The organism is Hymenobacter antarcticus, from assembly GCF_039539545.1.
GTDB classification, from domain to species: domain Bacteria; phylum Bacteroidota; class Bacteroidia; order Cytophagales; family Hymenobacteraceae; genus Hymenobacter; species Hymenobacter antarcticus.
Window position 1 is genome coordinate 1 of sequence record NZ_BAABDI010000036.1, and the last position, 51,657, is coordinate 51,657.

Below are 51,657 nucleotides of genomic sequence, written 5' to 3' on the forward strand. Positions count from 1 at the left end.
CTTTGCTGGATAAGGCGCCGAGTTGCCGGCGTTGTGCGGGCGCACCCGTGTGGTAATTTTCCCATAAATTCGTTCGGTAAGCAGGCGGTAAAGGTACCCCACTATCCTCCGGGACTATACACCTAGGCGGTCTGACCGGTTGTCGTCAGGAAATAACCCGCGAAATATAGCCTACTGGCTCCTGGCGACAATCGTTCGCCCTTCAACCGGTCAGACCGCCTAGGGCGGTCAGACCGGCGGGCGGCGCGGGCAACGACCATTTGGCCGGTAACTTCGCGCCCTCAAACCCGGTTTCCCGCGCATGATTCGTTCCTTACGCCCGCTCCTCGCGGCCCTGCTACTGCTCACTGTTAACTGCTCACTGTTAACTGAAGCAAGCGCCCAAACCCCCAAAACCTACACTTCCTCCGAAATACTACTGGGCCTCAAGAAGCTCAACGTCCTCGGCTCGGTGCTCTACATCGCCGCCCACCCCGACGACGAAAATACCCGCCTCATCGCCTACCTGGCCAACGAGCGCCTGCTCGAAACCGGCTACTTGAGCTGCACCCGCGGCGACGGCGGCCAGAACCTCATCGGCCCCGAGCTGCGCGAGGGCCTCGGCGTGATTCGCACCCAGGAGCTGCTGGCGGCCCGGCGGCTCGACGGCGGCCGGCAGTTCTTCACCCGCGCCAACGACTTCGGCTACTCGAAAACGCCGGAGGAAACCTTTCGCATCTGGGACAAGGAGCAGGTGCTGGCCGACATGGTGTGGGTCATCCGCCAGCGCCGGCCCGACGTGCTCATCACCCGTTTCCCCACCGACGGCCGTGGCGGCCACGGCCACCACACCGCCAGCGCCATCCTCGCCGCCGAAGCCTTCGACGCCGCGGCCGACCCCAAGCGCTTCCCCGAACAGCTCCAATACGTGCAAGTCTGGCAGCCCAAGCGCCTGTTCTGGAACACCGGCAGCTTCTTCGTGAAGCCCGGCGAAAATATGGACGGGTACCTCAATCTCGATGCCGGCGGCTACAACCCCCTGCTGGGCCAGAGCTACGGCGAAATCGCGGCCCGCAGCCGCTCCAACCACCGCAGCCAGGGCTTCGGCTCGGCCGCCCAGCGGGGCGAGGCGCTGGAGTATTTCCAGCTGGTGAAAGGAGAGAAGGCTACCAAAGACCTGTTCGACGGCGTGGACCAGACCTGGAACCGGGTGCCCGGCGGCGCGGCCGTGGGGAAATTGATTGAGGAGGTGATTCGGAAGTATGACGCGGGGAATCCGAGCGCCAGCGTGGCGGGGCTGCTGAAGGTGCGGGAGCAACTTTCGCAAATGAAAACTACTAAAGATGACCGCGCTGGATTGGCTTCTTGGCGTGAGCAAAAAGATTATGAAATAAATCGATTGGTTACCGCTTGTTTGGGTCTGTATTTAGAGGCAACTGTTGATGAGCCAACGGTAGTTTCTGGTCAGAAAATCAAAATAAATGTAGAAGCAATTGCCCGAAGCCGTGTGCCAATTATCCTTAAGGAAATTAACTATGGCGACGATTCGGCTACCGCAACTCTTGCTGTAGACAAGGCTATTAATGCCAAATTGACTTTGCCAATGGAGGTGAATATTACTGGTGATGTATCGCAGCCTTATTGGATGAGAAAGCGAAGCTCAACCGGAATGTACACGGTCCAAAACCAAGAGCTAAGAGGCAATCCTCAGAATGAGCCCGACTTTTACCTCGAACCTAGCTTTACAATAGCTGGGCAAAAATTCAGTATTAGTCAAGTCCCCGTCCAATACAAGCACACCGACCCCGTGCTCGGCGAGCTCTACCAACCGCTAGCCGTGGTGCCGGCCGTGGCCGTGAACCTGCCCGCCGCCCACGCCTACGTTTTCGCCGATGCCCAGCCCAAGACCGTGCCCGTGACCCTCAAAGCCGGCCGCGCGGGCGTGGCCGGTACGCTGGCCCTCACCCTGCCCCCCGGCTGGACCAGCACCCCCGCCAGCCAGTCCTTCGCCCTCGCCGCTAAAGACGCCGAGCAAACCGTGGAGTTCCGCGTGCAGCCCGGCCCCGGCGCCGCCCCCGGCAAAGCCGAGCTGCGCGCCGTGGCCACCGTGGAGGGCCAGGCCTACAGCCGGGGCATCCAGCAAATCATCTACCCCCACATCCCCACCCAAACGCTGTTTCCCGAAGCCGTGGCCCCGCTGGTGAAGCTGGAACTGAAGCGGCGCGGCCAGAACGTGGCCTACCTCATGGGCGCCGGCGACGAAGTGCCCGACGCCCTGCGCCAAATCGGCTACACCGTAACCCTGCTCGAAGCCAAGGACCTCACCGCGCCCAACCTGAAGCAATATGATGCGCTAATGGTGGGCATCCGCGCCTACAACACGGTGGATAAGCTCAAAACCCAGCAGCCCGAAATCCTCAAATACATCGAAGCCGGCGGCAACGTGGTGGTGCAGTACACCGTGAACCGGGGCACCGTGCTACCCGAAATCGGCCCGTACCCCATGAAGCTGAGCAATGACCGGGTGACCGTGGAAGATGCCCCCGTCACCCTCACGAAGCACCCGCTGCTGAACGCGCCCAACAAAATCACCGCCCAGGATTTCCAGGGCTGGGCGCAGGAGCAGGGCCTGTACTACCCTAGCTCCTGGGACCCCAGGTACCAGACCGTGATTTCGAGCAGCGACCCCGGCGAGGTGGCCAGGGAAAGCGCGATTCTGGTGGCCGACTACGGCAAGGGCCACTACATCTACACGGGCCTGTCGCTGTTTCGGGAGCTGCCGGCCGGTGTGCCGGGCGCCTACCGGCTGATTACGAACATGATTTCCTACGGGAAGTAGAACGGGATAATAAAACGTCATGCCGAGCGTAGCCGAGGCATCTCGCGTGGGGTAGTAGCTCAATCGATTGGTTTACTTCTGCACGCGAGATGCCTCGGCTACGCTCGGCATGACGTTCTTTTGTGTTTAAAAATAATATCCTCCGCGTTCCCGCCGCCGTGGCTCCCCTCTCCTTTTCGGAGAGGGGCCAGCCCCGGAGGGGTCCCGTGAGGCGAACGTCTGCACATGCTCACAGTAGAAAAAATCGGCGGCACCTCGATGACCGCCTTCGCCGATGTTCTGGACAACATCATCTTCCACCGCCGCCAGGGCCGGGAGCTATACAACCGCATTTTCGTGGTCTCGGCCTACGCCAACGTCACCAACTGGCTGCTCGAAAACAAGAAAACCGGCGCGCCCGGCGTGTACCACCACATCACCCAGAACCAGGAGTTTCGGCAGCCGCTGCAGGAAGTAGCCACCAGGCTCCAGGAGCTGAACAAGGACTACGCGCCCCTGGGCCTCGACCTGGCCGTGGCCGATGCTTTCATTCAGGAGCGCATCGACCAGGCCCAGACCTACCTCCAAAGCCTGACCAACGTGCTGGCCTCCGGCTACGTCAACAGCACGAATATCCTGCAGGCAGCCCGCGAAATCCTGGCTTCCATCGGCGAAGCCCACTCGGCCTTCAACTCGGTGAATATCCTCCAAAACCGGGGCCTGAATGCCACCCTCATCGACCTTAGCGGCTTCGACGACGCGCACGCCCTCACCATCGATGAGCGCATCCGGCAGGCTTTTACCGATATTGATTTTGCCAGCACCATCTGCGTCGCCACGGGCTACACCAAGGGTACCGAGGGTATTATGCGGGAGTTCGACCGGGGGTATTCCGAAGTCACCTTCAGCAAGATTGCCGTGGCCGTGCGGCCCCAGGAGGCCATTATTCACAAGGAATACCACCTCTGCTCCGCCGACCCCAACCTGGTGGGCGTGGACCAGTGCCGCCCCGTGGGCTTCACCAACTACGACGTGGCCGACCAGCTGGCCGACGTGGGCATGGAGGCCATTCACCCCAAAGCGTCGAAGCCGCTGGAGATAAACGCCATCGACCTGCGCATCAAAAACACCTTCGAGCCCGAGCATCCCGGCACGCTCATCACCCGCGACTTCGTGTCGAAGGCCAAGCACGTCGAAATCATTGCCGGCACCGATAAAGTGGTGATAATTGACATTCACGACCCGCTGATGGTGGGCGCGGCCGGCTTCGATTTGCACCTCATGCAGGTGTTCTACGACCTCGGCGTGAGCTATATTTTCAAGGCCACCAGCGCCAACAGCATTTCGCTGGTCATCTGGGCCAAGGACCTGAGGCCCCAGCTCATGGCCGCGCTGGAGGCTAAGTATGAGAACATCACCGTGGAGGACGCCGCCCTGGTCTGCCTCATCGGCTCCAACATCGACGAGCCCGGCCTGCTGGCCCGCGCCGCCAGCGCCCTGGCTGATGCCGGGATTAATATCCGCAGCGCGGGCTTTGCGCTGCGCAAGGTGAATATTCAGTTTATTGTGGGGCGCGAGGAGTACCAGGAAGCCATCGTGGCCCTGAACCAGGCGCTGGGGTAAAGGAGAGTTAAAAGTTAAAAGTTGAGAGTTAAAATCAGGCTCCATCTTTTAACTCTCAACTTTTAACTTTTAACTGAGTCTCCATGACGCTTCGCCAGCTCCTCTTCTTCACGGTCCTCACGCTGCCGGCCTGCGCCCTGCTCATTCTGTTGCTCGACCATCCGCTGGCCCAGTTCATTCACGAGCATTTTGGCGGGGCCGCGCCGTTTTTTGCCGCCCTCACCGCCGCCGCCGATGCCGCGCACGAGGCCCTGATGAGGCACGTACTGGGCCTGCCCGTCATCTTCCTGGTGCTGGGGCTGGCCTTCGCCATCGGCCGCTACGCCCTGAAACGGCGCGGGGCCACGCTATTCCTCATCCTGCTGCTCACCCACGAGTTTAGCATGGTGCTGGCCAATGTGCTGAAGGGCAGCGTGCACCGGCTGCGGCCCGAAGTGCAGTTTGGCCGCGCCTACGTGGGCACGGGGCTGTGGGCCACCGGGCCGCACAACGACTCATTTCCGTCGTCGCATACCGCTATCTATTTCAGCTTGTTCTGGCCGCTGGCGGTGGCGTTTCCGCGGTTTCGGGTGCCGCTGCTGGTGCTGCCCGGGCTGATTGCGCTGGGCCGGCTGGTACTGGGCATGCACTACCTGAGTGACGTCTGGTTTTCGCTCTGGCTGGTAGTGGCGCTCACCTTCCTCTTCGGCCTCCTCGACCGGCCGAGGGCCACCAACGTAGATTCGGGGCCGATGGCCCAGGGCTAGTCCCTAACCCTGGTCATTGTTTCCCGTTCAGCCTGCCTGCGGCGCGTGCCGAATTTGCTTTTTCATGAAAAAATACTCCTTACTACTTCGGGCCGCGTTGGCTCTCTTCGTCGTTGGTCAAATCGGGGCCTGCACGACAGCCAAACCCGTAGCCAACCCCAAGCTGGTGGTGCTGGGCCATGCCGGCTCCGGGTTTTTCACCCCCATCAGCCCCTTCAATTTCCGCCCGCCGAGTAGCTGGCGCGGCATCCGGCGCGCCCTGCTGCGCGGGGCCGATGGCGTTGAAATTGACCTGCAAATGAGCCGCGACAGCGTGGTGATGCTCTACCACGACCCGAAGCTGGAAAACAGCAGCACCGGCACCGGCTGCGTGAGCGAGTACACCGCCGCCGAGCTCACCCGGCTGCGCTACCGCGGCGGCTGGCCCTACGACTGGATTCAGAAGGAGCGGCCCATCACCTTCGATACGGCCCTGGCCCGCTTCGGCCGCCTTCCCAACTTCCCCGCCATTCACCTCGACCTGCACGAGGACGACCCCTGCCGGCCCGCCGGCCACCAGCACGACCGGGTGCCGCTGCTCATCCGCCAGATTGCCCAGAGTATGCGCCGCTACCACGTACCACCCGAGAAAGTGCTGCTCGTGACCCAGGAAGCCAGCACTGTGCGCCTGACCCGCGCCCTGCTGCCGGGCGTGCGCATCGGCCTCGAAATCGCCTCCGATGAATTTGCCTTCGGCCTGAAAGTGGCCAAAACCGAGAAGGTGAAAACCGTGGTGCTCGATGCTGACCGCGTCACGCCCGAGCAGGCGACCCAGGCCCACGCCGCCGGCCTCACGGTGGTGGTGTTCGGCGGCCGCTCAGCCAAGGACATTCGCCGGGTGCTGGCCAGCCAGCCCGATGAGATTGAGGCCGACAACGTGAAGCGCCTGCTGATTCTGCAGGGCCGGGGGAAGTAGGACCAGGGAAGTAGGGTAGAAGGAGATGCAAAAGGAACGGTCATGCCGAGCGCAGCCGAGGCATCTCGCGTGTGGTAGTAATCAGTTTCCCCGAGCGAGATGTCTCGGTCTCTGCTTGGTGCGCAAAGTCCTTGACATGACGGGAGGGTATGATGGTCGGCTTAATCCGCTTCGTGCCCACCGCATATCTTCGCCAAGACAACCGTTCCCTAAATCTGTTCCATGAAACAAACCCTACTACTCGCGGCGCTGCTTGGTGCCGCCCTGGCCACTCCGGCCCGCGCCCAAACGCCGGTAACCTACCCGCTGCCGTCCGATGCGGACAAGGCCCAATTGGCCATCACCACGGCCGACACGCTCTACATTCAGCAGCACTACAAAAAGTCGGAGTTTCAGATACCGATGCGCGACGGGGTGAAGCTCTATACCATTATCTACGCGCCCATCGATGCTGATAAGGTGCGCTACCCCGTGATGTTGAACCGCACGCCCTACGCCATCGGGCCGTACAAGTCGGATAAGATGAAAAAGAACCTCGGCCCCAGCAGCACCATGCTGCACGAGGGCTACATTTTCGCTTACCAGGACGTGCGCGGCCGCTACATGAGCGAAGGTCAGTTTGTGGATGTACGCCCCGAAAAGGACACGCACAAAGGCAATGCCGACATCGACGAAAGCACTGATACCTTCGATACCATCGAGTGGCTGCTCAAGAACAAGCAGGCTCCCAAAAACAACGGCCGCGTGGGCCAGTGGGGCATCAGCTACCCTGGCTACTATACCGCCACCGGCCTGCTGGCCCGCCACCCGGCCCTGAAAGCCGCCTCGCCCCAAGCCCCGATTGCCGACTGGTTCTGGGATGATTTCCACCACAACGGCGCGTTTTTCCTGCCCCACGCCTTCAACTTCCTGGCCTCGTTTGGCCTGCCCCGGCCCACGCCCACGCCCACCGGCAACCCCGGCTTCAAGCACGGCACCCCCGATGGCTACGACTTCTTCCTGAAGATGGGCCCGCTCAAAAACGCCGACACCCGCTACTACAAGGGCCAGGTCGCGTTCTGGAACGAGCTGATGCAGCACCCCAACTACGACGACTACTGGAAAGCCCGCGACCTGCGCCCGCACCTCCAAAACCTGCAACGCGGTACGGCCGTGCTCACCGTGGGCGGCTTCAACGATGCCGAGGACCTGTTCGGGGCCCTCAATATCTACAAGAGCATCGAGAAGCAGAACCCCGGAATGCGCAACGGCCTCGTGATGGGCCCCTGGGTACACGGCGGCTGGGCGCGCGGCACCGGCGAGCTGGTGGGCAATGTGGCCTACGGCCCCACGCCCTCGCTTTACTATCAAAAGGAAATCGAAGCCCCATTCTTCAAGGCTTACCTAAAAGACAACAAGCCCGCCAACCTGCCCGAAGCCACCGTATTCGAAAGCGGCACCAACCAGTGGCGCACCTTCGATGCCTGGCCGCCCAAGCCCGCGCAGGATAAAACGCTGTACTTCCAGCCCGACGGCAAAATATCCTTCGAGAAACCCGCCGCCGGTTCCGAGTTCGACCAATTCCTGAGCGACCCCACCCACCCCGTGCCCTTCACCGAAGCCACCGCCACGGGCATGACCCGCGAGTACATGACCGACGACCAGCGCTTCGCCAGCCGCCGCCCCGACGTGCTCACCTACCAGACCGACGTGCTCACCGCGCCGCTCACCCTGGCCGGGCCCATCGAGGCGCTGCTGCAAGTGGCCACCACCGGCTCCGATGCCGATTGGGTCGTGAAAATCATCGACGTGTACCCCGACAATACCCCCGACAACCCGCGCCTGAACCCCGCCGTGCGCCTCGGCGGCTACCAGCAGCTGGTGCGTTCCGAGGTGATGCGCGGCCGTTTCCGCAACAGCTTCAGCAAGCCCGAGCCGTTCGTGCCCGGCCAGGTCACGCCCGTGCCCTTCACCGTGCAGGACCTGATGCACACCTTCCAGCCCGGCCACCGGATGATGGTGCAAGTGCAAAGCACCTGGTTCCCCCTAGTGGACCGCAACCCGCAGAAGTACGTGGATAATATCTACGAAGCCAGCGAAGCTGATTTCCAAACGGCCACGCACCGGCTATACCACTCGCCAACGCAGGCCTCGCAGCTGGTGCTGAAGGTGCTGCCGTAGCCCAGACGGCGCGGCTGGTGTCACCTCACCCCCGGCCCCTCTCCCGCGGAGAGGGGAGCCACGGCGACGCGGGTATCCCGCTCAACGTCCAAAACAAAGCCCCGATTCCTGATGGAATCGGGGCTTTGCATTTGAAATCGTCAGGCTCCCCTCTCTGCGGGAGAGGGGCGGGGGGTGAGGTGACGCCGTTAGGGCTGCTTATTTCCCCATCTTCTTGGCCTCGGCCATCAGCTCCTCGTTCATCTTCACGTACTCGCCATTGGGCGGCGTGGCAGCCAAAGCAGCTTTCTTCGAAGCTTCAGCGGCCTTCGTGGCACCGGCGTAGTCCTTCATTTTGAGGCGGATTTTGGCTTCCGTGTTCAGGTTCCAGAACTTGGTGGGCTCGGCGGCGTTGGCTTTTTCCATCCAGGCCAGGGCCTGCTTCAGGTCCTTGTTGTTGTCGGCGTAGTACACGGCGGCAGCGGCGAGGTCGCCGGGAGCGGGGGTGGCGTTTTTGGTGATTTTCTCGTCAATCTGGGCCATTACCTTGCTGTCCACATCGGCGGTCACCTTGAACTTGGCACCGGTCATTTCCCACTCCATGGCCACGTTGGCGGTGGCGGGGGTAATGTCGGTGAAGTTGATGGTGAACGTCTCGGCCTTGCTGCCCAGCTTGTAGGGCTTGATGCTGAAGCGGGCCACGTCCTGGTCGTCCTTGAAGCCGTCGACATCAGCGCCCAGTTTAGTGCTTTTGTTCAGCACCACCAGCCATTCAGTCTTGTTTGGGATGGTGTAGATGCCGTACTCGCCAGCCGGCACTTTCTTGCCCTCAATCGTCACATCGTCCGAAAACTTGATGCTGGTAGTAGCATTGGCACCAGTGCGCCAGCGCTTGCCAAACGGCACCACGGTGCCGAAAATGTTGCGCGCCTTCACGCCAGGGCGCGAATACACGATGGTAATATCCGTCAGGCCCACGCGCTGCATCACGGTGCTTTGGGGGCTAGCGGCGGGTGTCTTGATTTGGGCGTGGGCGGCCGGCGCGGCCAGCAGGGTAGCCGCTGCAACAGCGACGGAGAAAGATGCGAAGTGCTTGCTCATCAGTAAGGGAGGAAGTTGGGGGTATGATTGCGGGGCTAAAAATACGAAACCCGCGCCGGGGGTGCGGGTTTCAACGATGATTGAAGCTAATATCCTCGGGCTTCAATTTCGTCCTCATGCCAAGGCTCAAATTGCGTCATCAATAGAAATCGATGGATATTCTGTATTGCCAGCAAATCAGTCAAAGAAAAAGCATGAGACATTTTGGTCTCAGAATCAATCTTTATGCCGATGTAATATGATTTGTTATGTTCCTTAAATACCTGTCTGGCTGCGACTATACATTCCGCAAGCTGCGCTTTGCTAAGCGTGCCGATTCTGCCCGTTTGAGTCAGCTTGTCACGTTGTAAGGCAGGCAAAGCAAGAATTCTGGGAAGTTGTTGAACATCGGCAGCTAGGAAAGGCAGGTTCTCTAAAGCGGTGATTTGTGCGGGTGTGAACTGCATTTTATGCAAGGTGGCCACACGGGCGATTACAATACCTTGAAATTCCTTAGGGCTCTCAGGCATCGAAAAGGAAAGCCTGTTTTCGCGACTCAGGCCGATAATAGAACCAAATGCCCCCCTCATACTGCAACTGCCTTTAGGGTGACTAAAAGGCAGTTGCTCATCGGTAATTACAGCCGTCGCTGGCATCCTCAGTTGACCCGAAAGGATGAATGGGATGATGAGTAAAAAAATGACGCCAGCAATGGGAGCTAGGTCTGGCAAAGCAATGCGCCATTGTTGCTGGCGGTCAGCATAAGTAGTTGCTTTCATGAGTTCCAGATGCTGAAATAATTACGGCCCTTGCTTCGCCAAATCTAACGAAACAAGGGCCGTAATAGTGTGCCTTCTCTTTACTACATTGGCGGAATCCCCAACTGCTTGCAAATGGTGCGCGCCATCAGATTGTCAATTTCCCGGTGGCGGCCCAGTACCGTTTGCCGCTTGTTGGCCGGGTTGAACAGCGCCGTGTGGTTCCCGCCTTCGCGCAGAATAATGCAGCCGTGGCTCAGGATGTGTTTCACCAGCTCTAGCCGCTTCATTTACGCCACCAATAATTCCTGCGTGTAGGTGCGGCCTTCGTAATCCTGGGTGGTCTGTTCGCGTTGTACTTCCAAATAGAATTCCAGGCCCAGCATCAGGTTTTTCTTAAGTTCCTCAACGGTTTTGCCTTGGTCAATCACCGCTGGAAATTCCTTGAGCTGACCAACCAGCCAACCGTCTTCGCCTTGCTCGATAATTGCGGTAATTGTCATGATAGAACGAATTAAGGATGGACCCAAAGTTACTTAGCTCAACTCAAACTGCAGCTTCAGCAGATTCGCATACAGCCCGTTATCATTATCTGCCAGCTCCTCGTGTGAGCCTTGCTCCACGATGCGGCCGCCGTCAATGACCAGGATTTTATCGACTTTGCGAATCGTGCTCAGGCGGTGGGCGATGATGATGGAGGTGCGGTTTTTCATTAGCTCATCCATGGCACCCTGCACCAGCTTTTCGCTCTCGCTGTCGAGGGCCGAGGTGGCTTCGTCGAGCAGCAGGATGGCTGGGTTTTTCAGGATGGCGCGGGCAATGGCCACGCGCTGGCGCTGCCCGCCCGAGAGCTTGATGCCGCGCTCGCCCACCACCGTGTCGAGGCCTTCGGGGAAGGAGGCGATGAACTGCCAGGCATTGGCTTTGCGGGCGGCGGCGATGATTTCCTCGTCGGTGGCCGTGGTTTTGCCATAGGCAATGTTCTCGCGGATGCTGCCGCCGAAGAGCAGCGTTTCCTGCGGCACGATACCCACGTGGCGGCGCAATTCGGTGAGGTCGTAGCTGCCGATGGGGCGGCCGTCGATGAGAATTTCGCCGCCGCTCAGCTCGTAAAACTGCATCAGCAGGCTCACGATGGTGCTTTTGCCCGCGCCGCTGGGGCCGACCAGCGCAATTTTTTCACCGGCCGCGATATCAAAGGAAATGTCCTGGAGTACCGGCAAATCGGGCCGCGTGGGGTAGCGGAACGCCACGTTGCGATACTCAATATTACCCTGAATGGCCAGTGGGGCCTGCCCGGCCGGGAGGGCCAGGTGCGTGGGTTCGGTGTGCTCGTCCAGGATTTCGAGGATGCGCTCCGAGGCCCCCAGCGTGCTTTGCACCTTGCCGTACATCTCGCCCAGGCCACCCACCGAAGCCCCCACGAACGTGGTGTAGATGATGAACGACACCAGTTGGCCAATTTCCAGATGGTCGGGGTCAGTGACGGGGGTGTGGACGAGCGTAGCCCCGCGCCAGAGCACCAGAATGATGCCGCCAAATAAGCCAATGATAACAAACGAAACGAACGCGCCGCGGTATAAATTGCTCTTCAGGGCCGCTTGCACGACCTTGCCCAGCGAGAAATTGTAGCGACCAATTTCGAACCGCTCATTGGTAAAGGCCTTCACGGTGTTGATGGCCTGCAGGGTTTCCTCCACGATGACGTTAGTTTTGGCCAGCTCCTCCTGCGTCACTTTGGACTGCTTGCGAATCTTCTTGCCAAACACGAACGCCGCCAGCACCAGCACCGGGAAGGTGGCCAGCATAAACAGCGAGAGCTTCACCGAAGTCACCATGATGAGTATGGTGCTCACCACCAGCGTCACCACCTGCCGGAACAGCTCGGCCAGGGTGAGCGAAAACGTGTCCTGAATCATGCCCACGTCCGAGGTGATGCGCGAGGTGATGGCGCCGACGCGGTTTTTCTCAAAGAAGGGAATAGGCAGGCTCACAAACTTGGCGTAGAGCGCCTGCCGGATATCGCGCACCGTGAATTCGCTCACCTGCGTGAAAAACCAAATGCGCCCGAACGAGAAAAATCCCTGAAACAGAATGACACAAAATAGCAGCAGCGCAATGCGGGTGATGGTGAGTTCCATGCCACCGGGCAGCGTGAACACCTTGCCGTTGGCGGCATCCACCAATTTGCCCGCCACCCACGGAAAGGCCATAAACGTGGCACTACTCAGGGTGAGCAGCACCATGCCAACGATAAATTTGGCGCGGTACGGCAGCACGTAGCGGAAAATCCGCAGCCCGCGCTGGAAGGCTTCTTTGGTAAGCTTGGGTTTTGGGGCGTCCGGCGCGAGGTCGGAGCCGCTGGTATTTATTCCACTACGGGCCATCGGGGATAGGCTAATCTGCTAATAATAACGCGGCAAGAACAACTGCCGGCATGAGGGCCGCATGAAGCGGGGCAGCTAAGGCAGCTTCGCTTAATAAGCACCGAAACGGGCTGCCGGTTTGGCTGCTCTGGCTGTGCCAGAAAAATTTACTTACGCTTGGGCTGTCGGCGTACCTGCTCCACTTTAATTTCACCCGCCCCACCGAAAGGCACGGGCAGCTGAATGAGCATGGCCACGGGCCGGCCCCGGCGCATGGCCGGCTGCCAGCCCGTGAGCAGCGGCACCACGCGCAGCGCCTCGGCATCGCATTCGGGCGAGAGCGACCTGGCCACTTTGGGGTCGGTCACGCTGCCATCGGCGTTGAGGGTGGCCGTGACGAGCACCGTGCCGCTCAGATTTTTGGCCCGGGCAGCAGCCGGGTACTGGATGTGTTCGAGAAAAAACAGCCCCAGCCCATCGGGGCCGCCGGGGTACACCGGCACGCGGTCGGGGCGGTTGGCATCGGGGTGGGCCTGCACCTTCATGTCGCCCGGCCGTAGCACAATGGTCTGCTGGCCGGTGCCTGGAGCGGGCGTGGTTTGCTGCGCAAAACCGGCAGCCGGCCCCAGCAGGGCCAGGGTAAAGAATAGGATTTTCATAGAATAAACGGACAAGACCCGGACAGTCGCCTGGGCAAGTAGAATGCCGATAAGCCCGCAGACGTTCCCGCGGGGTAATTACCTCAACGCGTGCTAGGCCGCCAGGGCAGCGTTGGCCGGGGCTGCATCGGCGGGGCGCGAAATGGCCAGCAGGCCCAGGTACACCAGCGTGCCGTTGAGCAGCAGAATTTCGAAGCCAAACTTGTACCCGTTCAGCCACTCCACCGAATTGGACACGATGAGCAGGGTGAGCAGCACCGCCGCCACGCAGGTGGGCAGCACCAGCCGGTCGCGCAGCTGCCGGCCGGTGAGAATGCCGAATGCAAACAAGCCCAATAGCGGCCCGTAGGTGAAGCCCGCGGCCTTGTACACGGCATCAATCAGGCTCTGCTCATTAAGCACCCGGAAGATGAGGATGATGACAATGAGGACCACTGACCAGCCCAGGTGGGTGAGCTGCCGCAGCCGCGTCTGCCGGGCCTCGGGGTATTTCTGAATGTCCAGGAAATCGACGCAGAACGAGGTAGTCAGGGCCGTGAGGGCCGAGTCGGCCGAGGCGTAGGTGACGGCAATGATGCCCAGAATGAAGATGATGCCGGCTGTGAGCGAAAACTGCGTAGTAGCCAGGAAGGGGAATACCTTGTCGGTATCGAGGGTGCCGTTGAGTTTGAGCAGATGCGGCAGCTCGGTCAGGCTCAGGCCCCGGGCGGCGGCGTATTGGTACATCAGCACCCCAAGGGTGAGGAACAGGATGTTGACGCTCACGATGACCGGCGTGAACCAGAACAGGTTCTTCTGGGCTTCGCCGAGGCTGCGGCAGCTCAGGTTCTTCTGCATCAGGTCCTGGTCGAGGCCCGTCATCACGATGGTGATGAACATGCCCGAGGCGAACTGCTTCCAGAAGAACTTATCATCCCGGAAATCAGAGAAATACATCTGCGACATGGGGCTGTCTTTCACGGAGCTCACGAGCTGCTTGAACGAGTAGTTCAATGCATCCGCCATGAAGTAAATGCTCAGGCCCACGCAGGTGAGCATGGCCAGTGTCTGGAAAGTATCGGTCCAGAGAATGGTCTTGAGCCCGCCCTTGAAGGTGTAGAGGTAGATGAACAGGATGCTGACCATTACCGTCACGGTAAAGGGCACGCCCATCGAGTCGAACACCGCCAGCTGGAGCACGCCCGCCACCAGGTAGAGCCGCAGGGCCGAACCCAGCGAGCGCGAAATCAGGAAAAACAGCGCCCCCGTTTTGTAGCTCCAGTAACCAAACCGCTGCTCCAGATACGAGTAGATACTCACCAGCCGCAGCCGGTAGTAGAGCGGCAGCAGCACCGTGCCAATCACGACGTAGCCGGCCACAAAGCCCAAAGCAACAGCTAGGTAGCTCCAGCTTTTGCCATACACATTGCCCGGCACCGAGATAAACGTGACGCCCGAGAGCGAAGTACCAATCATGGCAAAGGCCACCATGTACCAGGGCGCGTTGCGGTTGGCCACAAAGAAGCTTTCACTGGTAGCGCCCCGTGACGTGAGAATGGCAATGACGATGAGAACTGCGAAGTAGCCCGCAACGAGGCTCAATACTAAAGTTGGCGACATGTAGGCTAGGGTAGGAGGGAATGGGGGTAGGAGGGTAAGAATTTGGAAAGTGAATTGAGGACAAAGGTCGTCAGAATAACTCATGCCCTCTTACCCACCTACCCTCAGACCCTAAAACTTTATTCCCAATCCTGCCAGCGCAGCACCTCGCCCACGGCTGGCGTGTGCAGCTCGCCGCGCAGCATGCCGCCGGCCGCCACCTCCGTCAGCTGCCGCAGCGGCTCCGAGGCCGGCTCGTCGCTCAAGTCGAAGGTGCCGTAGTGCATCGGCACGATGTGGCCGGCCCGCAGCACGTTCACGGCCTTGGCGGCCTCGTGTGGGTTCACGTGGCTCTTGGCCATCATGTAGGCCGGCTTGTACGCCCCGATGGGCATGAGCACAATGTCGAGCGGCCCGAAGCGCGCTTCAATGGCCTCAAAATGGTCACCGTAGGCCGTATCGCCGGCGAAGTAGATGAGCTTGTCCGCGGCCCGAATCAGAAAGCTGCCCCAGAGCACCTGGTTTGCATCGGCTACGCCCCGGCGGTGCCAGTGCGCGGCGGGCAGGTAGGTGATTTCCAGGGGAGAATCCGGGCCCAGGTCGTATTGCTGCCACCAGCCGGCTTCCTGCACCGGCAGGCTCGGGGCCATGCCGCGCAGCAGCGGGGTCATGCGCAAGGATGAGAGCACCTGCATTGCCGGGTTTTGCCCGGCCAGCAGCTTAATGGAAGCAGTATCGAGGTGGTCGCGGTGCCCGTGCGAAAGCAGCAGGTAATCGATGCTCCGGATGGCATCGGGCGGGCAGGGGAGGGCGTGGCGGTGGCGCAGGCCCACCGAGCCGAACAGCACCGGGTCGAATAACAGCGACACGCCCGCCACGCGCAGCAGGAAACCGGAATGACCCAGCCAGACCAGCATATCCTCGGTCGAGGAAAACGCGGCGCTGCAATCCACCACTTCCGGCACCCAGGTATCCCGTTTCTTTTCTTCCTTCTGCGGGTTGGCCGACAGCTGCCACTTCAGGACCGTAGCCAGGCTGGGCTCGAACAGCTCCTCGCCGTTGGCGAATTCGTTGCCGAAGAGCTTATTGCCGGGGTAGCCGGGCCGCACGGTCGGCAGGGCGTCGTTGCGAAGAAAGGAAATGCGTTTGGCCATGAGCAAAAGTTGGAAACCACAGAGCCCAAAGAAACGGGCGAGCCGACCAACTGTTTTAAAGGGATAGGAATAATTAACGCCGATTTGCCGTTGTTCGCTTTCGCTCAAAACGCTCCACCGGCAACCGATGGAGCGTTTTGAGCGAAAGCGAACAAGTCACGACCTGCTGTTACGCGTCAGCCCCGCTGCGTAACAGCAGTTACGACAACCCAAACCCGTTGTCTGCAATTATCGGGAGCCCCCGGCGTGATGGCCTACGTCTTCCGAATCTCGTCTTTCAGGTGTTCAATCAACTGCACAAACGCTGGTTTGGCCTGGATGCCGGGTTGCCAGGCCAGGCCCATCTCGGCCAGGTTGTACTGGTGCTTTTTGCTGATGGTGGCCCCGGCAAGGCATTGTTCGGCGGCGTCACGCTCGGGCCCCAGCAGCCACAGCGTATCCGACAAGGCCGTGGTAGTAGCCAGGTCGTGCGATACAATGACAACGGTATTCAGCTCATCGGAAGTCGTTACCTCGATGATGGTTTTCTTCACCTCGTCAATCATGGCGATATCGAGGCCGGAAAAGGGCTCATCCAGAATGATGAGGTGCTCGGAACAGAGCAGCTGCTGGGCAATAGCCGCCCGCTGGCGCTGCCCCCCCGAGAGCTGCGCCGGGTACTTGCGGCGGTGCTGAGCCAAGTCGAAGCGGGCCAGCATGTCCTCCGTTCTGGTTTTGGCATCGGCGGGGGCGTGCTTGCGGGCGGCGGCCACCATCAGGTTATCAAGTAGCGTACGGTGGTCGAACAGCGGGTAGCGTTGCTGCACGAAGCCTACATCGCCGGGGCACACGGGCCGTTGTGGGTTGGCTACCTGCACGGTGCCGGTGCTGGGTGGCAGCAGGCCCGCGATGATGCGGCACAACACCGATTTGCCAATGCCCGAACGGCCATAAAACCCGACCACCTGACCTTGCTGCACGCCGGGGCGCACCACGTTAAGCACATCGAGGCTGATGTCGCGCAAAATAACCTCGCCGCCGAACCGCATCGAAATGTCCCGCAGCGTCAGGATGGGCTCTTGATAGGTATGGTCTGCCATTATTTTGCCGCCGCCAGCGCGGAGTAGGGGAAGAACATGCGGCGCAGAAACTCAAACACGTAATCCTGCAACGCCCCGGTGGCCAGAATAACAAGCTGAATAGCGACTACGCCGGCCAGATGCAGATACCGGTTCTGCTTATAGAGCAGCAGGCCAATGCCCCCTTCAGACTGATAGAGCGTTTCCACAAGCGTAATCATGGTCCAGATGATGGCAAAGTTCTGGCGCACCACTTCGAGCATCTCGTCGAGCTTGCCCAGTACCACTACTTCGTAGAAGCTGCGCCACTCGCTCATGCCCAGGGTGCGGGCGTGGTCCATTTCTTCCTGCGTAGTGGAGAGAATCACGCTCGTCATGCCCGTGACCAGGTACACCGTAGCCCCGAAAATGAGCACCGAGAGCTTGACCTGGTGGCCGGAGCTGACCATGAGGGCCATGAAAAAAGTGAGGCCGGTGAGGGTGAGGTAGCGCATCTTGGAGGCCGCGTAGGCGATGGGCCGGAAGAAGGGCAGCGCCGTTAGGTAGGAAATCATCAGTGCCAGCACCGTGGCAATGGCCAGCGCCCCGAGCGCCGTGGTCAGGCTGGCCCACAGCTCCTGAATCAGCCCCTGCGTCGTGACCAGGTCTTTGAAAGAAGCCAGCACTTCGCGCAAAGTAGGGAACAGCTGCAAGGGATAAAACAGCCACAACAGCAGCAGCAGCAGCACCTGGCAGGCCACCATGGTGAGGAACACGCTGGGCCGGGGCTTGGCATTGGGCACGAATAAGTCTTTCAGCATAGCGCGAGGTTTCGCAAAGTTGAAAAGGGAAGTTTCGCGAAGTCGATTAGGCTATTTTGCACCTGGCGAAACCTGCCTTTTCAACTTCGCGAAACGTTGCGCTTAGTTGCCCAGCACAATTTCCACGCGGCGGTTCTTGGCCTTGCCGACGGGCGTTCCATTGCTGGCCACCGGCTCGGTAGGGCCGTGGGCGTACACCTGAATCCGGCCGTCGGGGAAGGCGCTGCTGCTTTTGCGTTCCAGCCACTGGCGCACGGCCATGGCGCGGTCTTCCGAAAGCTGCTGGTTGGCCTGTGGGTCGCCGGTGTTGTCGGTGTGGCCATGCACGGCCACTTTCAGGTTGCCGGCTACCACCAGGTCGTCAAACAGGGTGTTTAGCTCTTTTGCTGCCGAAGGTGTGAAGGTGCTTTTGCCCGAGTTGAACTCGATGTTCCAGGCCCGTTTGCTCACGTTGCGGCGGATTTCGTCGCCCGCCGCGAATTTCTGGGTTTCAGCCGGGGCCACGGTTTTGCCCTTGTAGCGGGCCTGCAGGTTGCGCAGCAGCGTAAGGTCCAGCATGTCGTCCAGGGGCACGTAGGTGGGCAGCTCCTTGGGGTAGAGCTTGCTCTGTACATCCCCAAAGGCCTTGTACACCGAGGCGTAGATGTTGGTGCCGCCGTCGTTCAGGCCAAACAGGTTCAGGTTATCAGCGAAGTTGAACACTTTGCTGCCGCCCAGTTCTACTACTTCGCCATTGCGGTCGGCCTCGCTCACGCCTTTGTAATATTTCAGCCAGTACGCGCCGGGCTTGTCCTTGTCACCATACACGTCGGCCGAAATATCAGCGGCGCGGCTCAGCGCTTCGGGGTGGCTTTTAACCTGGTCGCCGGCCACGGCGTGGGCCAGCATAATGCCTTCCACTTCCTTCTGGTGGGCGTCGTACCAACGCTTGGTCGTGACCATGATGTTAGGCATCTGGTTCGAGTACTCTTTGGTGCTCACGATGCTCACCAGGCCGCCTTTTTGCTTGGCGATGTTCACGTCGCCGGGCGTCCAGGTGGCTACGGCATCGGCCATCACATCTACTTTCACGCCCGTGTTTTTGCCGTCCACAATCTTGTCGCGGCTTTCGGGCTTGCCGAGGATGTACTTCTCGGCGGCCACCAGGAAGTCGCTGGCGGCCATGAAGTTTACGGCCTGCGGGTCGTAGGTTGTCTCGTCGGGGTTCACTTTCAGGCCGTTGTCGGCGCACCATTTCAGGGCGATGTTCTGGTCGCCGTCGCGCAGGTAGCAGGCCACGGTTTTGCCCAGGGCCAGCTTGGGGTTCTCCAGCCACTCTTTGGGACCCATCAGCTTGTCTTCGCCAAAGCTTTTACCCACCGAGTAGGGGATGATTTGCAGCTGGGTGCCGGCTTTTTTGAGCTGTTCCTGCACGGCCGAGAACCCGGGCAGGCCGTCGCCCATGATGCTCACAATCAAGCCCGGCGTTTCGGGGTTATTTTGCAGGTCGAGGGCGTTTTTCACCAGGTCGGCCTGCATCTTGCTCACGTCGTCCTGGCGCACAATCTGCATGTCCAAACCGTTGGCGGCCAGGGCCGAGCCCGTAGTGGTGCGGGGGCCGCCGTTGGCGAGCATGCCCGCCATCTGGCTGTTCCAGGCCATCACTTCCCACACCACCGGCGTGCCTTTCTCCGCCGGAGTCGTGCCAGGTAGCGCGGCCAGCGGCACTACGGTGTTTACGCCGTTGCCACCCGTGGCGGCCGGCAGCTCAATCGAATTAAGCAACACTGATTCCGAAGCAGCTTTCTTGAATACCAGGTCACTGGATGTGAGCTTATTAATTCCAAAATACAAGCCCGCAAGGACAATGATGGCAATGAGAATTTTACCGCGAGTGGTCATTTAATAAATGTGAAAATGTGCAGAATATGGCGAATTTGGGGATGTGGAAATGGCTTGAATAGCTTGGATGTGGCGCATGAGAGACGATGCCGGGTTTGAGGCCCATGTTCACATTCATCACATTCACCACATTAAAATCAGTCCAGGAGCTTGCCGTAGGCATCATCAGTGGCCTGCCGGGTGGCCGCTACGTTCATGCGTACCGGCGGCTCATTGTCCATAATGGCGCTAAACTCCCCTTTCTGGTACTTGTCGAGCAGGCGCTGGCCCTTCTCGCTCATCACGCCGTTCTGGATGTCCATTTCCTTCACGAACTCCTGCGAGTAGCGCATGGCCTGCTTGATTTGGCCCAGCTGCTGGGCCATGTCCTGGGCCACGCGGTCGGTGGCCAGGTCGAAGAAGTACTTCTTGTCGGGGTCGCCGCGCAGGATGTTCATGGCCGCCCGCATGCCCGAGCTGGTGCGTTTCACCAATTCATACTCGTCCTTCAACAGGTTGACTTTGAATTTGCTGTTGTCAATCTGACGCAGGGCGGCTTTCAGAATCTGGCGCATCACCAGGCTCACGTTGGCCGTGGTGGTGGCCATGGGCGTGAGGCGGCGGTTGTAGTCCTCCAGCTGGGCAGCGCGGCTGGCGTAGCTGTCGGCACTGTCCTTCTCGCCCTGCCGCAGGGCCGAGTCGGCCAGGGCCAGGTATTCCTGCATCTGGGTGCGGTTGGCGTCTATCTTGCGCTTCACCAGCTCGTTGGCGCCTTCAATGTGGCCCACTTCTTCCTCCATGTTGCGGGCTTCCTTCTCGGTGTTCCGGATGTAGTCCTCCATGATGCCGATGGGGTCGGTGTTGACGAACAGGCCCGCTGCCGTCCGGAAAATGCGCTGCCCCAGGTACCACAGCCCCGCCTGAATGCGCTTGTTGGTAGCCAGCAAAAACAGCACGAACAGCGCCCCCAGGCCAATGCCCAGCTTCACGGTATCAAACACAATATCAATCAGGTACGGCAGAATCTGCCCCCAGTAATAAATGCCCATGCCGATGAGCAGCGCCACAAAAACCCAGGCGGCTACTTTTTCGGGCTTTTGCCAGGAAGGCAAGCCATCGGCGGGCGAGGGCGGTCCAAGTAAAGGGGTGTTCATCAAGCAGAAAAAAAGAGTGCGTGGGTTGTTGCTAACTAAGTCAGGCCGTCGGCCCGACGGGCTATTTCGGGCTGCCGCTGGCGTTCAGAAAAGCCTCGGCCGCTTTGTGGTGCGCCTGTAGCTCGGCCATAGCCGCCGAGTTGGCCAGCTCATAGGAGCTCAGCGCCGCCTGCGTTTTCTGGCGCTCGTTGGCCAACTGCTGCTGGGTGTGCAGCAGCTGCTGCTGCTTGGTCTGGAGCTGGAGGGTGAGGTCGGCGAGGTCGGCGGCCAGCTTTTTTTCCTGAGCTGTGAGCTGTACCACGGTACTGGGAGCACTGCCCGGCGCGGTGGCTTCGCCCATCTTTTCGCGGTGGCGGGCCAATACTTTGTTGCGGTCGGTGGTCAGGGCCTGCTCAAATTGCGAGGCCGAGGCCAGCAGGCCCGGCACCGTGCCGCCATTCACCGCCGAAAAGGCATTGAACGCCGTTTGGTACAGCAAAGGGCCGGCCATGCCAGCGGCGGCCATGCTTTTCACCATTTTCATATAAGCCCCGAAATCCTTGCCATCGCCGGCCAGCAGGCTGGCAATGTGGTCGAGGTGGCGCGGTTCAGCCTGCGTCACGGCCGGAGCGGCAAAAGGCGAGGGGACGGCCGGAACCGCACCAGGACTCGGTGCCCCAAACTGCGCCGTGGGCGGGTTTTGGAGGGTTTTGGCTTCGTCCTCGGGCTCAATAAAAAAATCCTTGGCCGCGTTCGTGAGCTTATCAAAAATTTCCATGGGTAAGAATAGAAAAAGGCGGACGGAGAGGACAGCTGCGAAGTCGGCCGGGCGCTTCGTATCCGCAAAATGACCCCATAACCGTTCAAAGGTAAAGATATTAGGCAATGTAGCTGCTGAGACTGCTGTGTTCAAAAAAGCCCCGCCGGAATAACCAGCGAGGCTTTTGCTTGTCGTAATTCAATATCAGGCCAGCGTTGGGCTGCTTAATTTGAAGCCTGGCTGGCCAGCCAGGCCTCGCGCAGCACCTTTTGGGCGGGCGTGTACACCATTTTTTCCACGCTTTCCATGGGTTTCACCTGCACGTTGGGGTCTTCGGCGAGAATGAGCTGCGTGGTTTTTTCCACGCCGCCCCGGGTCTTTACTTTCACAAAAACCACGTCGCTGGGCGAATGCTTGCGCAACACGCCATCCAGGTCGCCGGAGCTTTTAATTTCCTTGCCGTCCAGCACCACAATCTGGTCGCCCCGGTCGATGCCGGCTTTGTACAACCCCGAGCCAATTTGGGTATTGTAAGCCACCAGGCAGCGGCCTTCCTCGTCAAATTCAACCTGGTTGGGCAGGGCCGCGCCCAGGGCCCGGGTCGGAATCACGGCCAGGCCGGCCACCACCAGGTTTTCGCTGAAGCGGGGCTGCTCGCGGCCGTACACGTACTGGCGGAAAAAGCGGCTGGCAAATACGGTGTCTTTGCTCACTTCGCCCAGCACCCGCTGCAAATCGCGCACGGTGTAGGGGGTGGCGGGCGCGTAGGTACTCTGCTTTTTGCCGTACTGCTGCCACATGGCCTGCATCAGCTTATCGAGCGAGGAGCGGTGGTGCTGGCGCAGCTGCAAGTCGAGGACCAGGGCAATGCCCGCTCCCTGGTCGTAGTACGACAGGTTGGTGTTCACTAGGTTCATGGGGGCGCTGTTGCCCGCACCGTCGGTGAAAGCGGCCTGGCGGCTCATGTCGATGGCCGAGGCGTAGCGGGCCCCGGGGCTGTTCTGGCGCAGGTTCACCCAGCGGCTGATGTCTTCGAGAAACGCCTCGTCGTCAATCAGCTTGGCCCGGCGCAGGGCCAGGCGGCCGTAGTACTGCGTGAAGCCTTCGGCGAACCAGAGCGCGTCGCTCATGTTCACCCGCTGAAAATCGAAGGGTTCCAGGTCGCGGGGGCGCAGGCGTTCCACGTTCCAGGCATGAATGAACTCGTGGGCCACCGTGCCCAGGTTTTTCAGCTCGTCCTCGTCCTTCAGGGGCCGGGGGCTGGTGAGTGAGGTCGAGTTGCGGTGCTCCATGCCGTCGGACGTAGCCTGCGACAAGTAATTGGCAATGAACGTGTAGCGGGCAAAATCGAAAGTAGGCAGCTCACCAAAAATGGCTTTTTCCTCCTTCACTACTTTCTGGATTTTCTTGGCGTAGCCGTCGAGTTCGGCCGCCGGGCCCATATACAGCGTGGCCAGCTCAATGGTCTGGTCGCCTTCGGTCCAGCTCCGTACCTGCTGGGCACCCAGCGAAACCGGGCTGTCCATCATATACTGCATGTTGGGCGCCGTGAACGTGTTTTTATCGGCTCCCGGGCGCAGCTGCGTGGCTACTTTCCAGCTGGCGGGCAGCTCAAACTTTACCTCCGTCTGGCGGCCTTCCAGGCCCGTGGCGTAGCACAGGGCGGCGGGCAGGTTGAGGTGGGCGTGCTGCTGGTCGATGCCCACGTTAGTGCCGTCGGTCTGGTCGCCGTAAAGCGTGTAGCTGAAAATAACGGTGCCATCGGCGGCCGGGGTCACATCCCAGCCGTAGGGGTCGGGGCGGTTGAGGGGCAGGGGGTGATTGCCGCCATCGGTGGCCACTACGTAGTACACGTTCTTCGCAAAATCATGCAGGGCGTAGCGTCCCGGCGAGCTACGGGCCATCCGCACGTGCAGGGGCCCGCCCGGCAGCCCCGAAAAGGTGACCGCCACCCGCGCCTCATGATGGACGGCATTCGGAAACGACATGGCATAGCGCACGGCCGGCCCCGTGTCGGGCTTGGTTTGGGCCTGCGCGCCGAACGAGCCCAGGCCCAGCGCAAATAGAATAGTAGCAACGTTTTTCATGGGCAGAATAATAAAGAAAATAAGAACGGGGTAGTGCCCCCAGTGGAATTGACAATACAAAGATGTGGAAAATTTACAACCAAACGGCGAGTTTTACCCTGATAAGCGGCTCTGATAATGTTAAAATTATGTTTTAACTACGTGAGACCCTGTTATTAATTATCAAAGGCTTAGCTACCCGGGATTTTCGCTGAAAACCACTGCCTCAATGGCTCCACCAAAAAAAGTGCCGTGGTTAACCGCCTGCAAACCCAGGCTTGCCAGGGCGGGGCGCAGGGCCGGTAGCTCGGTGGTCCGCAGCCCGGTAGTCAGCCGAAAAAAAGTATACATCAGCGTGAGCAGCGCCCGGCGCCAGCCCCGCCGAGCGGGCCGAAAGTCGGCCAGCAGCCAAGTGCCTCCCGGCCGCAGGGCCCTGCGCAACTGCGCCAACGCCCCGGCCAGCTCAGGCTGCGCAAGGCAATCGAGTACAAAAAAAGTGACCACCGAATCGAACTGCTCGGTGGGGGTGAGCGCGGCCTGGGTGCCGTGCCGGAACTCAACCTGGGCGGTGGCCGTGGGGCAGGCCCGCGCCAGCCGTGTGCGGGCCCGAGCCAGCATTTTTGGCGAAGCCTCCAGGTACAGCACCGTGGCTTGGGGCCGGCAACGCAACACCTCCAGTAAGACCCAACCAGTGCCGCCGCCCAGTATGAGCACGTGCGGGGCTCCCGCCGGCATGCCTGCCAGCGCCGCCTCTTGCGCCCGCCGCTGCGCCGGCCCAAACACGAGCCCGGCTAAGACATCGTAGCACCACGCCACGCGGTCGAATCCGGTGGGGCGTGCGCCGGCTGCCAGGGGTGAAAACGGGGCAGCTAGCGGGGCAGGCATGGGATAACGGGCGGCAAACAGAAAAAAAACACGGCGGCAAGTAACTGAAAAACAATCGCCGGGCGGTTCTTGCCGGGCCAGACTGCGAAAAAAAAGGGCCTGGTGTTGCGCCGCTGCAAAATGGAACTGTATCTTTGCAGCATCAAAAGGCGCAGTTCTAACAAGAAAAGCAGCTTTTGAACCAGTGCATGCGCTTGTGGCGAAATTGGTAGACGCGCTGTCTTCAGGCGGCAGTTCCGCAAGGTGTGGGAGTTCGAGTCTCCCCGAGCGCACGTTTTTAAAAAGCCAGCCCCACCCGGGCTGGCTTTTTTCGTTTAGGTAACTATTCCGGCCGGGAGCTTGCTTGCTCCCAATTACCATCCCGACTTTTGCGGACTGTGCTGCTATGAATCGTTTTACCTCTCGTTTGCTGGCATTGGCCGGGCTGCTCACCATAGAGGTGGCGTTGGCCATGGTGCTGTTCGTGGCCGCTTTCGGCGTGTTTTTCTATCTGGCGCGGGTGGTTTTCGTGCATCATTCCATGGCCCTCGACAGCTGGGCGGCGGGTATTGTCGATGGCTGGCGGGCCGCCGAGCCGGGCCTGACCGGGCCGGTTCGGCTGGTCACGTTCTTCGCCGCGCTCCCGTTTCTGCTGCCGGCCAGCTTATCGGGGGTGCTGCTGCTGCGCCGGGCCCGCCACCGGCGCGAGAGCTGGGAATTGCTGGTAGCCATGGCCGGCGGCATGATTCTCAACCAGCTGCTCAAGCTGTATTTCAACCGTCCCCGGCCCAGCAATGCGCTGTTGCAGACGCTGGGGCTGAGCTTTCCCAGCGGCCACGCCATGCTTGGCGTCACGTTCTACGGCTGTCTGGCCTGGCTGCTGGCGCGGCACCTGGGCCATGCGCGCTGGGCGCTGCCGCTGCTACTATGGGCCGGCCTCATCGGTGTGACGCGGGTGTACCTGCATGCCCATTACGCCACCGATGTGCTGGCCGGTTTCGCGGGCGGCGCGGCGTGGCTGGTGCTATGCCGCGCCGGCATCAAGCTATTCTGGAAAGAAGAGCAGGCAGTATTTGAATCGGCCGACAACGATATGGAAAGCAATTAAAACGAGTACCCCGAATTTCCAATTCGGCCGCGTGAACGAGCTGTTCGGGCATCGTTCACGCGGCCGAACTGGAAATTCGGGGTACTCGTTCTGGTGCTACAGCTTCACGCGCACCCGCAGCGCGAGCAGGCCTTTCACGCCCTGAAGCTCCTCCAGCTCCACTTCCTCCACGCCGGGCTCCAGCAGGTCCCGGTCCTGGAGGTAGTCGATGTACTCGTAGTATTCCACGGCTTCGCGGCTCTGCGCGTACACCAGCGCAATCATGCCGGGCTGCGTCAGGCGCTCGCCCGTGCCCAGAATGGTCGCCTTGTCGATGCGCTTTTTGATGATTTCGTACCGGATGTTGTAGGTCCCGTCCACATCGAACTGGCGCTCGTCCTGCCGGAAGCGAATGCTTAGCGACTGCCCGTGAATGAGGATGAGCTGGGTGGTGTCGAGGGGCACCGGAAGCGTGTCCTTAAGCGCGGCGGTCCGGCGTGTAATCTCTACCATGGTAAGCAGCTGCCACAGGCGCAGGTTTTTCAGAAAAACCAGGTCGAACGGCTTGTTCTCCACCAGGGTGCCGCCGATGTAGATGTTGAACTCCACGCCATCGGTTTTGTAGCGCTGGAAGTAGTGCGGGTACATGAGCTGCGCTTTTTCCTCTTCGTCATCGAGGTAGTCGCTCACGGCATCGTTGAGCGTGGTCACGCTGGTTTCGAAATCCTGGCGGCGCTTGTAGAGAATGCCCAGCTTGGGGTCGATATTGCTCCAGTACCGCGTGATAATCGGGCGCAGCTCGGGCGTGTGCGCGGCCAGGTACTCAAACAGCGGCTCCACTTCGCGCTTCAGCGAGTCGTAGATGTTGGCCTCATCGCCCGAAAGCATCCCGTCGTGCAGGCGCTTCAGGTTTTTGGTGACGTAGAACTTCAGCTCGTCGAGAATGGGCAGATGCTGGTATTCCGACGCTTTTTTCAGCACCTTGTTGGCTAGGGTCAGGTGCTCAATCAGGTCGCCCTGAATGGCCTCGTTGCGTACAATGCTGCTACTCCGGATATCGCAGGAGCCGTGCAGCGGGTACACATCCTCAAACACGATGGCCTCCATCTCGGCCGTGCGGTTGCCGGCATCGAGCTGGGTGAGCAGGTTGCGGGCCGCATCTGTGAAGCGCCACTCCATAGTCGGGTGAATGGCCGTGAACGTGGCCCGCATAATGGCCTGCACCCGCGTCTGCAGGTCCTCGGCATTGCGTTTCACCGCCACCGCGAACAGCGGCACGAACTGCGCCACCTTCTCCATGTCGAACTCGTCGAGGCCACCCACGTCGGGCGAGCCCAGCTCCAGCAGGCCCACCGTGTCGTTGCCGTAGGGCAGCAGGGCCAGGATGGCCGAGCGAATACCCAGACTACTAATCTGTTGGCGTAGGTCATCGGGGATGTCGGCCGTGTCCACGTTCTTGATGACCAGCGGCTCCCGCTCGCGCAGCAGGCGCTCATAAATCAACCGGAAGCTGCTGTCGGCGGCCTGGTGCTGCACCTGCTTGGTGAGGAAGCTGTGGTTGATTTTGCGGCCGAAATCCACGAAAGCGCGCTTCTTTTCATCATAAGCCGCGATGCCCAATTGCAGCGAAGGCTGGGCAAACAGCACCCGCAGCTTCTCCTGAATCTGCTCGAAGCGGGCGGGCGTTTGCAGCACGTCGCGCTCCAACAGGTCGTATTTCAGCTCCGACAGAATTTCCTGGTCGGTTACGTCCACCAGCTGGAGTACGTTGAAGCCCTCCAGCTCAAAGTTTTCGGCGGGCAGCAACTCCTTCCACAGCTCCAGGCGGTGGCGGTTGTGCACCAGCAAGTCCAGCTGTTGGGTAGTGAGGTCAATTTGTTCGCCAACGACCTTCACCGTCACGAAATCGGAGTTGAAATCAACGCCGTAGTGTCGGTACAGGCCAATTTTATAATCGGGCACCGTAAAAACAATCGTGCCCAGCGACGGCAGCTCCGTCCCGTACACGCGGTGCAGCACCAGGTGGTAGGCCATGAGCTCCATCTGGTGCTCCATGGCCGCCATATCAATATTCAGCGGCTGCTTGATTTGACGCTCCTTGTTGAGCATAATCTCCTCGAAGCGCCGCGTGGAGTAGAAGCTGCGCCGCTGAAACGGGGCCACCACCCCGCTGATATCGGTAGCGAACGAGGCCGGTGGAAACACGGCCAGCATCAGCGTTTCGATGAGGTCGCAGTTGCTCTCTATCAGCGTGTAGTCGGTCAGCGGGCCGCGGCACCAGGCGGCTTCGGCCACCTGCTCGCCAATGGCGCGGGCCAGCAGCGCCACGCCGGCGTTGGTGGCCCGCTCCCGCTCCCGCCAGTACGCAATCAGCGGCTCGAAGCTGAGCGTGGAGCGGAACAGGAACGACGAGGAGGCGACCGGGCTGCGTAGCGCAGGCAGGGCATCGGAAAGGATTGGAAGGAGTTCAGCAGCCATAGGTAAAAAGGAACACGGCTTGCCCGCCGGGAAGTTGCAGTAGCGGGGCAAAAAGGGATACGTACTAAGTTGTCGTTCAAAAGTAAACGAACTGTCAGTTATTCGTTGTTAGTGAGCGGATTACACCAGGTCTGACAACCGACAACTACTACCTGACAACATAGGTACGCAAGCCGCCGGCTCCTTGGCTACTTGGTTACTTTAAGCACACGAGGCGCTTGCTTCAGGTCGAAGGCACTATCCTGCGAAAACCCATCCCGCCGCGTGAAAACAGTTTTTTTAGAATTATTGTAGCACGTGCAGCATCCGTTGCCATCGATACTGCCTTCCAGTTTTATCTCACTGATATTGAGTAAAGTAGTGAGAACGGGCTTGTTGCCGGGCCGCGTCACATAATACTGGAGCACGTAGCGGTAGCCATCGAGCCGGGTGGTGCTGATTTGCGGGAAGGGAGTGCCGTTATTCAGCCGGATGGAGTCGCGGGACCGGGCCGCGGTGCGGATAAGCGTCACCACATCGGGCTTGCCGCCGGTGGGCAGCGGCACCGCGAAGCGCTGGATAACCACCGTATCCAGGTCCGTATTCAGACCCGTATTGCTGAAGCTACTGGCAAAGCGCAACTCGACAGCATCGGCGTCGGCATCGTTGCAGTCGCACACGTCGTTGGCGCAGCAGCCGCTCAGCAGCAGGCCGCTGGCCACTAGCAGCACGGCCGCAAAAGGGGAGGGTAGAGAAAACGGGTTGACCATAACAAGCCAAAGATAAGGCCCGCTTCCCACGCTCCATCGGCTCAGGATGAAGAAGGGAAGCGGGCCAACGGTATCTTGCCAACCCCTGGGGGCGGGGTTAGCGGGGGCTATCAGCTACTGCTTAGCGGCTGCCGGTCGCGCTCGTAGAAGAGGGCAGCGTGGGGTTCTCCACCGTGCCGCCGGCCAACAGCAGCGGGTTCAGGCGGGCTGCGGCCGTGTCGAGCTGGGGCCGAATCTGGGCAATGGCCGCGCGCAGGGCAATGATGTCGGCCAGACGCGGGGCGGTGGTCTGCGAGTAGCCGTGGTACATGGCCACTTTCACTTCCGAGCTACCCGAGCCCACGTAGGAACCAAGGAGGTTGCCGGCGGCATCGCTCACCTGCACTTCGGCCTGCAGGGTGGTTTTGTACCACTCCAGCGGGATGCCCAGCACGGCCGGCACCATGAAGGTGAGCACCTGAAGGCCCTGAATAGCGCGGCCAGTACGCAGCGTTTTCACTTTCTTCACTACCAGCTTAGCATAGCCGTACGTGGCCGAATCGGTGGGCTCGGTCAGGTTCAGGCGGCACTCCTGTTGAAATAATTTCAGGGGGTCTTCGGGCAAGGCACCATCGTTCATGGCCAGCGGGCCCTGGTCGGCCAGAATTTCCAGGGCGGGCAGGCGCGTAGCAATAGCCGTCGCCGGCGAGCTTTTCATCATGGACTTTACCGACACGCAGGCCGGAGCTGCCAGCAGGGCCGGCGCAAGTGCCAGCAACGCGAGTTGACGAGTAAGTTTCATAATTGTAAGGTAGTAAGAATATAGGAAAATGAAAAGAAAAGAATTGAAAAATGCTTTAACACTTCTGAATAAGCTCGACCTGGTTTTATAGCTGCTAAAGTAGGGAATGGATTCTGGCCGACCGGCATTTTTCGGCGAATGGTGCAAAATAACTTGTAACGGGGAGCGTCTCAGGGGTTCATTATTCAGGTGCCCCAATGACGCCCGCTTGGCGGTTAAGCCAGCACCTTCGGTTCGGGCTCCTGGTAGTTATCCACGAACTCACCTTCCCAGCGGGCTACTACGGCCGACGCCAGGCAATTGCCGAGAACATTCACCGCCGTGCGGGCCATATCCATCAGGGCATCAATGCCTAAGATGATAAATACGGGCCAGGCCGGCAGGTTGAAAGAAGCCACCGTAGCTAGTAGAATCACCAGCGAAGCGCGGGGTACTCCGGCCACGCCCTTGCTGGTTAGCATCAGGGTAAACACCATCAGCAGCTGCTGGCCGAAGGTGAGGGGCACCCCGGCCGCCTGGGCCACGAACACAGCCGCTAAGGATAAGTACAACGTGGTTCCGTCCAAATTGAAGGAGTAGCCGGTGGGCATCACGAAGGCCACAATCCGGCGCGGCACCCCGATGCTTTCCATGGCTTCCATGGCCCGGGGCAGGGCGGCCTCCGAGGAGGTAGTGGCGAAGGCAATGCTTACCGGCTCGGCCACGGCCGCGATGAAGCGGCGCAGTGGAATACGGGCCAGGAGGGCCACGGGCAGCAGTACCAGCAACACGAACGCAATAAGCGCCCCGTATAGCGTGAATAGCAGCTGCACCGCATTGAGCAGCGGCGCGAAGCCCATTTTGCCCACCGTGTAGGCCAATGCCCCGCCCACGCCCAGCGGCGCGAAATACATCACCACATTGGTGAACTTGAACATGACCTCCGACAGGCTCTCGCAGAACTCCAGCATTACGCGACGGGGTCGCTCGGGCGTGAGGGCCAGGCCGATAGCAAACAGAATAGCGAAAATTACCACTTGCAGCACCTGCCCCTCGGCAACTGATTTAGCAATGTTTTCGGGGAAGATGTGCAGGATGATGTCGGCGGCCGTTTGGACCGGCGCGGCGGCCAGCGCTTCTTCCTTCACTCCGGCCTGGCTGATGCCCACGCCGGCTTTGGTGAGGTTGATGGCGGCCAGCCCGATGAAAAGGGCAAACGTGGTGACTACTTCAAAGTAAATCAAAGCCTTGAGGCCCATGCGGCCTACCTGTTTCAGGTCGGCGTGGCCGGCAATGCCCACTACCAGCGTGGCAAATACCAACGGGGCAATAATGGTTTTCACGAGGCGCAAAAACGCGTCACTCAGCACCTTAAAGTTCATGGCCACGCCGGGGGCGTCGTGCCCCAGCTCGATGCCGACCAGCATACTCACCACAATCCAAAGCGTGAGGGAGCGCCGGGGGGCTACGGCGGCGGCAACGGCCAGAATGGCCAGCCAGCGGGCTGCTATCGGTACGCCGGGCGGGAGCGCGAGTACATTAGTAGCCGAGAGCGCGGTTAGGATGCCAGCCAGGACCAGCAATAGAATAGCAACGAAGAGTAAGCGAGATTTTGCCATGTAATGAATAAAGGCCGTGAAAACGGAATGAGGGCCTAAAGAACGGCATTATCCCGCCAGCAACGGGCTCGGCGCAGATAGGGCAAGGGCCGATTGAGCCCAAAAAAGCCCCGTGCGCAGCTGGCACGGGGCTTTACGATGGTATTGGAAAGGCGGTGAACCCTGTCGGGCTAGGGCAGGCTGAGCAAATAGCCGATGGTAAAGTTGGTGTCGTAGCCGAACACAAACTGGGAGCAGCCGGTGGCCGAGGCCACGGCTTGGTAAATATTCAGGCCCGACTTGATTTTGGCGCCGCTCAGCTGTGGGTAGGCATCGGGGCCGAGCAGGGTCGTGTATGGCTCCTGGCCCTGGCGCACGGCTTTGGCCAGCTCGTAGGGTACGCCGCCAATAATGAAGCAGGTTTTGCTGACCCCCGCCGGAACCTGACCCGCCTTGGTCTTTGCATCGGCGGCCACGGCGGCATCGTCAATTCCCTTCTCGTAATATTTAGCGCCGTAGGTATTGTTGCTGCGCGGCTGGCTGCCATCCATCCAGGAAATTTTGGTGTTGCCCGAGCCCATATCAACCACAAAGGCCTTGTCGTCGAATCCTTTGGGCAGGGCGGCCTGCAAGCCCAGCACGCCCTCGCGCTCGGGGGTCACGGTATTCACCCGGTACTTAAGGGCCTCCAGCGACTTCACGATACGATGCGTCACCTCGGCCATTGAGGCCCCCGAGCTCACCACAAAGTGGATATCGCGGCCCGCTACCCCAAAATCGAGCATTTTGCCAATGTACGCTTTCAGGCCATTCCGGATATCTTCTTCGGTCGCCATATTCTCCATTACGAGGCTGTTGCCGAACTCCGATTTTTCCATCTTCCAGTTCTTTTTCCCATCAATGCGGATGATGAACATGTTGAAGCCGCTGGCTCCCAGCTCCACTACGCCTTTCAGCTTGCCATTAACTGGCGCTGTGGGCCGGTACGTGAACGTAGCCGGGGCCAGCCTGGGCGCTACGGCTACCGCCGGGGCCGTTGCCATTGCCGTTGCCGTTGCCGTGGCCGCTATCGACGCAGTGACCGGAGCAGAATCAGCCGTCTTGCGGATATATTCGCCGTTCAGGCTCAGCATATCACCTTCCCGGAGCGGCACGCGCGAACCATTGGTGAGGAGCAGCGACTGCGTCCGGTACTCAACCCGAATGCCATTGGGTAGCGTTACGTCCTTTTCCAGGGGCTTGCTTTTGTTCCCATTCTGTACCACAATTCCCTGTCCCTTAACTGTAAACCAAGGAATTGAGCTGGCAGATGCGGTCTGAGCCTGGGCTTGTTGTGGGCCGGCAGCCAGAAGGAAAAAACGTATAAAAAGCGAGGCCAGTATTGATTTTTTCATGAGATTTCGCAGAAAGTTAAAAAGAAGAAGATGAGAATGAGGGCCGAAAGGTAGATTAAAATAAGATAGAACAGGTTTAGTCGAAGGTATTATTTGATGTTAAATTTGACAAGTGCCTTAGCTAAACCATGTTCTCAGCCCGACAAATGCTGCAAACTGCGCGGCGGCAGGCGGAGCGGTTTCATTTTTGGCCGCATCTTCGGGGCGCGTTTCCCTTCTTCCCATGCCCACCTGGACCCTTACTGCCCACCTGCTGCCGCTGCGCTACGTCTGGAAAATTTCCCGCAACGCGTCTGCTACCAAAACCAACCTGCTGCTGCGCGTAGCCGGCCAGGGCCACAGCGGTACCGGCGAGGCGGCCCCCAACGTGCGCTACGGCGAAACGCCCGAGCTGCTCACCCAGCAGTTTGAACACCTGCGGTCCCAGGGCCTGGCACAGGCCGAGTCCCTGGCCGACCTGCACGCGCTACTGGCCGCCCACCCGGTGGCCCACGCCCTCAGCTTCGCCCTCGAATCGGGGCTGGTGCAGTGGCTGGCCGCCCGCGCCGGGCAGCCCGTGTGGCAGTGGCTGGGCGTGCCCCAGCCCGCCACGGTGGTGCCCACGGCCTTTTCGCTGCCTATTATGGAAGTGGGGGAGGTGGCCGGATTTCTGCGCGAGCAGGACGCGGCCCGCTTCCAGCTCCTCAAAATCAAGGTAAACCAGGCCGAAGGGCTGGATTTGCTGCGGGAAGTGGCGCGGGTGCTGCCCGGCCACCCGCTACTGGTGGATGGCAACGAAACCTGGCCCGATGCCGACAGCGTGCTGCGGTTCCTGGCCGAGGCTCAGGCGCTGCCCGGCCTGCACCTGCGCCTGCTGGAGCAGCCCCTGCCCGCCGCCCTCGCCGCCGACTACCGCTACCTGCGCCCCCGCAGCGCCGTGCCGCTGGTGGCCGACGAGTCGGTAACGGACACGGCCGACTTCGCCGAAATCGCGCGGCAGTTCCACGGCGTCAACGTGAAGCTGATGAAGGCCGGCGGGTTCCTGCGCGGCATTGAGCTGCTGCGCCAGACGCGCGCCCACGGCCTGCTGCCCATGCTCGGCTGCATGGTCGAAACCAGCGTGGGCATTGCCGCCGCCCTGCAAATCAGCGCCTTGGCCGATGTACACGACCTCGACGGCTTCCTGATTGTAAAAGATGAGCCGTTTGGCCTGGTCACGGAAACCGGAGGCTCGCTGAGTGCGGCAGGATAGCGCCAGCGCTATTTAGGCGCGGTGAGTTGGGAATTGACCTCCGCCAGCTGGTCGTCGATGGCCTGGGTGCCGGGTAGGTCGGTGCGGCCCTGGCTGAGCAGCTGCACCTTCTGGGTAAGCAGCTCGATTTTTTTGTTCAGCAGCTGGATTTGCTGCTCGGGGGCCGCGTAGCCGGGGCCGCGCTGCACGTAGGTTTCGTATTTGGTACCGGCTGGGGTAGCGGGGCTGGTGGCCGCGCCACGGGCGGCGGCCGCGCTGGTCGGGCTGGCGAATACCACGCCGCCATCGGCCCGCACATAGTCGCCCTCGCGCAGGGTAATTTTTTTGCCTTTCGGATTTACTTTATCGGCGGGCATTTCCACAATGCCGTTTTTATAGTTGATTTTCACGCCATTCGCCAGCTTCACGTTTTGCGTGAGGGTAGTAGTCTGGGTGCCCTCACGGCGCAGTACTTCGCCGTTCATGAACACGAATTGCGTGCGGGCAGTCGTCTGAACCGGGTAGCCCCCATCCTGGGCGGCGGCGAGGCGGGGAGTTGCGGCCAGCGCGGCGGCCGTCAGCGTCAGGAAGAATAAGCGTTTCATGGAGGCGGGCAAGAGGTGAATGTGCGGAGGATACGTAGGTTGAGTTGTTAGGGTAGTGGCGCTACTGCTTTTGACAAGATATTCGGAAAATAATTCGGAACAATGTTGTGACATTAAATGTATGTACATAAATTTGCATCCGATTCTACTGTATCCCATGCGCATCGAAGACGAAATCAAACAGCCCATTTTCCGCGACGACTTCCAGAAGGCCCACATCAACTTGCTGTACACGGCCAGCTGGTTGCAGCTGCGGCAGGCGGTGGCGTTCAAGCCGTATGGGCTGACGTTGCCGCAATTCAACATCCTGCGCATTCTGCGGGGCCAGCACCCGCTGCCGGCTACCGTGGCCCTGCTCATCGACCGGATGCTGGACAAAACCAGCAACGCCTCGCGCATTGTGGACCGGCTGGAGGAAAAAAAGCTGGTGACGCGCACCGTGTGCCCCGCCAACCGGCGCGCCGTCGACATTCGCATCACCGTGGCCGGCCTGGCCCTGCTTGCGCGCATTGAGCAGGATGGCGTGTTGAACGCATCCGCGCTCACCCAGCTTGATGCCTCCGAAGTGCAGCAGCTCAGTCTTTTACTCGATAAAGTGCGCTCGGGCGGCGAGCTCTCCGGCTGCTGATTTGCCGGGCAGGACCTCTGGCATGTTTTTTCGTTGCGGCCCTGCCGAACAGTGTTTCTGTTTTAATTCTCCCCTTTTTTTAAATTTCTTTTTCCCATGCAAAAATTCCTCTTGCCCGCCCTGTTTGCCGTTGGCGTGTTCGGCACTGCTCCTGCCGCTTCAGCGCAGAAAATGAACAGCACCAAAATGGCCACCAATGCCCCTGGCTACGCCCTGCAGCCGCAGCTGAGCACCCTGGGCTGGGAAGGTAAAGCCGTAACGCATGGCCACAATGGCACCATGAATTTCAGCGCCGGCGAGCTGCTGGTGAAAGGCAACGCCGTCGTGGGCGGCACCGTGATTGTCGACATGAAGACGATGAAAGCCACCGACATCAAGGATGCCGAAACCCAGGGTAAATTTATTGGCCACATGAGCGGCGACGACTTCTTCGGGGCGGAGAAATTCCCCACTTCGACGTTCAAAATCGTGAGCGTGGCCCCCATCAAAGGTGCCGCCAAGGAGGCCGACAACGCCACCATCACCGGCGACATGACCATCAAAGGGGTGACGCAGCGCCTGAGCTTCCCCGCCAAAGTGGGCGTGAAAGACGGTATGGCCGCCGCCACCGGCAAAGTGACCATCGACCGCACGAAATTCGGCCTGAAGTACGGCTCGAAGTCGTTCTTCGACAGCCTCGGCGACAAGGCCATCAACGATAACTTCGACCTGACCTTCAACGTGATTGCCAAAAAAGGCTAATGGCGAATTCCATCGCAACGCACGAAAAAGCCCGCCATTCGGCGGGCTTTTTTTATTCGGGTATTTCAAACTTGCGGGGCAGCTCAAACTTGAGATTGTGGCTCTTTTTGCGGCCGTGCAGCTCGCGCAGAATCTCATCGAGCTCGGACTGATACTCTACCCACAGGTCTTCGTGCAATGATTTGAGCACGAAGGCCGGTACGCGGGCCGCGAGGCGGGCCGTGGCGTTGTAAAAACCGTCGTACACGCTGTCGAACTGGCCCGAATAATTGTCGATGCACTGGCGCAGGATGTACACCAGCAAGTCGATTTCAAGCTGCTTGTTTTTGGTGATGCGGCGGGCGCGGGCGGCTTCCTGCACGCTGGCGCGCAGGGCTTTCACCAGGCTGCGGTTGAGCAGCCGGCCGGTCACGGCCACGTTGAACAGCTCGTGGATGCGGTCGGCGGATTCTTCCTGCACCTGGCCCAGGGTCACGTCGGCCAGCAGCTCGAAGCGGAAGGTTTCGTAGAGCTCGGCATCGCGGCGCACGGCGCGCAGCAGCAGGGCCTCCTTTTCGGTTTCGGAGAGGCGCTTGAGGGCTTTTTTGAAGTCGGCGGAGGGAACGGGCATCGGCGGTAATAAGGGAAAAACCCGGCATCGTACGGTGGCCGCTTTCGGCTGGGTACGACTGAAACGGCGCGGGAACCAGAGATTCCGGCCGAAAATTACGCCCAAAACGCGAGGTGCCGCGCCCAGCCGGCATGCCAGCAGACCACAAAATTCGCCCGGCTCTCACGAAACGAATCGGGGGGATTCCGGGTTATTACCAGCTGCCTCACGCCGGCTTTCCTGCGTAAATTTGCCTTATGAACACCCGTCCGCAAATTGATTACGATGAAGATGTCCTACTGCTCGAAGAGACGGTAGAGTTGCGCAACCTGGTTGTGTACAACGATGACATCAATACCTTCGACCACGTCATCAAAACCCTGATGGACGTGTGCGGCCACCAGCCCGAGCAGGCCGAGCAATGCACCCTGCTCATTCACTACAAGGGCAAGTGCGCTGTCAAAATCGGGGCCTACGAGGAGCTGGAGCCGCTTTGCACCGCCATTCACGACCGGGGCATCGCGGCCGATATCGCTTAACCTTTGGTGCTTGGTTATTAGTACTTGGTGCTTGGCTCTTGTAAGAACTGCACTTTTCGACCAAGCACCAATAGCCAAGCACCAAGCACCAACCTACCTGAATGGAGTTCCCCTCTAAACTGATTGAAAACGCCGTGGGCGAGCTGGCCCGGCTACCCGGCATCGGCCGCAAAACGGCCTTGCGCCTGGCCCTGCACCTGCTCAAGGCCGAGATGGACACCACGGCTACGCTGGCCGAAGCCCTGGCCAAAATGCGCTTCGAAATAACCTACTGCCGCACCTGCCACAGCATTTCGGATGCCGAAGAGTGCGGCATCTGCGCCAATAAGCTGCGCGACCACAGCCTGGTCTGCGTGGTATCGGACGTGCGCGACGTGATTGCCATCGAAAATACCGGCCAGTACAAGGGCGTTTACCACGTATTGGGCGGCGTTATCTCGCCCATCGAGGGCGTGGGGCCGTCCGATTTGCATATTGATTCATTGGTGGAGCGGGCCTCGGCCGAAGAGTCGGAAGTGCGCGAAATTATTCTCGCCATCAGCCCCACCATGGAGGGCGACACCACGGCTTTCTACCTCTCGCGCCGCCTGCGCGATTTGCCCAACGTCCACATCAGCACCATTGCCCGCGGTATTCCCATGGGCGGCGAGCTGGAATACGCCGACGAAATCACGCTGGGCCGCAGCATCGTGGACCGCCTCCGGCAGGCCCGGTAGGCACGAGTACCCCGAAATTTCATTTCGGCCCGTGCGAACGACCACCGTTCTAACCGACCGAAATGAAAGCAGAACGAGTACCCCGAAATTTCATTTCGGCCCGTGCGAACGACCACTGTTCTGGCGGGCCGAAATGAAATTTCGGGGTACTCGTTCTAATTTCGCCCTCTGTGGTGAATCTCTCCGTCGTTATTGTCAATTACAACGTCTGCTATTTCCTGGAGCAGGCTTTGCTCTCGGTACGGCGGGCCGTGGAAAAGCTGGGGCAGCCGGTGGAGGTATTCGTGGTCGATAATAACTCGGCCGATGGCTCGGTGGCCATGGTGCGGGCGCGGTTTCCGGAGGTCATTCTCATTGCCAATCAGGATAATCCCGGCTTCTCAAAGGCCAATAACCAGGCCCTGCGCCGCGCTACCGGCCAGTACCAGCTGCTGCTGAATCCCGATACGGTGGTGGAAGAAGACACTTTCCGGGCCTGCTGCGATTTCATGGACGCGCACCCGACTTGCGGGGGGCTGGGCGTGAAAATGCTCGACGGCCAGGGCAAATTCCTGCCCGAGAGCAAGCGGGCGCTGCCCACGCCGGCCGTGGCATTCTACAAAATGTTCGGGCTGGCGAGCGTCTTTCCGAAGTCGCGCACCTTTGGGCGCTACCACCTGGGCTTCCTCGACCGCGACGAAACCCACGAGATAGAAGTGCTGAGCGGAGCCTTCATGCTGCTGCGCAAGGCCGCCCTCGACCAGGTAGGCCTGCTCGACGAAGACTATTTCATGTACGGTGAGGACATCGACCTCTCGTACCGCCTCACGCGGGGCGGCTGGAAAAACTATTATTTCCCCGGCACGCGCATCATTCATTACAAGGGCGAAAGCACGAAGCGCACCAGCGTAAACTACGTGTTCGTGTTCTATCGGGCGATGGTTATTTTTGCCCAGAAGCATTTCGCGCCGGGCCGGGCGGGCCTGTTTTCGCTGCTGATAAACGCGGCCATCTGGCTGCGGGCCGGCGCGGCCGTGGCCGAGCGGCTGGCTGTGCGCACCGCCCCGCTGCTGCTCGATGCCGGCCTGATTTGGGTGGGCATGTACTTCCTGAAAAGCTATTGGGAGAACAACCATAAGTTCGTGCCCGGCGACTACCCGCCGCAGTACATGACGGCGGCGGTGCCGGCCTACATCCTGGTCTGGCTCACCTCGGCCTACCTCAGCGGGGGCTACGACCAGCCGGTGCGCACCTCGCGGGTGGTGCGCGGCATTTTCGTGGGCACGCTGCTGATTTCGGCCGCCTCGAATTTCCTGGATGCCTGGCGCTTTTCCAAGGCCCTCATTATTCTGGGTGGGGCCTGGGCGGTGGCGGCGCTGGTAGGCCGGCAGCTGCTGGCGCATTTCATTAAGTACAAAAACCTGCGCCTGAGTGAGCGCCGCCAGAAAAATATTGCCATCGTGGGCTCGGGTCCCGAGAGCCAGCGCGTGCGCCAGCTCCTGGAAGCCGCCCACGTTTCGGCCCGCGTGATTGGCTACGTGAACGTGGGGGCGGAGGCCGCCGCCGCCGAAGCAGCACCCGCCACCCACGACCATTCACTCATTCACTCACTCACTCATTCACCGGGCGAAGCCCTGGGCGAGCTGCGCCAGCTGGCTGATATTATCCGCCTCTATGCGCTTAATGAGCTGATATTTTGCGGCAAGGACCTGCCCGCCAGCCAGATTATCAGCCTCATGCTGGGCCTGCCCGCCGAGCCGCCGGTGGCCTACAAAATCCTGCCCGAAGACAGCCAGTACATCATCGGCAGCAGCAGCAAAGACGCGCCCGGCGACTACTACACCCTTGACATTGCCCTGAACCTCTACCAGCCCCAGCAGGCCCGCGCCAAGCGCCTGCTCGACGTGCTGACCAGCGCCGGGCTGCTGGGGCTGGCACCCCTGCTCATCGGGTTTCAGTCGAACAAAACCGGGTTCCTGCGCAACTGCGGGGCTGTGCTGCTGGGCCGCCGCACCTGGGTGGGGCTGCGCTACATGGCCGGCCCGGCCCGCGCCGTGCCCGCCGTACTCTCGCCCGCCGATGCCGCCATTTCGGCCGTTCCGCTCAATGAGGTAACGCTTCGGCGGCTGGAGCTGCTGTATGCCAAGGACTATGAGCCCGGCACCGATTTGAGCGTGCTCTGGCGCTGCTGGCGGCGCCTGGGGCAGTAGCGCAGTAGCGCAGTAGCGCGGACTTTGTAGTCCGCGAGTTTAGCCATTCACACGCGGACTACAAAGTCCGCGCTACTGCGCTACTGCGCTACTGCCGTAGCTTTGCGGCTACATTCCCGCCCTGTTCCCCATTATGCTCAATACCGCTGCTTCAGCCACCGTTTCGCCCCTCTCCGCCCGCCTGCTGGCGATGAACGAGTCGGCTACCATTGCCATGGCCAAGAAGGCCCGCGAGCTGATGGCCAAGGGCGTGGATGTTATCAACCTCAGCTTCGGCGAACCCGATTTTCAGACCCCGCAGTACATCAAGGATGCCGCCAAGCAGGCGCTGGACGATGGCTACACCTTCTACACGCCCGTGCCCGGTATTCCGGAGCTGCGGCAGGCCATCTGCGACAAATTCAAGCGCGACAACCAGCTCGATTTTCTGCCCAACCAGATTGTGGTGAGCACCGGAGCCAAGCAGGCGCTGGCCAATGCCGTGCTCAGCCTCGTGAATCCAGGTGATGAGGTCATCGTTTTCGCGCCCTATTGGGTGAGCTACGAGGAGATGGTGAAGCTGGCCGAAGGCGTGCCCGTGACGCTGGTGGGAACCCTGGCCAACGACTACAAGGTGACGGCCGCGCAGCTCGAAGCCGCCATCACGCCCCGCACCAAGCTCATCCTGTATTCCTCGCCCTGCAACCCCACGGGCGCGGTGTTCAGCCGCGAAGAGCTGGGCGAAATCGCGGCCGTACTGGCCCGGCACCCGCAGGTGTACGCCCTGGCCGATGAGATTTATGAGTACATCAACTTCGTGGGCGAGCACGCCAGCCTGGCCAATTTCGCCGAAATCAAGGACCGGGTCATCACCGTCAACGGCTTCTCGAAGGGCTATGCCATGACGGGCTGGCGGCTGGGCTACCTGGCCGCCCGCGCCGATATCGCGGCCGCCTGCGAGAAGATGCAGAGCCAGATAACCTCCGGCACCTGCTCCATTACCCAGCGGGCGGGCCTGGCCGCGCTGCGCGGTGGCCGCGCCTCGGCCGACGAGATGGTGGCCGCCTACCGCCGCCGCCGCGATTTGGTGCTGGATATCGTGAAGGATATTCCCGGTTTCAACACGCCCACGCCCAGCGGGGCGTTCTATATTTTCCCGGAAGTATCGGCCTATTTCGGTCGCACCGCACCCGATGGCAGCACCATTGCCAACTCGGCCGACCTGGCCATTTACCTGCTCAACGACGCGCACGTATCGGCCGTGTCGGGCGATGCCTTCGGGGCCCCGGAGTGCCTGCGCTTCAGCACCGCCGCCGCCGATGAAAAGTTGGTGGAAGCCTTCCGGCGCATTAAAACCAGCTTGGCCAAGCTGTAGAATTATTTATCACCTCCTGTCATCCTGAGCATTCTGCTTTAATCGCAGAATGCTCAGGATGACAGACTTCTGTTTTGAGTTTGCCTACTTCCGATTCTTCCCTGCAAACGCTGTTCAACGACTTCAATAACCTGCGCGTCCTCATCGTGGGCGACGTGATGGTGGATGCCTACGTGTGGGGCCGCGCCACGCGGCTCTCGCCCGAGGCTCCCGTGCCGGTGGTGCACGTGGCCCGCACCGAAAACCGCCTCGGCGGGGCCGCCAACGTGGCCCTGAACGTGCAGGCGCTGGGGGCTACGCCGCTGCTCTGCGCCGTCATCGGCACCGATGCGGGCGGCGACCAGCTCCTGCGATTGCTGCACGAGAACCACCTGCCCGCCGATGGCCTCATCCGCAGCGCGCACCGGCCCACCACGGTGAAGCAGCGCATCCTGGCCCAGGGCCAGCAGCTGCTGCGCATCGACTCTGAAATTGAAACCGACCTCAATGCTGCCGAAGCCGCGCAGCTGCTGGCCGCTTACGACGACCTGCTGACCCGCGCCGACGTAGTGGTGTTTGAAGATTACGACAAAGGCGTGCTCAGCGAGGCCATTATTACCGAATGCATTGCCCGCGCCCGCCAACGCAACATTCCGACGGTGGTTGACCCCAAGAAGAAGAATTTTCTGGCCTACCGCTACTGCACGCTTTTCAAACCCAACCTGAAAGAGTTGCGCGAGGGCCTGAAGCTGGAATTCGGCGAGCCAACTACTGACCGCGCTGGCTTCGAGGCGGCCGTGGCGCGGCTACGCCAGGAGCTGACGCCCGAAATCGTGCTGGTCACGCTTTCTGAGTACGGCGTGTTTGCCCAGCAGGATGGGCAGAAAACCTATCTGCCGGCCCATCTGCGCACGATTTCCGATGTGTCGGGCGCGGGCGACACCGTTATCAGCATTGCCGCGCTGTGCGTGGCGCTGGGCCAGTCGGCCGCTTTCACGGCGGCGCTGGCCAACCTGGGCGGCGGGCTGGTGTGCGAGCAAGTGGGCGTGGTGCCCGTGGAGAAGCGGCGGCTGCTGGAAGAAGCGGAGGAGGCGGGGCTGCGGGCCTAGCGGCTCGCGCGACACTTTTGCCATCTCGCACGGCACTCTTACACCCTCATACTGCCAACGCGCCTGCTCATACGCGCCACGGGCGTGCTTGTACACGCCACGGGCATACTCATACGTACCACGCGCCTGCTCATACGCGCCACGGGCGTGCTCATACGCACCACGCGCCCGCTCATTCACGCCCGTGGCCTGCTCATACGCGCCACGGGCGTACTCATAGGCCCGCAGCTTAAGCGACTAGGCCTTCTTCAGAAACTCGGTTTTGAGCACCATGGTGCTGCCGCCGGCCCGGCCTTCAATTTCGCCTCCGCTGTTGGTGAGGCGAATGTTTTTAACCACCGTGCCGCGCTTGAGAGTGAGCGAGGAGCCCTTCACTTTGAGGTCTTTAATGAGGGTAACCGAGTCACCTTCGGCGAGCAGGGTGCCGTTGCTGTCTTTTACGTCCATGGGAGTAGGGCAGGAGAAGGAGGATGGCCGTGATGCCGCTGATTCAACGGCGAAACAGCAGCAGATAGGCCAGAAAAAACACGGGCGACAAGCTGCCCAGTGAAATCAGGATAACCATAAAGGTCTCCACCCGGGACCGGTCGGGCCTGTTCAGGTACCAGCGCCACATGAAGAACAGCAGCGTCAGCAGCAGCGCCAGGGTGACGTAAAAAGCAGCGCCGAAAGATTGTGACATGGGAGTTGTTACGAGTTAAGGGAATGGGTGGGGCCGCGCGTGTTGCGGCGGCTACCCCCGCCAGGCCTTCACCGTTTCCACAAACACCCGCACATTGTCCGGATTAGTATCCGGGTACACGCCGTGGCCGAGGTTGGCGATGTGGGGGCCGCCGGCGAACTGGCGGAGCATGGCTTCGGTAGCGGCTTTCACTTGCTCGGGGGTGCCGTAGAGGGCGCAGGGGTCGAGGTTGCCTTGCAGGGTTTTGCCGCCGGCTTCGCGGCGCACCTGGGTGGGGTCCTGGTTCCAGTCGAGGCCTATGGTGCGGCAGGGCATGGCGGCAAAGTCGGGCACGGCCCACCAGGCGCCTTTGGCAAACACGGTGACGGGCACGAGCGGAGCCAGCGCCTCGCAGATTTCGGCGATGTAGCGGCTGGAGAATTCGCGGTAGTGCGCGGGGGGCAGGATGCCGGCCCAGGAGTCGAACACCTGCACCACCTGGGCCCCGGCGGCCACCTGCGCCTGGAGGTAGGCAATGGTGGTGGCCGTGATTTTGGCCAGCAGCTGGTGGGCCAGGGCGGGCTCGCGGTAGAGCATGCCGCGGGCTTTGGAGAAGGTTTTGGAGCCGTGGCCCTCCACCATGTAGGCCAGGATGGTCCAGGGTGCACCGGCGAAACCGATGAGCGGCACCCGGCCATTCAGCGCTTTCTTGGTGATGCGCAGGGCTTCGAGCACGTAGCCGAGGCCTTCTTCGGGGTCGGGGACGCGGAGTTTGGCCACGTCGGCGGCCGACTTGATGACGGTGGGGAACAGCGGGCCGCGGGCTTCCACCATTTCGTAGGGCAGGCCCATGGCATCGGGCACCACGAGGATATCGGAGAAGATGATGGCGGCATCCACGTCGAGCGCATCAACGGGCTGGATGGTGACTTCGGCGGCCAGCGCGGGGGTTTCGACCAGCTCTTTGAAGCCGGAGAGGCTCGCGCGCAGGGCACGGTATTCGGGCAGGATGCGGCCGGCCTGGCGCATGAGCCAGACGGGGGTGCGCTCGGTGGCTTCGCCCCGGGCGGCACGCAGGAAAAGGTCGTTCTTTAACACTGATTTTAACTGATTAACCGTGATTTCGCTGATTCGCGATGTGGAAAGAAGAGGCCGCCGTTTTCAGGATTTGGTTTTGATGAAGCGGCGGTATTGGAGGCTCTTTTGGCCAAAATTAATCAGTAGGCCAACTTCGAGCCTGAAAGCGGTGAGGTAATTGATAATTTGGGCGAAGTGGCTGTCAGTTAATTCGGAGGTTGCCTTTAATTCCAGGAGTAGGTTGTCCTGAATCAGGAAATCCACGATGCGCGAGCCAATACGCACATCACGATAGAAAACGGGGTGTACTTTCTCACGCGCAAAGAGGATACTACTGGCTTCAAGCTCAAGAGCTAAAGTCCGTTGATAAATAACTTCCGGGAAGCCATTACCTAGTGTGCTGTGCACCCGCATCGCGCAGCCAATAACCTGTTCGGTAACATCGGAAAGCAGGTATTGCTTATCAACCATCGTACCGCAGAATAAAATCAGCAGAAGAAAAGAAAAAGAAAAAAATCAGCGAAATCACGGTCAATCAGCGAAAATCAGTGATTTAGCGGGTTAGGGCGGGGAATAACACGCCGATGGCCGAGGCCAGAAAGTTGACCCCGATAGCCAGCGTGATGAAGCCGATAATACGCGCCATGGCCGCCATGCCGGGCTTGCCCAGAAAGCGGGTGAGGCGCAGCGAAAACAACAGAATAATGAAAGCCGCCAGCGCCACCAGCGCGAAGCCGGCCACGGTCAGGGCCTTATCCGCATACGTAGGGCGGATGAGGCCGATGCAAATAGCCATCGAGCCCGGGCCGGAAAGCATGGGCATGGCCAGCGGCGTGAAGCTGATGTCGTTCTTCTGCTTGCTGGCTTCGAGCGCCTCGGGGCCCACGCGGTCGCGGTTGGCGCCGGGGGTGAGCAGCTCGAAGGCCGAGCGCATGAGCAGGATGCCACCGGCGATGCGCAGGTGCTGGATGTTGATGCCGAAAAAGTTGAGAATGTACTGCCCGCCAAAAAAAGCCACGCTCAGAATGCACACCATGTAGATGCAGGCCCGCAGGGCCGTGCGGGCGCGTTCGGAGGCCCGGTCGTCGGCGGTGAGGGTGAGAAAAACCGGCATCGCCCCGAACGGATTGACGATGGAAAACAGGGTGGTAAAGGTGGCAAGTAAAATTTCCATAGGGCGCAAAGGTAGAAGAAGGACCGGACCGCGCAGAAAAGCCCTATTTTGCCGCTTCAACGGCCACTCTGCTTCCGCCGGATGCCACCCACCCGCTTTTCCCGCCGCTCACCGCATGATTCCTGATACCTCAACTACTGCCGCCGCCAGCACTGCCGACGAACGCCCCATTACCGAAACGCCCCTGGTGGGCATTATTATGGGGTCGAAATCAGACCTGAAAATTATGTCGGCCGCCGCCGAAGTGCTCCGCCAGTTTGGCGTTCCCTTCGAAATCACGCTGGTATCGCCGCACCGCACGCCGCACCGCATGGTGGAGTATGCCGAAAGCGCCCGCAAGCGCGGGCTGCGCGTACTCATCGCCGGTGGGGGCGGGGCGGCGCACCTGCCGGGCATGGTGGCCGCGTTCACCATTATTCCCGTGATTGGGGTGCCCATCAATAGCACGACGTCTATTCAGGGGCTCGATTCGGTGCTGAGCATGATTCAGATGCCGGCGGGGGTGCCGGTGGCCACGGTGGGCATCGATAGTGCGGCCAACGCGGCCGTGCTGGCCATCCAAATGCTGGCCATCCACAACGCCCGCCTGGCCGACTCCCTCGAAAAATACCGCAACACGCTTAAGGACCGGGTGATGCGCACGATTGAGGAACTGCGCAAGGGCGGCTTCCAGGACGACGTGTAGCCGGGAGCGTACCAGGCTCAGCAAGAGGTTGTGCGCACCGAAGCATCTTTGTTGCTTTAGTGCGCTAGCAATGCGGCAGGAACAAGGTTTCAATTCTGCCCGTACTCAGTCAACCAGCTTGATTTTGCTGCCTTGATTTCTGGCATTGCACCAGTTGTGACGCTGCCAAATCCCACTTTTTTCCTCAATGCCCGCTATTTCTTCTGTATTGTTAACCACGGGCCACTGGGCCACCTGGATTGTGGGCGGGGTGGCGCTACTTGCCACGCTGCTGCCCCTGCTGCGCCAAACCGCGTGGTGGATTCGAATCTGTGATTTTCCGCGCCTGCAAATTGTGGCTGGTTTGCTCCTGGCCCTGGCGGCCGAGCTGGCCCTGCCCGCGCTGGGCGGCTGGGTGCACCTGGCATTTGCCGGGGCCCTGGCCGCCGCGCTGATTTACCAGGCCAGCCGCATCTGGTCCTACACGCCGCTGCATCGCTTGCAAGTGGCCGATGCCAGCCGCCCGGCCGACGACCATGCCAACCACCTCAGCATTATGGTGGCCAACGTGCTGATGTGTAACCGGGATGCGTCGCGCCTGCTGGGCCACATCCGGCATTTGCAGCCCGATGTGGTGCTGGCCGTGGAAACCGACGAGTGGTGGCTGAGCCAATTGAAAGGCATCGAAGCGGACTATACCTACACCTGCCACGCGCCCTTGGCTAATACCTACGGCATGCTGGTGTTTTCGCGCCTGCCGCTGCGCGAACCGCAGATTCGCTATATCCTCGACCCGGATATTCCCTCGTTTCACGGTTGCGCGGTGCTGCCCAGCGGCGTGGCCGTGAATATGCACTTTCTGCACCCCAAGCCGCCCGCGCCGGAGGAATCGAAGACGAGTGCCCGCCGCGACGCGGAGCTGCTGATTGTGGGCAAGATTATTCAGCACCACGACGGGCCCACCATCGTGGCCGGCGACCTGAACGACGTGGCCTGGTCGCACACGTCCGAGCTGTTTCGGCGGGTGTCGCGGCTGCTCGACCCGCGCATTGGCCGGGGCCTGCTGCCCACGTTTCACGCCGACCACCACCTGCTGCGCTGGCCGCTCGACCACGTATTTCACTCGGCGCACTTCCGCCTGCAACGGCTGGAGCGCCTCACGCACATCGGCTCCGACCACTTTCCGATTTACATCCGCCTCAGCTACGAGCCCGAGGGCTGGCAAGAGCAGGAGCAGGAGTTGGAAACCGCCGACGCCGACGACCACGAAGAAGCCGCCGAGAAGATTGACGAAGGCGTGGAAGACGTGGCCCAGGGCAACGACTGAGGGAGAAGGGCAGCACCAGCAAAAAAAGAACGTCATGCTGAGTGAAGTCGAAGCATCTCTACCGCCACTCTACCCTACTATTTTTTTGAGGCCCCTCGCGGCCGCTTATATCAACTTATATTTTCAGCCTTTAGAGGCATTTTTTGGGCGACCCGATGTCGAAGCACGAGTTGATTCAAAGTGGCTTCAGACGCTGCTGTGGCGCTCCCAAATTTTTAGTAGGGTAGAGTGCTCTACCGCAATACTAAATTGATTTAGTTGCGCGGTAGAGATGCTTCGGCAAGCTCAGCATGACGTTCTGGGGTACGGACCTTGTATGTTGACCCTTGATAAGGCTACTTCGCGGCCGTGCGCTTGGCCGTTACCAGCTCCACGGGCATGAAGTCGGTGGGTTGCGACTGGCGGCCGGTGGCACTCACGTACATGGGCCGGATGCTCAGGGTGAGACGGCGGTTGCTGCCGGTGAAATCAGTCAGGCCGGCGGCGAAGGCGGCCGGGGTGCTGCCGCTGAGCTTGGCTGGTGTCACGTTGAGGTCAACGGTCACGGGGATAGTCTCGATAGCGCTGGCTTCGAGCGCGGTGTTGAGGCCAGTGGTGCCGGCGGTCAGCTCTTTGCCATCGAGCAGCAGCTTGTAGTCGAGCTGCTTGAGCTGAAGGTTTACCGCGCTGGGATTGCGGGCATATACGCGCATTTTGAGGTGCAGCGGGAGGTTGCCTTTTTGCAGGGCGGTTTGCAGCTTGGCCTGTTGCGGGGAGGTGAAATCTGTGGTCTGGCGGGCAAACAGGATGTCCTGGCCGCCCAGCTTGGCCTCATCCATGAAGTTGAGGCGGTACTGCATCTGGCTGTAGGCCTGGTTTTCGTTGGCTTCGGCGGTCACGGCTTTGCCGCTGGGCGAGTCCTTCACTTGCTCGCTCACGCTACACGAAGCGGCGCTAATCAGCAAGGTGCCCAGGGCCAGGGCACGGGCGGGAAGCAGGAGGGTGGGGAACAGTTTCATAAAAAAAATAAAAGCCTTAAACAGGCAATGGTTAAAAAAAGACAAGCCGCCTAGGCGGCGCTTACGGGAAAGGGCCAGCCAGGGATTACCAGAGCAGGGCGATGGTGCTTTAGCCAGCTGCTATTTTATCAATTGCAGGAGCAGCGAAACAAAGAGCCCGACAACGCCCAACAGTAGAATGCGAAAGCCGTGTAGCCGGTCGCGGGCCGAAAAGGCCCGCACCTGCGTGCCGTCGGAGAGCATTTTCTTATGGTAGTGCAAATGCCAGCCGATTGCCATTCCCAGGATGCCGCCAACCGCCGCGAAAAGGTAGCCCGCCACAATCCAGGTTTTCTGGCTCGGCTCGGGCTTGGCCATTTCGGCCACGCGGTGCCGCCGCAGCAGCTGCACGGTATCGGGCGAAACTTCGCGGCCGCGCTGCCGCAGCACGTGCCGGGCCAGGCTCACGTCGTAGCTATTCCACTCATCAGGCTTCACCAGAATGTCGAACAGCTCATCGTCGCTGAAGCCGAAGAGGTAGTGGTCGGGCGCGGCCTCGGCCATCAACGCCTCGTTTTCCTCGTCCTCTACCTGGCGTGCCCGCTCGAAGTCGGCCAGGTGCAGACGAACCACAAAGCGGGTGTCGGTAGCATTATTGGCCATGCTAACGTCAAAGTCAGGCCTGGCCCAACCCGTTTCAACGGCAACATGGTGCCGCCCAAGCAGCTCAAGCAAGGGCTGTGCCACTACTTCCGACGCAAAAGACTGGTAGGGTAGAAAAGTATTCATCAACTAAGCTGGGCAATTTACCGCTAGTTAGCAGCTTTTGGAATTAGCGCGGCTGGCAAACACTGCACCAATACGGCATAGAACCACGAAAAAGGCCGGAAGCAGTGCTCCCGGCCTTATTAACGAAATCGTTGAATCTCACTTAATCCAATAATCTCTGAAATCTGCGGTCCTTATTTGCCGTCTACTTCTTCGTAGTCGACATCGGTGACGTGGTCGCCGGCCGGCTGGCCCTGACCCTGGCCGTCCGGGCCCTGGCCGTCGGCACCGGGCTGGCCGCCTTCGGCCCCACCCGCGGCGTACATCTCCTGCGAGGCCGCCTGCCAGGCCGCGTTGATAGCTTCCATGGCGGTGTCAATGCGGGCCAAATCCTTGCTTTCGTGCGCCGATTTGAGGTCGGCCAGTGCGCCTTCGATGGCCGTTTTGTTGCCACCGCTCAGCTTCTCACCGTACTCTTTGAGCTGCTTCTCGGTCTGGAAAATCATCGAGTCGGCGGCGTTCAGCTTGCTGATGCGCTCGGTTTCGGCTTTGTCCGACTCGGCGTTGGCGGCGGCTTCATCGCGCATGCGCTTGATGTCGTCATCGGTCAGGCCCGAGCTGGCTTCGATGCGGATTTTCTGCTCCTTGCCGGTGCCTTTATCCTTGGCGGTCACGTTCAGGATGCCGTTGGCATCAATGTCGAAGATTACCTCAATCTGCGGCACGCCACGGGGGGAGGGCGGGATGCTGTCGAGGTGGAACTTGCCGATGGTGCGGTTCTGGCTGGCCAGCGGCCGCTCGCCCTGCAATACATGGATTTCCACCGAAGGCTGGTTATCGGAAGCCGTCGAGAAGGTTTCCGATTTCTTGGTCGGGATGGTCGTGTTCGACTCGATGAGCTTGGTCATCACACCGCCCATCGTCTCAATGCCCAGCGAGAGCGGAGTCACGTCGAGCAGCAGCACGTCCTTCACCTCGCCGGTGAGTACGCCGCCCTGGATGGCGGCGCCGATGGCCACCACTTCGTCGGGGTTCACGCCCTTGCTGGGCTTCTTGCCGAAGAACTTCTCCACTTCCTCCTGGATGCGGGGCATGCGGGTTGAGCCACCCACGAGGATAACCTCGTCGATATCGGAGGTCGACAGGTTAGCGTCTTTCAGGGCCTTTTTCACCGGGTCCATCGAGCGGCGCACGAGGTCATCGGCGAGCTGCTCGAACTTGGCGCGGCTCAGCTTCACCACTAGGTGCTTGGGGCCCGAGGCCGTGGCGGTGATGTAGGGCAGGTTGATTTCGGTTTCGGTCGAGCTCGAAAGCTCCACTTTGGCTTTCTCCGCGGCTTCCTTGAGGCGCTGGAGGGCCATGGGGTCGGAGCGCAGGTCGAGGCCTTCGTTGTCCGACTTGAACTGGTCGGCGAGGAAGTTGATGATAACCTGGTCGAAGTCGTCGCCGCCGAGGTGGGTGTCACCGTTGGTGCTCAATACTTCAAACACGCCATCGCCCAGCTCCAGGATGCTGATGTCGAACGTGCCACCGCCGAGGTCGTACACGGCGATTTTCTGGTCCTTGTGCTTCTTGTCGAGGCCGTAAGCCAGGGCCGCAGCCGTGGGCTCGTTGATGATGCGCTTCACGTCGAGGCCGGCGATGGCACCGGCTTCTTTGGTGGCCTGGCGCTGGGCATCGTTGAAGTACGCGGGCACCGTGATTACGGCTTCGGTCACGGGCTGGCCGAGGTAGTCCTCAGCGGTTTGCTTCATTTTCTGGAGCACCATAGCCGAGATTTCCTGCGGCGTGTAGTTGCGGTCGCCGATTTTCACGGCTACGGTGTTGTTGGCACCGGCCACTACCTGGTAGGAAACGTGCTTCTGCTCGGCGGTCACTTCGTTGAAGTGGCGGCCCATGAAGCGCTTGATGCTGGAGATGGTGTTCTGGGGGTTGGTCACGGCCTGGCGCTTGGCCGGGTCGCCTACTTTGCGCTCGCCCTTGCCCCCGTCGAGGAAAGCGACGATGCTGGGGGTGGTGCGGCGGCCTTCGCTGTTGGGAATCACAACGGGTTCGTTGCCTTCCATTACGGACACGCACGAGTTGGTGGTGCCGAGGTCAATGCCGATTATTTTGCCCATGATGGGGTGTATGTTGGTTAATTGTGGAATGTCAGGTCGAAGCGGGCTTTGCAGCCGCTACCTGGGGATTACAAGCAACGTACCAGTGTCGTTTTGGTGACAGATTGTCACCGATTTGGCCGAGGGTGGCGGTTTAGCCGACGCGGTGGCTTGATTTGTTGCGGGCGGCTGAAGTTTTGCTGACAAGGGTGCAGAATGAACGGTTGCATAAGCTGCAACCGCAACTCAAGCATCATTTCTTGGCTGGCGCAACCAAGAATGTGCGGAGCATGTTATCGTCTGCTTGAAAAATTGTGGGTTCGACTTGGTCGCCAACATCGAAAGCTGTTTCTACCTCAAGAGGAATGTTGCCAGGTCGATTAAGCGCTTCTAAAGTTTCATCATTGCTCCACAAGTAACTGCCCGTTGCACCGTAGTTACAGTCTTCAATAGCCGTTATCTCTAGTAGTGATTCATAAATCATTTTGCCTTCTACATTCAACCAAAGCCGGCCTTCATACCCGACAACTGGCAGCCCGATTTCTATTGTACAGGCAGCATCTAAATGGAAGGGAAGAAATGTGTCAAGGAAATACTCCAGAATTTCGGTTAGATTTTCTAGTCCACCAATACCTTCGAACTCGCCTTTCTGAACAGAATATCTGTATAGTCCCGGAGGATAGTGGGGTACCTTTACCGCCTGCTTACCGAACGAATTTATGGGAAAATTACCACACGGGTGCGCCCGCACAACGCCGGCAACTCGGCGCCTTATCCAGCAAAGTACAG

At 60.2% G+C, this 51,657-nt stretch carries 47 protein-coding genes and 1 tRNA gene; 17 read left to right on the top strand and 31 right to left on the bottom strand.

The window, feature by feature from the left end; translation table 11 throughout:
• The first annotated feature begins 301 nt into the window (after window positions 1-301).
• The 5 genes from ABD819_RS18770 to ABD819_RS18790 all read left to right on the top strand — a co-directional run bounded on the left by ABD819_RS18770 (window position 302) and on the right by ABD819_RS18790 (window position 8,281).
• Window positions 302-2,818 (top strand): PIG-L family deacetylase, encoded by a 2,517-nt coding sequence (locus tag ABD819_RS18770; RefSeq protein ID WP_345126822.1) that lies wholly within the window; start codon window positions 302-304, stop codon window positions 2,816-2,818.
• A gap of 225 nt (window positions 2,819-3,043) precedes the next feature.
• Window positions 3,044-4,420, top strand: a complete 1,377-nt coding sequence (locus tag ABD819_RS18775) for an aspartate kinase (RefSeq protein ID WP_345126825.1) — start codon at window positions 3,044-3,046, stop codon at window positions 4,418-4,420.
• An 83-nt stretch (window positions 4,421-4,503) separates the two neighbouring features.
• Window positions 4,504-5,166: a phosphatase PAP2 family protein gene (locus tag ABD819_RS18780; RefSeq protein ID WP_345126828.1), complete on the top strand. Its 663-nt coding sequence runs from the start codon at window positions 4,504-4,506 to the stop codon at window positions 5,164-5,166.
• A gap of 64 nt (window positions 5,167-5,230) precedes the next feature.
• A complete protein-coding gene (locus ABD819_RS18785; protein WP_345126831.1) occupies window positions 5,231-6,121 on the top strand; it encodes a glycerophosphodiester phosphodiesterase in 891 nt (296 codons plus the stop codon).
• Window positions 6,122-6,343: 222 nt separating this feature from the next.
• Window positions 6,344-8,281, top strand: coding sequence for a CocE/NonD family hydrolase (locus ABD819_RS18790; RefSeq protein ID WP_345126833.1), 1,938 nt, complete (start codon window positions 6,344-6,346; stop codon window positions 8,279-8,281).
• Between the two features lie 198 nt (window positions 8,282-8,479).
• Here ABD819_RS18790 and ABD819_RS18795 read toward each other — a convergent pair whose 3' ends face one another.
• From ABD819_RS18795 to ABD819_RS18865, 15 genes are all read right to left on the bottom strand, one after another.
• Window positions 8,480-9,361: a DUF2911 domain-containing protein gene (locus ABD819_RS18795; RefSeq protein WP_345126836.1), complete on the bottom strand. Its 882-nt coding sequence runs from the start codon at window positions 9,359-9,361 to the stop codon at window positions 8,480-8,482.
• Between the two features lie 86 nt (window positions 9,362-9,447).
• Entirely contained in the window at window positions 9,448-10,119 is a 672-nt protein-coding gene (locus ABD819_RS18800) for a hypothetical protein (protein ID WP_345126838.1), read from the bottom strand.
• Between the two features lie 83 nt (window positions 10,120-10,202).
• On the bottom strand, window positions 10,203-10,388 hold the full coding sequence (locus tag ABD819_RS18805; RefSeq protein WP_345126841.1) for a type II toxin-antitoxin system HicA family toxin: 186 nt from the start codon (window positions 10,386-10,388) through the stop codon (window positions 10,203-10,205).
• Window positions 10,389-10,601, bottom strand: a complete 213-nt coding sequence (locus ABD819_RS18810) for a type II toxin-antitoxin system HicB family antitoxin (protein ID WP_345126843.1) — start codon at window positions 10,599-10,601, stop codon at window positions 10,389-10,391.
• Between the two features lie 33 nt (window positions 10,602-10,634).
• Window positions 10,635-12,485: an ABC transporter ATP-binding protein gene (locus ABD819_RS18815; RefSeq protein ID WP_345126846.1), complete on the bottom strand. Its 1,851-nt coding sequence runs from the start codon at window positions 12,483-12,485 to the stop codon at window positions 10,635-10,637.
• 146 nt (window positions 12,486-12,631) lie between these two features.
• Window positions 12,632-13,123, bottom strand: a complete 492-nt coding sequence (locus tag ABD819_RS18820) for an energy transducer TonB (protein ID WP_345126848.1) — start codon at window positions 13,121-13,123, stop codon at window positions 12,632-12,634.
• A 93-nt stretch (window positions 13,124-13,216) separates the two neighbouring features.
• On the bottom strand, window positions 13,217-14,722 hold the full coding sequence (locus tag ABD819_RS18825) for a sodium:solute symporter (protein ID WP_345126850.1): 1,506 nt from the start codon (window positions 14,720-14,722) through the stop codon (window positions 13,217-13,219).
• Between the two features lie 119 nt (window positions 14,723-14,841).
• Window positions 14,842-15,855 carry an MBL fold metallo-hydrolase gene (locus tag ABD819_RS18830; RefSeq protein WP_345126853.1) on the bottom strand — a complete coding sequence of 338 codons (1,014 nt, stop codon included), beginning with the start codon at window positions 15,853-15,855 and terminating at the stop codon, window positions 14,842-14,844.
• A gap of 254 nt (window positions 15,856-16,109) precedes the next feature.
• Window positions 16,110-16,934 carry an ATP-binding cassette domain-containing protein gene (locus tag ABD819_RS18835; protein WP_345126856.1) on the bottom strand — a complete coding sequence of 275 codons (825 nt, stop codon included), beginning with the start codon at window positions 16,932-16,934 and terminating at the stop codon, window positions 16,110-16,112.
• Window positions 16,934-17,713 carry an ABC transporter permease gene (locus ABD819_RS18840; protein ID WP_345126859.1) on the bottom strand — a complete coding sequence of 260 codons (780 nt, stop codon included), beginning with the start codon at window positions 17,711-17,713 and terminating at the stop codon, window positions 16,934-16,936. Before ABD819_RS18840 ends, ABD819_RS18835 begins: the two co-directional genes overlap by 1 nt.
• A gap of 102 nt (window positions 17,714-17,815) precedes the next feature.
• Window positions 17,816-19,594, bottom strand: a complete 1,779-nt coding sequence (locus ABD819_RS18845; RefSeq protein ID WP_345126861.1) for an OmpA family protein — start codon at window positions 19,592-19,594, stop codon at window positions 17,816-17,818.
• Window positions 19,595-19,731: 137 nt separating this feature from the next.
• A complete protein-coding gene (locus ABD819_RS18850) occupies window positions 19,732-20,727 on the bottom strand; it encodes a PspA/IM30 family protein (protein ID WP_345126864.1) in 996 nt (331 codons plus the stop codon).
• A gap of 61 nt (window positions 20,728-20,788) precedes the next feature.
• A complete protein-coding gene (locus ABD819_RS18855) occupies window positions 20,789-21,484 on the bottom strand; it encodes a hypothetical protein (RefSeq protein WP_345126867.1) in 696 nt (231 codons plus the stop codon).
• A gap of 206 nt (window positions 21,485-21,690) precedes the next feature.
• Window positions 21,691-23,553: a M61 family metallopeptidase gene (locus tag ABD819_RS18860; protein ID WP_345126869.1), complete on the bottom strand. Its 1,863-nt coding sequence runs from the start codon at window positions 23,551-23,553 to the stop codon at window positions 21,691-21,693.
• A gap of 174 nt (window positions 23,554-23,727) precedes the next feature.
• Window positions 23,728-24,417, bottom strand: coding sequence for a class I SAM-dependent methyltransferase (locus ABD819_RS18865; protein ID WP_345126872.1), 690 nt, complete (start codon window positions 24,415-24,417; stop codon window positions 23,728-23,730).
• 190 nt (window positions 24,418-24,607) lie between these two features.
• On the opposite strand from ABD819_RS18865, the gene ABD819_RS18870 reads away from it, so the two are divergent.
• Both ABD819_RS18870 and ABD819_RS18875 read left to right on the top strand, forming a co-directional pair.
• Window positions 24,608-24,689, top strand: a tRNA-Leu gene (locus tag ABD819_RS18870).
• A 113-nt stretch (window positions 24,690-24,802) separates the two neighbouring features.
• Window positions 24,803-25,504 (top strand): phosphatase PAP2 family protein, encoded by a 702-nt coding sequence (locus ABD819_RS18875; protein ID WP_345126875.1) that lies wholly within the window; start codon window positions 24,803-24,805, stop codon window positions 25,502-25,504.
• A 96-nt stretch (window positions 25,505-25,600) separates the two neighbouring features.
• Here ABD819_RS18875 and ABD819_RS18880 read toward each other — a convergent pair whose 3' ends face one another.
• From ABD819_RS18880 to ABD819_RS18900, 5 genes are all read right to left on the bottom strand, one after another.
• Window positions 25,601-27,961, bottom strand: a complete 2,361-nt coding sequence (locus ABD819_RS18880) for a GAF domain-containing protein (RefSeq protein WP_345126879.1) — start codon at window positions 27,959-27,961, stop codon at window positions 25,601-25,603.
• A gap of 188 nt (window positions 27,962-28,149) precedes the next feature.
• Window positions 28,150-28,710 (bottom strand): hypothetical protein, encoded by a 561-nt coding sequence (locus ABD819_RS18885; protein ID WP_345126882.1) that lies wholly within the window; start codon window positions 28,708-28,710, stop codon window positions 28,150-28,152.
• Window positions 28,711-28,831: 121 nt separating this feature from the next.
• Window positions 28,832-29,491, bottom strand: coding sequence for a hypothetical protein (locus tag ABD819_RS18890; RefSeq protein ID WP_345126885.1), 660 nt, complete (start codon window positions 29,489-29,491; stop codon window positions 28,832-28,834).
• A gap of 215 nt (window positions 29,492-29,706) precedes the next feature.
• On the bottom strand, window positions 29,707-31,089 hold the full coding sequence (locus ABD819_RS18895; RefSeq protein WP_345126887.1) for a dicarboxylate/amino acid:cation symporter: 1,383 nt from the start codon (window positions 31,087-31,089) through the stop codon (window positions 29,707-29,709).
• A 170-nt stretch (window positions 31,090-31,259) separates the two neighbouring features.
• Entirely contained in the window at window positions 31,260-32,333 is a 1,074-nt protein-coding gene (locus tag ABD819_RS18900; RefSeq protein WP_345126889.1) for a DUF6799 domain-containing protein, read from the bottom strand.
• A 352-nt stretch (window positions 32,334-32,685) separates the two neighbouring features.
• Between ABD819_RS18900 and ABD819_RS18905 the strand changes: the two genes are divergently transcribed.
• A complete protein-coding gene (locus tag ABD819_RS18905) occupies window positions 32,686-33,693 on the top strand; it encodes an enolase C-terminal domain-like protein (protein WP_345126892.1) in 1,008 nt (335 codons plus the stop codon).
• 8 nt (window positions 33,694-33,701) lie between these two features.
• On the opposite strand, the gene ABD819_RS18910 is transcribed toward ABD819_RS18905, so the two are convergent.
• Window positions 33,702-34,277, bottom strand: coding sequence for a DUF6799 domain-containing protein (locus tag ABD819_RS18910; protein WP_345126894.1), 576 nt, complete (start codon window positions 34,275-34,277; stop codon window positions 33,702-33,704).
• A gap of 157 nt (window positions 34,278-34,434) precedes the next feature.
• Here ABD819_RS18910 and ABD819_RS18915 point away from each other — a divergent pair, with 157 nt between their 5' ends.
• Together ABD819_RS18915 and ABD819_RS18920 are read left to right on the top strand one after the other, a co-directional pair.
• The gene (locus ABD819_RS18915) at window positions 34,435-34,905 is read left to right on the top strand and encodes a MarR family winged helix-turn-helix transcriptional regulator (protein ID WP_345126896.1); all 471 of its coding nucleotides are present in this window, start codon (window positions 34,435-34,437) and stop codon (window positions 34,903-34,905) included.
• A 96-nt stretch (window positions 34,906-35,001) separates the two neighbouring features.
• Window positions 35,002-35,646, top strand: a complete 645-nt coding sequence (locus ABD819_RS18920; protein WP_345126899.1) for a YceI family protein — start codon at window positions 35,002-35,004, stop codon at window positions 35,644-35,646.
• A 52-nt stretch (window positions 35,647-35,698) separates the two neighbouring features.
• Here ABD819_RS18920 and ABD819_RS18925 read toward each other — a convergent pair whose 3' ends face one another.
• A complete protein-coding gene (locus ABD819_RS18925) occupies window positions 35,699-36,256 on the bottom strand; it encodes a hypothetical protein (protein WP_345126902.1) in 558 nt (185 codons plus the stop codon).
• Window positions 36,257-36,492: 236 nt separating this feature from the next.
• On the opposite strand from ABD819_RS18925, the gene ABD819_RS18930 reads away from it, so the two are divergent.
• From ABD819_RS18930 to ABD819_RS18950, 5 genes are all read left to right on the top strand, one after another.
• Complete coding sequence (locus tag ABD819_RS18930) at window positions 36,493-36,774, top strand: ATP-dependent Clp protease adaptor ClpS (protein WP_345126904.1); 282 nt, start codon at window positions 36,493-36,495, stop codon at window positions 36,772-36,774.
• A 101-nt stretch (window positions 36,775-36,875) separates the two neighbouring features.
• Window positions 36,876-37,490, top strand: a complete 615-nt coding sequence (gene recR, locus ABD819_RS18935) for a recombination mediator RecR (RefSeq protein ID WP_345126906.1) — start codon at window positions 36,876-36,878, stop codon at window positions 37,488-37,490.
• A gap of 170 nt (window positions 37,491-37,660) precedes the next feature.
• On the top strand, window positions 37,661-39,679 hold the full coding sequence (locus ABD819_RS18940; protein WP_345126909.1) for a glycosyltransferase family 2 protein: 2,019 nt from the start codon (window positions 37,661-37,663) through the stop codon (window positions 39,677-39,679).
• A 133-nt stretch (window positions 39,680-39,812) separates the two neighbouring features.
• Window positions 39,813-41,033 (top strand): pyridoxal phosphate-dependent aminotransferase, encoded by a 1,221-nt coding sequence (locus ABD819_RS18945; RefSeq protein WP_345126912.1) that lies wholly within the window; start codon window positions 39,813-39,815, stop codon window positions 41,031-41,033.
• An 80-nt stretch (window positions 41,034-41,113) separates the two neighbouring features.
• Entirely contained in the window at window positions 41,114-42,121 is a 1,008-nt protein-coding gene (locus ABD819_RS18950) for a bifunctional heptose 7-phosphate kinase/heptose 1-phosphate adenyltransferase (protein ID WP_345126914.1), read from the top strand.
• A gap of 237 nt (window positions 42,122-42,358) precedes the next feature.
• On the opposite strand, the gene ABD819_RS18955 is transcribed toward ABD819_RS18950, so the two are convergent.
• From ABD819_RS18955 to ABD819_RS18975, 5 genes are all read right to left on the bottom strand, one after another.
• Window positions 42,359-42,568: a zinc ribbon domain-containing protein YjdM gene (locus ABD819_RS18955; protein ID WP_345126917.1), complete on the bottom strand. Its 210-nt coding sequence runs from the start codon at window positions 42,566-42,568 to the stop codon at window positions 42,359-42,361.
• Window positions 42,569-42,611: 43 nt separating this feature from the next.
• Window positions 42,612-42,803: a hypothetical protein gene (locus tag ABD819_RS18960; protein ID WP_345126920.1), complete on the bottom strand. Its 192-nt coding sequence runs from the start codon at window positions 42,801-42,803 to the stop codon at window positions 42,612-42,614.
• A gap of 51 nt (window positions 42,804-42,854) precedes the next feature.
• A complete protein-coding gene (gene hemE / locus ABD819_RS18965) occupies window positions 42,855-43,880 on the bottom strand; it encodes a uroporphyrinogen decarboxylase (protein ID WP_345126923.1) in 1,026 nt (341 codons plus the stop codon).
• 63 nt (window positions 43,881-43,943) lie between these two features.
• Window positions 43,944-44,330: a GxxExxY protein gene (locus ABD819_RS18970; protein WP_345126925.1), complete on the bottom strand. Its 387-nt coding sequence runs from the start codon at window positions 44,328-44,330 to the stop codon at window positions 43,944-43,946.
• Window positions 44,331-44,412: 82 nt separating this feature from the next.
• Window positions 44,413-45,033, bottom strand: a complete 621-nt coding sequence (locus ABD819_RS18975) for a MarC family protein (protein WP_345126928.1) — start codon at window positions 45,031-45,033, stop codon at window positions 44,413-44,415.
• 199 nt (window positions 45,034-45,232) lie between these two features.
• Between ABD819_RS18975 and purE the strand changes: the two genes are divergently transcribed.
• Both purE and ABD819_RS18985 read left to right on the top strand, forming a co-directional pair.
• Window positions 45,233-45,718 (top strand): 5-(carboxyamino)imidazole ribonucleotide mutase, encoded by a 486-nt coding sequence (gene purE, locus ABD819_RS18980; RefSeq protein ID WP_345126941.1) that lies wholly within the window; start codon window positions 45,233-45,235, stop codon window positions 45,716-45,718.
• A gap of 187 nt (window positions 45,719-45,905) precedes the next feature.
• Window positions 45,906-47,024, top strand: a complete 1,119-nt coding sequence (locus ABD819_RS18985; RefSeq protein WP_345126930.1) for an endonuclease/exonuclease/phosphatase family protein — start codon at window positions 45,906-45,908, stop codon at window positions 47,022-47,024.
• 335 nt (window positions 47,025-47,359) lie between these two features.
• Here the strand turns inward: ABD819_RS18985 and ABD819_RS18990 are convergent, their stop codons facing one another.
• The 4 genes from ABD819_RS18990 to ABD819_RS19005 all read right to left on the bottom strand — a co-directional run.
• Complete coding sequence (locus ABD819_RS18990) at window positions 47,360-48,022, bottom strand: hypothetical protein (protein WP_345126933.1); 663 nt, start codon at window positions 48,020-48,022, stop codon at window positions 47,360-47,362.
• A 120-nt stretch (window positions 48,023-48,142) separates the two neighbouring features.
• Window positions 48,143-48,664: a hypothetical protein gene (locus tag ABD819_RS18995; protein ID WP_345126935.1), complete on the bottom strand. Its 522-nt coding sequence runs from the start codon at window positions 48,662-48,664 to the stop codon at window positions 48,143-48,145.
• Window positions 48,665-48,963: 299 nt separating this feature from the next.
• Window positions 48,964-50,889, bottom strand: a complete 1,926-nt coding sequence (dnaK, locus tag ABD819_RS19000; RefSeq protein WP_345126937.1) for a molecular chaperone DnaK — start codon at window positions 50,887-50,889, stop codon at window positions 48,964-48,966.
• Between the two features lie 232 nt (window positions 50,890-51,121).
• Window positions 51,122-51,657, bottom strand: a 536-nt coding sequence (locus tag ABD819_RS19005) for a hypothetical protein (protein ID WP_345126939.1), incomplete at its 5' end; no start/stop codon positions are given.

Bases quoted from the DNA above. Each gene is read 5' to 3' on its own strand.
- ABD819_RS18835 (WP_345126856.1), bottom strand. From the start codon at position 16,934: ATGGCAGACCATACCTATCAAGAGCCCATCCTGACGCTGCGGGACATT.
- ABD819_RS18985 (WP_345126930.1), top strand. From the start codon at position 45,906: ATGCCCGCTATTTCTTCTGTATTGTTAACCACGGGCCACTGGGCCACC.
- ABD819_RS18770 (WP_345126822.1), top strand. From the start codon at position 302: ATGATTCGTTCCTTACGCCCGCTCCTCGCGGCCCTGCTACTGCTCACT.
- ABD819_RS18850 (WP_345126864.1), bottom strand. From the start codon at position 20,727: ATGAACACCCCTTTACTTGGACCGCCCTCGCCCGCCGATGGCTTGCCT.
- ABD819_RS18925 (WP_345126902.1), bottom strand. From the start codon at position 36,256: ATGCCCGTTCCCTCCGCCGACTTCAAAAAAGCCCTCAAGCGCCTCTCC.
- ABD819_RS18800 (WP_345126838.1), bottom strand. From the start codon at position 10,119: ATGAAAGCAACTACTTATGCTGACCGCCAGCAACAATGGCGCATTGCT.
- ABD819_RS18885 (WP_345126882.1), bottom strand. From the start codon at position 28,710: ATGGTCAACCCGTTTTCTCTACCCTCCCCTTTTGCGGCCGTGCTGCTA.
- ABD819_RS18785 (WP_345126831.1), top strand. From the start codon at position 5,231: ATGAAAAAATACTCCTTACTACTTCGGGCCGCGTTGGCTCTCTTCGTC.
- ABD819_RS18815 (WP_345126846.1), bottom strand. From the start codon at position 12,485: ATGGCCCGTAGTGGAATAAATACCAGCGGCTCCGACCTCGCGCCGGAC.
- ABD819_RS18875 (WP_345126875.1), top strand. From the start codon at position 24,803: ATGAATCGTTTTACCTCTCGTTTGCTGGCATTGGCCGGGCTGCTCACC.
- ABD819_RS18930 (WP_345126904.1), top strand. From the start codon at position 36,493: ATGAACACCCGTCCGCAAATTGATTACGATGAAGATGTCCTACTGCTC.
- ABD819_RS18970 (WP_345126925.1), bottom strand. From the start codon at position 44,330: ATGGTTGATAAGCAATACCTGCTTTCCGATGTTACCGAACAGGTTATT.
- ABD819_RS18915 (WP_345126896.1), top strand. From the start codon at position 34,435: ATGCGCATCGAAGACGAAATCAAACAGCCCATTTTCCGCGACGACTTC.
- dnaK (WP_345126937.1), bottom strand. From the start codon at position 50,889: ATGGGCAAAATAATCGGCATTGACCTCGGCACCACCAACTCGTGCGTG.
- ABD819_RS18805 (WP_345126841.1), bottom strand. From the start codon at position 10,388: ATGAAGCGGCTAGAGCTGGTGAAACACATCCTGAGCCACGGCTGCATT.
- ABD819_RS18860 (WP_345126869.1), bottom strand. From the start codon at position 23,553: ATGAAAAACGTTGCTACTATTCTATTTGCGCTGGGCCTGGGCTCGTTC.
- ABD819_RS18890 (WP_345126885.1), bottom strand. From the start codon at position 29,491: ATGAAACTTACTCGTCAACTCGCGTTGCTGGCACTTGCGCCGGCCCTG.
- ABD819_RS18825 (WP_345126850.1), bottom strand. From the start codon at position 14,722: ATGTCGCCAACTTTAGTATTGAGCCTCGTTGCGGGCTACTTCGCAGTT.
- ABD819_RS18780 (WP_345126828.1), top strand. From the start codon at position 4,504: ATGACGCTTCGCCAGCTCCTCTTCTTCACGGTCCTCACGCTGCCGGCC.
- ABD819_RS18775 (WP_345126825.1), top strand. From the start codon at position 3,044: ATGCTCACAGTAGAAAAAATCGGCGGCACCTCGATGACCGCCTTCGCC.
- purE (WP_345126941.1), top strand. From the start codon at position 45,233: ATGGGGTCGAAATCAGACCTGAAAATTATGTCGGCCGCCGCCGAAGTG.
- ABD819_RS18880 (WP_345126879.1), bottom strand. From the start codon at position 27,961: ATGGCTGCTGAACTCCTTCCAATCCTTTCCGATGCCCTGCCTGCGCTA.
- ABD819_RS18945 (WP_345126912.1), top strand. From the start codon at position 39,813: ATGCTCAATACCGCTGCTTCAGCCACCGTTTCGCCCCTCTCCGCCCGC.
- ABD819_RS18990 (WP_345126933.1), bottom strand. From the start codon at position 48,022: ATGAAACTGTTCCCCACCCTCCTGCTTCCCGCCCGTGCCCTGGCCCTG.
- ABD819_RS18910 (WP_345126894.1), bottom strand. From the start codon at position 34,277: ATGAAACGCTTATTCTTCCTGACGCTGACGGCCGCCGCGCTGGCCGCA.
- ABD819_RS18905 (WP_345126892.1), top strand. From the start codon at position 32,686: ATGCCCACCTGGACCCTTACTGCCCACCTGCTGCCGCTGCGCTACGTC.
- ABD819_RS18975 (WP_345126928.1), bottom strand. From the start codon at position 45,033: ATGGAAATTTTACTTGCCACCTTTACCACCCTGTTTTCCATCGTCAAT.
- ABD819_RS18790 (WP_345126833.1), top strand. From the start codon at position 6,344: ATGAAACAAACCCTACTACTCGCGGCGCTGCTTGGTGCCGCCCTGGCC.
- ABD819_RS18820 (WP_345126848.1), bottom strand. From the start codon at position 13,123: ATGAAAATCCTATTCTTTACCCTGGCCCTGCTGGGGCCGGCTGCCGGT.
- ABD819_RS18920 (WP_345126899.1), top strand. From the start codon at position 35,002: ATGCAAAAATTCCTCTTGCCCGCCCTGTTTGCCGTTGGCGTGTTCGGC.
- ABD819_RS18865 (WP_345126872.1), bottom strand. From the start codon at position 24,417: ATGCCTGCCCCGCTAGCTGCCCCGTTTTCACCCCTGGCAGCCGGCGCA.
- ABD819_RS18810 (WP_345126843.1), bottom strand. From the start codon at position 10,601: ATGACAATTACCGCAATTATCGAGCAAGGCGAAGACGGTTGGCTGGTT.
- ABD819_RS18960 (WP_345126920.1), bottom strand. From the start codon at position 42,803: ATGTCACAATCTTTCGGCGCTGCTTTTTACGTCACCCTGGCGCTGCTG.
- ABD819_RS18995 (WP_345126935.1), bottom strand. From the start codon at position 48,664: ATGGCCAATAATGCTACCGACACCCGCTTTGTGGTTCGTCTGCACCTG.
- ABD819_RS18855 (WP_345126867.1), bottom strand. From the start codon at position 21,484: ATGGAAATTTTTGATAAGCTCACGAACGCGGCCAAGGATTTTTTTATT.
- ABD819_RS18845 (WP_345126861.1), bottom strand. From the start codon at position 19,594: ATGACCACTCGCGGTAAAATTCTCATTGCCATCATTGTCCTTGCGGGC.
- ABD819_RS18830 (WP_345126853.1), bottom strand. From the start codon at position 15,855: ATGGCCAAACGCATTTCCTTTCTTCGCAACGACGCCCTGCCGACCGTG.
- recR (WP_345126906.1), top strand. From the start codon at position 36,876: ATGGAGTTCCCCTCTAAACTGATTGAAAACGCCGTGGGCGAGCTGGCC.
- ABD819_RS18895 (WP_345126887.1), bottom strand. From the start codon at position 31,089: ATGGCAAAATCTCGCTTACTCTTCGTTGCTATTCTATTGCTGGTCCTG.
- ABD819_RS18840 (WP_345126859.1), bottom strand. From the start codon at position 17,713: ATGCTGAAAGACTTATTCGTGCCCAATGCCAAGCCCCGGCCCAGCGTG.
- ABD819_RS18795 (WP_345126836.1), bottom strand. From the start codon at position 9,361: ATGAGCAAGCACTTCGCATCTTTCTCCGTCGCTGTTGCAGCGGCTACC.
- ABD819_RS18955 (WP_345126917.1), bottom strand. From the start codon at position 42,568: ATGGACGTAAAAGACAGCAACGGCACCCTGCTCGCCGAAGGTGACTCG.